The 48,199-nt window shown below is 75.2% G+C and carries 52 protein-coding genes and 1 pseudogene (1 of these 53 running past the window's edge); 27 read left to right on the plus strand and 26 right to left on the minus strand.

Going from position 1 to position 48,199, the window contains the following annotated elements:
- The 3 genes in view from PGB27_RS19745 to PGB27_RS19755 are tightly spaced (at most 17 nt apart) and all read right to left on the minus strand, a layout consistent with a single transcriptional unit that may run on beyond the window.
- A protein-coding gene (locus PGB27_RS19745) for an HAD family hydrolase (RefSeq protein WP_274202095.1) crosses the window boundary here: on the minus strand, nucleotides 1-288 show its 5' portion. Its footprint begins 180 nt before the window's first position; 288 of the gene's 468 nt are visible here — the first part of the coding sequence; the start codon lies at nucleotides 286-288; its stop codon lies beyond the left edge, outside the window.
- 17 nt (nucleotides 289-305) lie between these two features.
- The gene (locus PGB27_RS19750) at nucleotides 306-1,019 is read right to left on the minus strand and encodes a CDP-alcohol phosphatidyltransferase family protein (protein WP_274202096.1); all 714 of its coding nucleotides are present in this window, start codon (nucleotides 1,017-1,019) and stop codon (nucleotides 306-308) included.
- Entirely contained in the window at nucleotides 1,016-1,804 is a 789-nt protein-coding gene (locus PGB27_RS19755; protein ID WP_274202097.1) for an FkbM family methyltransferase, read from the minus strand. Before PGB27_RS19755 ends, PGB27_RS19750 begins: the two co-directional genes overlap by 4 nt.
- A 55-nt stretch (nucleotides 1,805-1,859) precedes the next feature.
- Here PGB27_RS19755 and PGB27_RS19760 point away from each other — a divergent pair, with 55 nt between their 5' ends.
- Nucleotides 1,860-2,072 (plus strand): DUF2795 domain-containing protein, encoded by a 213-nt coding sequence (locus tag PGB27_RS19760; protein WP_274202098.1) that lies wholly within the window; start codon nucleotides 1,860-1,862, stop codon nucleotides 2,070-2,072.
- A gap of 92 nt (nucleotides 2,073-2,164) precedes the next feature.
- Here PGB27_RS19760 and PGB27_RS19765 read toward each other — a convergent pair whose 3' ends face one another.
- Both PGB27_RS19765 and PGB27_RS19770 read right to left on the minus strand, forming a co-directional pair.
- A complete protein-coding gene (locus PGB27_RS19765; protein ID WP_274202099.1) occupies nucleotides 2,165-2,428 on the minus strand; it encodes a hypothetical protein in 264 nt (87 codons plus the stop codon).
- Nucleotides 2,429-2,504: 76 nt separating this feature from the next.
- The gene (locus tag PGB27_RS19770) at nucleotides 2,505-2,747 is read right to left on the minus strand and encodes a hypothetical protein (protein WP_274202100.1); all 243 of its coding nucleotides are present in this window, start codon (nucleotides 2,745-2,747) and stop codon (nucleotides 2,505-2,507) included.
- A 197-nt stretch (nucleotides 2,748-2,944) separates the two neighbouring features.
- Between PGB27_RS19770 and PGB27_RS19775 the strand changes: the two genes are divergently transcribed.
- Entirely contained in the window at nucleotides 2,945-3,691 is a 747-nt protein-coding gene (locus PGB27_RS19775; protein WP_274202101.1) for a class I SAM-dependent methyltransferase, read from the plus strand.
- Nucleotides 3,692-3,702: 11 nt separating this feature from the next.
- Here PGB27_RS19775 and PGB27_RS19780 read toward each other — a convergent pair whose 3' ends face one another.
- The gene (locus PGB27_RS19780) at nucleotides 3,703-3,981 is read right to left on the minus strand and encodes a hypothetical protein (protein ID WP_274202102.1); all 279 of its coding nucleotides are present in this window, start codon (nucleotides 3,979-3,981) and stop codon (nucleotides 3,703-3,705) included.
- Between the two features lie 196 nt (nucleotides 3,982-4,177).
- On the opposite strand from PGB27_RS19780, the gene PGB27_RS19785 reads away from it, so the two are divergent.
- The 3 genes from PGB27_RS19785 (at nucleotide 4,178) to PGB27_RS19795 (ending at nucleotide 8,083) form a co-directional block, all read left to right on the plus strand.
- Nucleotides 4,178-5,536: an FAD-dependent oxidoreductase gene (locus PGB27_RS19785; protein ID WP_274202103.1), complete on the plus strand. Its 1,359-nt coding sequence runs from the start codon at nucleotides 4,178-4,180 to the stop codon at nucleotides 5,534-5,536.
- A gap of 128 nt (nucleotides 5,537-5,664) precedes the next feature.
- Entirely contained in the window at nucleotides 5,665-6,576 is a 912-nt protein-coding gene (locus PGB27_RS19790) for an AurF N-oxygenase family protein (RefSeq protein ID WP_274202104.1), read from the plus strand.
- Nucleotides 6,577-6,586: 10 nt separating this feature from the next.
- Nucleotides 6,587-8,083, plus strand: a complete 1,497-nt coding sequence (locus tag PGB27_RS19795) for an FAD-dependent oxidoreductase (RefSeq protein WP_274202105.1) — start codon at nucleotides 6,587-6,589, stop codon at nucleotides 8,081-8,083.
- Between the two features lie 55 nt (nucleotides 8,084-8,138).
- Here the strand turns inward: PGB27_RS19795 and PGB27_RS19800 are convergent, their stop codons facing one another.
- The 3 genes from PGB27_RS19800 to PGB27_RS19810 are packed head-to-tail and all read right to left on the minus strand — an operon-like array spanning nucleotide 8,139 to nucleotide 9,879.
- Nucleotides 8,139-8,696 (minus strand): hypothetical protein, encoded by a 558-nt coding sequence (locus PGB27_RS19800; protein ID WP_274202106.1) that lies wholly within the window; start codon nucleotides 8,694-8,696, stop codon nucleotides 8,139-8,141.
- Nucleotides 8,696-9,070, minus strand: coding sequence for a DUF4873 domain-containing protein (locus tag PGB27_RS19805; protein WP_274202107.1), 375 nt, complete (start codon nucleotides 9,068-9,070; stop codon nucleotides 8,696-8,698). The genes PGB27_RS19800 and PGB27_RS19805 overlap by 1 nt, the downstream gene beginning before the upstream one ends.
- Nucleotides 9,067-9,879, minus strand: a complete 813-nt coding sequence (locus PGB27_RS19810) for a TetR/AcrR family transcriptional regulator (protein WP_274202108.1) — start codon at nucleotides 9,877-9,879, stop codon at nucleotides 9,067-9,069. The genes PGB27_RS19805 and PGB27_RS19810 overlap by 4 nt, the downstream gene beginning before the upstream one ends.
- A gap of 107 nt (nucleotides 9,880-9,986) precedes the next feature.
- Here PGB27_RS19810 and PGB27_RS19815 point away from each other — a divergent pair, with 107 nt between their 5' ends.
- The 4 genes from PGB27_RS19815 to PGB27_RS19830 all read left to right on the plus strand — a co-directional run bounded on the left by PGB27_RS19815 (nucleotide 9,987) and on the right by PGB27_RS19830 (nucleotide 14,171).
- Entirely contained in the window at nucleotides 9,987-10,886 is a 900-nt protein-coding gene (locus tag PGB27_RS19815) for an AurF N-oxygenase family protein (RefSeq protein ID WP_274202109.1), read from the plus strand.
- A 28-nt stretch (nucleotides 10,887-10,914) separates the two neighbouring features.
- Complete coding sequence (locus tag PGB27_RS19820) at nucleotides 10,915-11,937, plus strand: alpha/beta fold hydrolase (RefSeq protein WP_274202110.1); 1,023 nt, start codon at nucleotides 10,915-10,917, stop codon at nucleotides 11,935-11,937.
- Nucleotides 11,930-13,498 (plus strand): flavin-containing monooxygenase, encoded by a 1,569-nt coding sequence (locus PGB27_RS19825; protein ID WP_274202111.1) that lies wholly within the window; start codon nucleotides 11,930-11,932, stop codon nucleotides 13,496-13,498. The genes PGB27_RS19820 and PGB27_RS19825 overlap by 8 nt, the downstream gene beginning before the upstream one ends.
- A 187-nt stretch (nucleotides 13,499-13,685) precedes the next feature.
- Nucleotides 13,686-14,171: an NUDIX domain-containing protein gene (locus tag PGB27_RS19830; RefSeq protein WP_274202112.1), complete on the plus strand. Its 486-nt coding sequence runs from the start codon at nucleotides 13,686-13,688 to the stop codon at nucleotides 14,169-14,171.
- Here the strand turns inward: PGB27_RS19830 and PGB27_RS19835 are convergent.
- Nucleotides 14,149-15,027, minus strand: coding sequence for an acyl-CoA thioesterase (locus PGB27_RS19835; protein ID WP_274202113.1), 879 nt, complete (start codon nucleotides 15,025-15,027; stop codon nucleotides 14,149-14,151). The genes PGB27_RS19830 and PGB27_RS19835 overlap by 23 nt on opposite strands.
- Before the next feature lie 432 nt (nucleotides 15,028-15,459).
- On the opposite strand from PGB27_RS19835, the gene PGB27_RS19840 reads away from it, so the two are divergent.
- The 7 genes from PGB27_RS19840 to PGB27_RS19870 all read left to right on the plus strand — a co-directional run bounded on the left by PGB27_RS19840 (nucleotide 15,460) and on the right by PGB27_RS19870 (nucleotide 19,081).
- Complete coding sequence (locus PGB27_RS19840) at nucleotides 15,460-15,756, plus strand: hypothetical protein (protein WP_274202114.1); 297 nt, start codon at nucleotides 15,460-15,462, stop codon at nucleotides 15,754-15,756.
- 117 nt (nucleotides 15,757-15,873) lie between these two features.
- A complete protein-coding gene (locus tag PGB27_RS19845; RefSeq protein WP_274202115.1) occupies nucleotides 15,874-16,194 on the plus strand; it encodes a hypothetical protein in 321 nt (106 codons plus the stop codon).
- A 231-nt stretch (nucleotides 16,195-16,425) separates the two neighbouring features.
- Complete coding sequence (locus tag PGB27_RS19850) at nucleotides 16,426-16,761, plus strand: hypothetical protein (protein WP_274202116.1); 336 nt, start codon at nucleotides 16,426-16,428, stop codon at nucleotides 16,759-16,761.
- A 215-nt stretch (nucleotides 16,762-16,976) separates the two neighbouring features.
- On the plus strand, nucleotides 16,977-17,375 hold the full coding sequence (locus PGB27_RS19855) for a hypothetical protein (RefSeq protein ID WP_274202117.1): 399 nt from the start codon (nucleotides 16,977-16,979) through the stop codon (nucleotides 17,373-17,375).
- A gap of 248 nt (nucleotides 17,376-17,623) precedes the next feature.
- Nucleotides 17,624-17,962 (plus strand): hypothetical protein, encoded by a 339-nt coding sequence (locus tag PGB27_RS19860; RefSeq protein ID WP_274202118.1) that lies wholly within the window; start codon nucleotides 17,624-17,626, stop codon nucleotides 17,960-17,962.
- A 231-nt stretch (nucleotides 17,963-18,193) separates the two neighbouring features.
- Nucleotides 18,194-18,574 (plus strand): hypothetical protein, encoded by a 381-nt coding sequence (locus PGB27_RS19865; protein ID WP_274202119.1) that lies wholly within the window; start codon nucleotides 18,194-18,196, stop codon nucleotides 18,572-18,574.
- Between the two features lie 210 nt (nucleotides 18,575-18,784).
- Nucleotides 18,785-19,081 (plus strand): hypothetical protein, encoded by a 297-nt coding sequence (locus tag PGB27_RS19870; protein ID WP_274202120.1) that lies wholly within the window; start codon nucleotides 18,785-18,787, stop codon nucleotides 19,079-19,081.
- A 70-nt stretch (nucleotides 19,082-19,151) separates the two neighbouring features.
- Here PGB27_RS19870 and PGB27_RS19875 read toward each other — a convergent pair whose 3' ends face one another.
- The 3 genes from PGB27_RS19875 to PGB27_RS19885 all read right to left on the minus strand — a co-directional run bounded on the left by PGB27_RS19875 (nucleotide 19,152) and on the right by PGB27_RS19885 (nucleotide 22,095).
- Nucleotides 19,152-20,888, minus strand: a complete 1,737-nt coding sequence (locus tag PGB27_RS19875; RefSeq protein ID WP_274202121.1) for an MFS transporter — start codon at nucleotides 20,886-20,888, stop codon at nucleotides 19,152-19,154.
- Entirely contained in the window at nucleotides 20,885-21,334 is a 450-nt protein-coding gene (locus tag PGB27_RS19880; RefSeq protein WP_274202122.1) for a MarR family transcriptional regulator, read from the minus strand. The genes PGB27_RS19875 and PGB27_RS19880 overlap by 4 nt, the downstream gene beginning before the upstream one ends.
- 68 nt (nucleotides 21,335-21,402) lie before the next feature.
- Entirely contained in the window at nucleotides 21,403-22,095 is a 693-nt protein-coding gene (locus tag PGB27_RS19885) for a hypothetical protein (RefSeq protein WP_274202123.1), read from the minus strand.
- Between the two features lie 248 nt (nucleotides 22,096-22,343).
- Between PGB27_RS19885 and PGB27_RS19890 the strand changes: the two genes are divergently transcribed.
- Together PGB27_RS19890 and PGB27_RS19895 are read left to right on the plus strand one after the other, a co-directional pair.
- The gene (locus tag PGB27_RS19890) at nucleotides 22,344-23,828 is read left to right on the plus strand and encodes a WS/DGAT/MGAT family O-acyltransferase (protein WP_274202124.1); all 1,485 of its coding nucleotides are present in this window, start codon (nucleotides 22,344-22,346) and stop codon (nucleotides 23,826-23,828) included.
- Nucleotides 23,825-24,589: a class I SAM-dependent methyltransferase gene (locus PGB27_RS19895; protein WP_274202125.1), complete on the plus strand. Its 765-nt coding sequence runs from the start codon at nucleotides 23,825-23,827 to the stop codon at nucleotides 24,587-24,589. The genes PGB27_RS19890 and PGB27_RS19895 overlap by 4 nt, the downstream gene beginning before the upstream one ends.
- Here the strand turns inward: PGB27_RS19895 and PGB27_RS19900 are convergent.
- The 3 genes from PGB27_RS19900 to PGB27_RS19910 all read right to left on the minus strand — a co-directional run bounded on the left by PGB27_RS19900 (nucleotide 24,537) and on the right by PGB27_RS19910 (nucleotide 26,683).
- Nucleotides 24,537-25,196, minus strand: a complete 660-nt coding sequence (locus PGB27_RS19900) for a phosphatase PAP2 family protein (RefSeq protein ID WP_274202126.1) — start codon at nucleotides 25,194-25,196, stop codon at nucleotides 24,537-24,539. The two genes, PGB27_RS19895 and PGB27_RS19900, sit on opposite strands and share 53 nt — an antisense overlap.
- Before the next feature lie 123 nt (nucleotides 25,197-25,319).
- The gene (locus PGB27_RS19905; RefSeq protein WP_274202127.1) at nucleotides 25,320-25,967 is read right to left on the minus strand and encodes a sortase domain-containing protein; all 648 of its coding nucleotides are present in this window, start codon (nucleotides 25,965-25,967) and stop codon (nucleotides 25,320-25,322) included.
- A 5-nt stretch (nucleotides 25,968-25,972) separates the two neighbouring features.
- On the minus strand, nucleotides 25,973-26,683 hold the full coding sequence (locus PGB27_RS19910) for a hypothetical protein (protein WP_274202128.1): 711 nt from the start codon (nucleotides 26,681-26,683) through the stop codon (nucleotides 25,973-25,975).
- A gap of 488 nt (nucleotides 26,684-27,171) precedes the next feature.
- Between PGB27_RS19910 and PGB27_RS19915 the strand changes: the two genes are divergently transcribed.
- Both PGB27_RS19915 and PGB27_RS19920 read left to right on the plus strand, forming a co-directional pair.
- Nucleotides 27,172-27,837, plus strand: coding sequence for a hypothetical protein (locus tag PGB27_RS19915; RefSeq protein WP_274202129.1), 666 nt, complete (start codon nucleotides 27,172-27,174; stop codon nucleotides 27,835-27,837).
- Nucleotides 27,838-27,898: 61 nt separating this feature from the next.
- Entirely contained in the window at nucleotides 27,899-28,504 is a 606-nt protein-coding gene (locus tag PGB27_RS19920) for a class F sortase (RefSeq protein ID WP_274202130.1), read from the plus strand.
- 60 nt (nucleotides 28,505-28,564) lie between these two features.
- Here PGB27_RS19920 and PGB27_RS19925 read toward each other — a convergent pair whose 3' ends face one another.
- Nucleotides 28,565-30,580 (minus strand): glycosyltransferase family 39 protein, encoded by a 2,016-nt coding sequence (locus PGB27_RS19925; protein WP_274202131.1) that lies wholly within the window; start codon nucleotides 30,578-30,580, stop codon nucleotides 28,565-28,567.
- 75 nt (nucleotides 30,581-30,655) lie between these two features.
- On the minus strand, nucleotides 30,656-31,909 hold the full coding sequence (locus PGB27_RS19930) for a glycosyltransferase (RefSeq protein WP_274202132.1): 1,254 nt from the start codon (nucleotides 31,907-31,909) through the stop codon (nucleotides 30,656-30,658).
- A gap of 150 nt (nucleotides 31,910-32,059) precedes the next feature.
- Between PGB27_RS19930 and PGB27_RS19935 the strand changes: the two genes are divergently transcribed.
- The 3 genes from PGB27_RS19935 (at nucleotide 32,060) to PGB27_RS19945 (ending at nucleotide 34,968) form a co-directional block, all read left to right on the plus strand.
- The gene (locus PGB27_RS19935; RefSeq protein ID WP_274202133.1) at nucleotides 32,060-32,908 is read left to right on the plus strand and encodes an alpha/beta fold hydrolase; all 849 of its coding nucleotides are present in this window, start codon (nucleotides 32,060-32,062) and stop codon (nucleotides 32,906-32,908) included.
- A gap of 9 nt (nucleotides 32,909-32,917) precedes the next feature.
- Nucleotides 32,918-33,460: a dihydrofolate reductase family protein gene (locus PGB27_RS19940; protein ID WP_274202134.1), complete on the plus strand. Its 543-nt coding sequence runs from the start codon at nucleotides 32,918-32,920 to the stop codon at nucleotides 33,458-33,460.
- A 98-nt stretch (nucleotides 33,461-33,558) separates the two neighbouring features.
- On the plus strand, nucleotides 33,559-34,968 hold the full coding sequence (locus tag PGB27_RS19945) for a S1C family serine protease (protein WP_274202135.1): 1,410 nt from the start codon (nucleotides 33,559-33,561) through the stop codon (nucleotides 34,966-34,968).
- A gap of 87 nt (nucleotides 34,969-35,055) precedes the next feature.
- On the opposite strand, the gene PGB27_RS19950 is transcribed toward PGB27_RS19945, so the two are convergent.
- Both PGB27_RS19950 and PGB27_RS19955 read right to left on the minus strand, forming a co-directional pair.
- A complete protein-coding gene (locus PGB27_RS19950) occupies nucleotides 35,056-36,447 on the minus strand; it encodes an LCP family protein (RefSeq protein WP_274202136.1) in 1,392 nt (463 codons plus the stop codon).
- A gap of 206 nt (nucleotides 36,448-36,653) precedes the next feature.
- The gene (locus PGB27_RS19955) at nucleotides 36,654-37,931 is read right to left on the minus strand and encodes an MFS transporter (RefSeq protein WP_274202137.1); all 1,278 of its coding nucleotides are present in this window, start codon (nucleotides 37,929-37,931) and stop codon (nucleotides 36,654-36,656) included.
- Between the two features lie 122 nt (nucleotides 37,932-38,053).
- Between PGB27_RS19955 and PGB27_RS19960 the strand changes: the two genes are divergently transcribed.
- The gene (locus tag PGB27_RS19960) at nucleotides 38,054-38,308 is read left to right on the plus strand and encodes a hypothetical protein (RefSeq protein ID WP_274202138.1); all 255 of its coding nucleotides are present in this window, start codon (nucleotides 38,054-38,056) and stop codon (nucleotides 38,306-38,308) included.
- A gap of 125 nt (nucleotides 38,309-38,433) precedes the next feature.
- On the opposite strand, the gene PGB27_RS19965 is transcribed toward PGB27_RS19960, so the two are convergent.
- A complete protein-coding gene (locus tag PGB27_RS19965; protein ID WP_274202139.1) occupies nucleotides 38,434-38,802 on the minus strand; it encodes a DUF2795 domain-containing protein in 369 nt (122 codons plus the stop codon).
- 145 nt (nucleotides 38,803-38,947) lie between these two features.
- Between PGB27_RS19965 and PGB27_RS19970 the strand changes: the two genes are divergently transcribed.
- Together PGB27_RS19970 and eccB are read left to right on the plus strand one after the other, a co-directional pair.
- Complete coding sequence (locus PGB27_RS19970) at nucleotides 38,948-39,439, plus strand: hotdog fold domain-containing protein (RefSeq protein WP_274202140.1); 492 nt, start codon at nucleotides 38,948-38,950, stop codon at nucleotides 39,437-39,439.
- A 114-nt stretch (nucleotides 39,440-39,553) separates the two neighbouring features.
- The gene (eccB, locus tag PGB27_RS19975; RefSeq protein ID WP_274202141.1) at nucleotides 39,554-41,008 is read left to right on the plus strand and encodes a type VII secretion protein EccB; all 1,455 of its coding nucleotides are present in this window, start codon (nucleotides 39,554-39,556) and stop codon (nucleotides 41,006-41,008) included.
- 4 nt (nucleotides 41,009-41,012) lie between these two features.
- On the opposite strand, the gene PGB27_RS19980 is transcribed toward eccB, so the two are convergent.
- From PGB27_RS19980 to PGB27_RS20000, 5 genes and pseudogenes are all read right to left on the minus strand, one after another.
- Nucleotides 41,013-41,840, minus strand: coding sequence for a protein kinase domain-containing protein (locus PGB27_RS19980; protein WP_274202142.1), 828 nt, complete (start codon nucleotides 41,838-41,840; stop codon nucleotides 41,013-41,015).
- 64 nt (nucleotides 41,841-41,904) lie between these two features.
- Nucleotides 41,905-42,273, minus strand: a pseudogene (locus PGB27_RS29465) (hypothetical protein); the annotation flags it as partial.
- 263 nt (nucleotides 42,274-42,536) lie between these two features.
- Nucleotides 42,537-44,900, minus strand: coding sequence for a HelD family protein (locus PGB27_RS19990; protein ID WP_408630099.1), 2,364 nt, complete (start codon nucleotides 44,898-44,900; stop codon nucleotides 42,537-42,539).
- A gap of 192 nt (nucleotides 44,901-45,092) precedes the next feature.
- A complete protein-coding gene (locus PGB27_RS19995; protein WP_274202144.1) occupies nucleotides 45,093-46,148 on the minus strand; it encodes an MBL fold metallo-hydrolase in 1,056 nt (351 codons plus the stop codon).
- Nucleotides 46,145-46,879: a pyridoxamine 5'-phosphate oxidase family protein gene (locus tag PGB27_RS20000; RefSeq protein WP_274202145.1), complete on the minus strand. Its 735-nt coding sequence runs from the start codon at nucleotides 46,877-46,879 to the stop codon at nucleotides 46,145-46,147. Before PGB27_RS20000 ends, PGB27_RS19995 begins: the two co-directional genes overlap by 4 nt.
- 572 nt (nucleotides 46,880-47,451) lie before the next feature.
- Between PGB27_RS20000 and PGB27_RS20005 the strand changes: the two genes are divergently transcribed.
- Nucleotides 47,452-48,135: a hypothetical protein gene (locus tag PGB27_RS20005; protein ID WP_274202146.1), complete on the plus strand. Its 684-nt coding sequence runs from the start codon at nucleotides 47,452-47,454 to the stop codon at nucleotides 48,133-48,135.
- Nucleotides 48,136-48,199 lie beyond the last annotated feature (64 nt).

Raw genomic sequence — 48,199 nt, forward strand, 5'->3', positions numbered from 1 at the left:
CGCGGCGATGCCCAGGCCGAGCAGGGCCTCGCCCACCACCGCGGTCTTGCCCGCGTCGACGCCGTCGAGCCCGCGCCCGGCGACGCTGTCGACGCACCCGAGCAGGCCCAGCTCGTCGAGCACCCGGCGCGCCACCGGCGTCGAGGCCGACGTCGCCACCGCCAGCGGCACCCCGCGCGCGTGCAGGGCCTCGACCAGAGCGACCACCCCGGGGGCGGCCCGGGTGGTGCCGGGGACGGTGAGCGTGCCGTCGAGGTCGAGCACGACGGCGGGGAACGGGGGCGCCACGGTCCTGGAGTCTGGCGTCAGTGCACCGGACGTGCGCCGGCCGCCCGCCACAGCCACACCACCGACACCCCGAACGACCACACCAGCGCGACCAGGGCCACCGCGACCAGCGCGAGCTCGACGCCCACCGGCAGCACCCCGGCCGCCGCGACGATGAGCGCCACGCCCTGCAGCGCCGCCACCACCTTCGCCGACCGCCGCACGGGCAGCTGGCCCCGCAGCCACGGCAGGACCCGCGCGGCCGCGACGAACGCGTAGCGCAGCAGGGCCACCGCCAGCACCCACGGCGCCCCGGTGACCAGCGCGACGTGCACGGCCAGCACCAGCAGCAGGAGCGCGTCGGTCTCCACGTCGAGCCGGGCGCCGAGCGCCGACGCGGTCCCGGTGCGCCGGGCGACGGGGCCGTCGACCCCGTCGAGGGCGAGCGCGACGACGGTCAGCGTGACCAGCGCGGCGGACGCGGTGTCGCGACCGACGAGCGCGACCGCGGCGACCACGAGCGCGCCGCGCGCGAGCGTCACGCTCCCGGCCGGGCCCAGCGTCGGGACCCCCGCCCGGGCCGCGGCCCGGACCACCAGCACGACGGCGACGACGGCCACCAGCACCGCGACCCCGAGGCCCACGACGCCGACCCCGACGACGGCCGCGAGCAGCGCGAGCACCCCGGCCAGCAGGCCCCCCGACGCCAGCAGCTGGACGGCCACGGGCGTGGCGAGGGAGCGGCGGGTCACGACGGTCCAGGATGCCGGATCTCCGGGGACGCGGCACCGCCGTGCGGGCGGGCGTAGACGTCGCCCGAGCGCCCCAGCGGGCGACGCCGGTCGAGCAGCGCCACGAGCTCGTCCGCGTCGAGCCAGCGGTCGCCGGCGGTGGTGTCCCAGCGCATCGTCTCGATCGGCGAGTAGCGGTAGCGGTGCGGCCCGAGCGCCTCGACGCGGGCCAGCGCGTCGAGCGCGGCGTCGTGGGCCGCGGGCAGGTACTCGAACGACAGTGCCGGCAGCGGGCGCGACAGGCCGGCGAGCACCTCCGCCTCGAACCCCTCCACGTCGATCTTGCAGAAGGCCGGGACGCCGTGGGTGGCGACGAGCTCGTCGAGGGTCGTGACCGGCACGGTGACCGTGTCCTGCCAGCGCACGGACGTGAACCCCGCATCGCCGGACACCGTGTCCCGCCAGGCCGCCGACACCGTCGAGACCGTCGGCGTCGCCCGGGAGATGCCCAGCTCGGCGGTGCCCGGGCGCGCGCCGAGCGCCGACGGGACCACGGTCACCTCCGGGTCGCGGCCGAAGAACAGGCGCAGGAGGCGCACGAAGTCCGGCTGCGGCTCGACGGCGACGACCCGCGCGCCCAGGGCCCGCCACGCCCGCACCCGGTTGCCGGCGTGCGCGCCGACGTCGACGGCGAGGTCCCCGGGCCCGAGGAACTGCCCGTAAAACGCGCGCATCCGCCGCTGGCGCCCCGGGATGCCGTGGTACATCGCGAGGGAGCGGGCGATCCCGGCGGCTCGGACCAGCACCCGACCGAGGGTAGGTGAGCGGTTGTCCGTCGGGTCGGCTGGTTACCCGCGCCCCATGGGTTACGACGTCACGCAGGTGCAGAAGACGCTCGCCGGGTTCCAGTACCCGGGCGGGCCCGACGACCTGGCCTCGCACGCGAGCTCGAACGGTGCGGACCAGCAGCTCGTCGACACGCTCAAGGGCCTCGACAAGCAGCAGTTCGACGGCCCCAACGCCGTCATGGCGAAGCTCAGCGAGGCCGGGGTCCTCGGCGGCAGCAACAACTGAGCGCCACCACCACGGTACGGACGACGCCCTCGCTGCCCAGCAGGCAGCGAGGGCGTCGTTCGCTGCTCGGAGCCGCGCCGGACCGGCGAGCGTCAGTGCGGCAGCGTCGGCAGGCCCCGCTCGACCATGTCCCGGGCGCCCTCGAGCGTCCCGTCGCCGACCCAGGTGTTCGGGTCGAGCTGCGAGACGTTCCAGCCGCCCGGGCGCACGCGCGTGGAGTACAGGAACGTGTCCTTGTTCTCCACCCACTGGATCTCGTAGTCGATGGTCGACGGGCCCTGGGAGCTCCACCGCCAGGCGGCGCCGGATCCACGCGACGTCTCGTGGATCTCGACGCCGTCCACCTCGATGCCCATGCCCACCCCTTCCGGCCCGGGATGAGCCGATCGGAGCAGAAATGTACCCGCCGTCCGGAGTGACGAACGGGACCGGTCAGGCGGCCGAGTGAGGTGCCCACCCCTCCCGGGTGAGGGCACCGACGATGCGGACGGCCTCGCGGCGGTGGGCGTCGGCCTGGTGCGTGGTCCAGCTCCACTGCTCGCAGTCGGCGTGCAGGAGGTGGCAGACGACGGTGACGGCGTGCTCGCGGTCGTCGGCGGTGACGTCCGCGGCCTGCGGACGCGCGCCCGGACGCATCAGCTGGGCGACGGGCGAGTGAGCGGGAACGGCCTTCATGGACGGACCTCCCCTGCGGCGGCCGGAGGACCGGCCGACCCGGGTCGTGTGCGGCGGCGACGTCGACGCGCTGCCTGACCTCCCGAGGGTGACCGACGGGGATCACGCCGGAAACGGCAGGGGGACCCAGGCCACAGGCCGCCGACCGGGACGTTCACCACAGCCGAGGACCGCGGAGGACCTGCATGATGGCCGCCATGGCCACAGCGAGGGAGCCCGCGACCGGCTGGACCGTGGAGCTCGACGACACCCCGGGGCGTCGTCAGGCGCAGGAGGAGTTCGTGCTCCACCACCCCGACGGCACCGACGAACGGATCACGCTGCACGACTACGCGCGGGTCTACGACGTGCCCGGGCTGTACGAGGAGGTCGTCCAGCACCGCCTGGAGTGCGCGTCGCCCGCCACCGTCGCCGGCGCTCTCGTCGAGGCCGCGGAGGCCGAGGGCCGCCCGGTGGGCGAGCTGCGCGCGTTCGACCTCGGGGCCGGCAACGGCGTCGTCGGCGAGGAGCTGCGCGATCGCGGCGTCACCGTCGTCGCCGGCGCCGACGGCATCCCCGAGGCCCGCGACGCCGCGCACCGCGACCGCCCGGGGCTCTACCGGCACTACCTCGTCGGCGAGCGGCTCGACGTCGACCAGGTGACCCGGCTGGTGCACGAGGAGGGCCTCACCGCGCTCGTCGCCGCCGGCGCGGTCGGTGAGGGCCACGTGCCGGTCGACGCCCTCGCGCAGCTGTGGGAGGCGTTCCCGCCGGGGTCGTTCCTCGCGCTCACCCTGGCCGGCGGGGAGGCCGACCACGACATCACCGACGTCGAGGCGATGATCGAGGCGACCGCCGGGTCGGCGCACCCGTCGCACACCCTCGTGCGGCGACGCTTCCGGCACCGCCTGAGCATGGCCGGGAACGAGCTGTCCTACCTCGTGCTCGTCGCCGTGAAGCGGTAGTCCGGTCCGGATCAGTCCCGGACGACCGTGAGCCGCGGCCGGATCGGCGGCGGCGTCACGGCCGGGCGGCTGGGCTGCGGGCCGGGCCGGGTGCCGTGGTGCGGGCTGCGGCGGTGCCGTCGCGGGCGCGCGGCGCCGACCAGGCCGACGAGGTCGTTGACGAGGTCGTCGGCGAGCTCCTCGGACAGCACGCCACCACCGGCGTAGTCGTCGAGGACGTCGAGCCCCCGGCGCCACGGCCGCGGCGCCGTGCCCGTGTCCTCGAGCGCACCGTTCTCGTCGCTGATCATCGCGGACGACGTTAGCCCTGGTGACGGGCCCTTCTCGCGCTCGGTGATCCCATGGAGTGACCACTCGACCGAGGCGTCGGCGGGCCACGCCCCGACTCGGGATCACTCGTCCGTCGGCGTGTCGACCCCGGCGTGGCGGGATCACGGACCGGAGTGGACGGGTGCGCCCTGCGTCCCTGTGGGCCACGATGATCGCGTGGAGAATCACGCGACGCGACCCCACCACGTCGCCGTCGTCGGTTCCGGGCCGTCGGGCTTCTACGCCGCGGCCGCGCTACTGGACGCGGATCTCGACGTGCGGGTGGACATGTTCGACCGGCTGGCCACGCCCTGGGGCCTGGTCCGTGCGGGGGTGGCCCCCGACCACCCGAAGATCAAGTCGGTGTCCGCGCAGTACGACAAGACCGCCCGGCGCGAGGGCTTCCGGTTCTTCGGGCACGTCCACCTCGGCGAGGACATCACCCGCGACGAGCTGCTCGAGCGCTACGACGCCGTCGTCTACGCCGTCGGCTCGCAGACCGAGCGCCGCCTGGGCATCCCCGGCGAGGACCTGCCCGGCAGCATCGCCTCGGTCGACTTCGTCGGGTGGTACAACGGCCACCCCGACCACGTCGACCTCGCGCCGCCGCTGGACACCGAGCGCGCCGTCGTCATCGGCGCGGGCAACGTCGCGCTCGACGTCGCGCGCATGGTGCTGCTCCCCGAGGCCGACCTGCGCGCCACCGACACCGCCGACCACGCCCTCGACGCGCTCGTCGCCTCGAGCGTGCGCGAGGCCCTCATCTGCGGGCGCCGCGGGCCGCGCGAGGCCGCGTTCACCACCACCGAGCTGCGCGAGCTCGCCGACATCGACGACCTCGCCGTCGACGTCGACCCCGAGCAGGTCCCCGCCGGCATCGCCGACGACGACACCCTGACCAAGGGCACCCGGCGCAACCTGGAGATCCTGCGCGGGTTCGCCGAGAAGGGCCCCGACCCCGCCGCGGGGCACCGCATGGTGTTCCGGTTCCTGCGCTCGCCGGTCGAGATCCGGGGCGACGGGCGCGTCGAGGAGATCGTGCTCGGCGTCAACCGGCTCGAGACCGGCGAGGACGGGCGCACCCGCGCCGTCGACACCGGCGAGCGCGAGACCGTCGCGACCGGCCTGGTCCTGCGGGCCGTCGGCTACCGCGGGATGGCGCTGCCCGGCGTCCCGTTCGACGACGAGACGGGCACGGTGCCCCACGAGGAGGGCCGCATCACCGGCCGCGACCGCGAGTACGTCGTCGGCTGGATCAAGCGCGGGCCCACCGGGATCATCGGCACCAACAAGAAGGACGCCAACGAGACCGTCCGCCACCTCGTCGCCGACCTGGCCGACCGTGCGCCGGCCGAGCGCGACGACGAGCACCGGGCGGCCGTCGAGAGCTGGCTGCGCGAGCGCTGCGCCGACCTCGTCGACCAGACCGGGTGGGAAGCCATCGACGCCCACGAGCGCGGCCGCGGCGAGCCGCACGGCCGTCCGCGGGTCAAGGTCGTCGACCGCGAGGAGCTCACGAAGCTCAGCCGCCCCTGACGGCGTGGCCGCGGTCTCGGTGAGCGCGGCCACACCTCGCTCCGGCCGGACATGGTGTCACTGTTACCTTGGGTATCACCTACTGCAGGTAACGGTGACCGCAAGTCCGGCCAGGAGGAGAGACAGACATGACGACCGCGGAGCAGGACGCCGCCACCCTCGGCGACCACCGGGCGGACGTCGCCGAACGGCTGCTCGACTCAGCCGGTCAGCTCTCGTACGACCCCTTGCGCGAGGTCGACTGGGACAGCCCGGTCGACCCGCTGCACCACGGCGCGAGCCCCGAGTGGAGCACGCTCTACGGCACCGCCTACTGGGACGAGATGACCGAGGAGCAGCGCGCGGCGCTGACCCGCCAGGAGGCGGCGTCGGTCGCGAGCACCGGCATCTGGTTCGAGATGATCCTGCAGCAGATGGTCATCCGGGACTTCTACGCGAAGGACCCGACCGACCCGGCGTTCCAGTGGGCGCTCACCGAGATCGCCGACGAGTGCCGGCACTCGATCATGTTCGCCCGCGGCGCCGAGAAGCTCGGCGCCCCGGCGTACCGCCCGCCGCGCCACGTCATCGAGGGCGGGCGGGTGTTCAAGACCCTCGCCAAGGGTGAGGCCGCCTACGCCGCGATCCTCGTGGCCGAGGAGGTCCTCGACGTCATGCAGCGCGACTGGATGCGCGACGAGCGCGTCGCCCCGTTCGCGCGCACGATCAACAACATCCACGTGGTCGAGGAGGCGCGCCACATGCGCTTCGCCCGCGAGGAGACCCGCGAGCGCCTGCGGGGCGCCGGCCCCCTTCGTCGCCGGTTCAACGCGCTCGTCGTCGCCTTCGCCGGCTACTTCATCGTCACGAGCATGTGGAACGGCAAGGTCTACGAGAACGCGGGCCTGGACCCGAAGCGTGCGCGCCGCGAGGCGAGGCGCAACCAGAACCACCAGGCCCTGCTGCGCTCGAGCTGCGCGGGGCTCATGGAGTTCCTCGACTCGGCCGGGCTGCTCACCGCTCCGGCGAAGGTGCTCTACCGCGCCGCGCACGTCCTGTAGACATCGCGCCGTGCCGTACGCGATCACGCAGTTGTGCTGCACGGACGCCTCGTGCGTCACGGCGTGCCCGGTCAACTGCATCCACCCCACGCCCGACGAGCCCGACTTCGGCACCACCGACATGCTCTACGTCGACCCGCGCACGTGCATCGACTGCGGGGCGTGCGCGGAGGTGTGCCCGGTCGACGCGGTGTTCCCGGCCGAGACGCTGACCGGCGCGCTCGCGGACTACCCCGCGATCAACGCCGAGCACTTCGCCGGCACCGAGCCCGCCGCGCCGCCGGAGGGCTCGCCCCTGTTCCACGCGTGGGGACCGGTGCGGTTCGACCGGGTGCTGCCGGCGGACTTCCCGACGCTCGACGTGGCGGTGGTCGGCAGCGGGCCGGCCGGGATGTACACGGTGCAGGACCTGCTGCTGCACACCACGGCCAAGGTCACGCTCTACGACCGGCTGCCGGTCGCGGGCGGGCTCGTGCGGTTCGGGGTCGCGCCCGACCACGCCGACACCAAGCGCATCGGCGAGTCGTTCGCCCGCTACCACGACCACCACCGACTGCGGCTGCGCCTCGGCGTGGAGGTCGGCAGCGGTGTCACCGTCGACGAGCTGGCGCGGCGCCACGACGCGGTGGTCTACGCCGTGGGCGCGCCGACCGCGCGCACCCTGGGCGTGCCCGGCGAGGACCTGGCCGGGCACCTGGCGTCGACCACCGTCGTCGGGTGGTACAACGGCCACCCCGAGATCGACGCCGACGCGGTGCCGGTGGACACGGTGGACCCGGCGCGGGCGGTCGTCGTCGGCACCGGCAACGTCGCGCTCGACATCGCCCGCATCCTCGCCGCCGACCCCGCGCGCCTCGACGGCGCCTTCGCCCCGGCGGTGCTGCAGCGGCTGCGGGCGAGCCGGGTGCGCGAGGTCGTGCTGCTCGCCCGGCGCGGCCCGGAGCACGCCGCCTACACGCGCGGGGAGCTGCTCGCGCTCCTGCGTCGCGACGACCTCGACGTCGTCGTCGACGACCACGACCCGCGGGTCGGCGAGACCATCGACGCCGCGGCGCCCGGCGAGCACGCGGCGCTGCTGCAGGGCGTGCCGCGCGTCCGGGTGGACGACGTCCCGGCGGCCGGCGAGCGCCGCCGGGTCGTCCTGCGCTTCCACGCGCCGCCCGAGGCGCTGGTCGGCGAAGACCGGGTGACCGCGATCCGCGTCGGCGGGCCGGACGGGCCGGGCGAGCTCGCGACCGGGCTCGTCGTGCGCGCGATCGGCCACCGCGGGCGCCCGCTCGCGGGCCTGCCGTTCGACGAGGAGACCGGCACCGTCCCGAACCACGCCGGGCGCGTCGACGGGCGGCCGGGCACCTACGTCGTCGGTTGGATCAAGCGCGGGCCCGGCGGCGGCATCGGCACCAACCGCCGCGACGCCGCCGAGACCGTCGCCGCCCTCATCGAGGACGGCAAGCAGCACCTCGTCGGCGCGAAGCCCCGCCGCCGCGGCTTCCTGCGCCGCGCCTGACCCCTCGTGAGCGGACTTTCCAGGTATCGCTGGAAAGTCCGCTCACGAGGGTGGGTCAGACCGCGATCCGGCACTCCGCCACGGCCTCGGGCGTCGCGAGCACGGTGGCGACGTGCACGCCGACGTGGTGGCGGATCTCCGCGTCCAGGTCGCCGAGGCGGCGCAGGAACACCCCGCCCACGCCACGGGTGCGGATGTCGGCGTCGATGTCCTCGCTGCGCACCGGGTCGACGTCGATCTCCACCGCGCCCGGCGCCGCGCGGCCGACCAGGCCCACGCGGACCACGAGGTCGACCTCCGCGGGGATCGAGCGCGACCCGACCACGACGGTGACGTCGAGGGCGACCGGGACGCACACGATCACGCGGGTGACGCCGTCGCGCCAGGCGGTGAGCCGCCCGACCGTGCCGGTGGCCGACGCGGTGGCCATGCCGTGCGGGCCGGCCGGGACCGGGCCGAAGTCGACCGTGGGCCCGAGGAGGCCGGTGACGACGGAGACGGCGCGGTGCGGGGTGGCGACGGCCAGGACGTCGTCGAGCGACAGGCCGTGCGCGGCGGCCTCCCGCTCGGCGATCTCCCGGCCCTCGGCGCGTCGTTCGCCGGGGGCCGCCATCAGACCGCCCCGACCGTGGCGGCGGCCGCGGGGACACCCGCCGACCCGACCGCGAACGGCGGCGTCGACGTGCCCGCGAGCCGGTAGCGGCCCCAGGGGTCGACGTCGGAGAGCTCGCCGTCGGCCGTGCCGGCCGGGGTCGTCACGCGTGCGGCGTGCTTCTTCCCGCCCAGCGCCGCGTGCAGCTCGTCGTGCGCCGCCACGCGCCCGTACCAGTGGTAGCGGCCGTCGAGGGGCTCGAAGTGGCCCACGAGCGTCACGTCGACGGCGTAGGAGGTGCCGTCGACGACGAGGGTGGCCGGCCCGCGGTGGCCGTCCTCGTCGTGCTCGCCGTGGTCGTGCCGGTCGTGCTCGGGTGTTGCCGCTGGCGTCATCGCTCCGGGCTCCTCACTGCTCGATCGGTACTGCCCCCGGTGGTGGTGCGACCACCGGCCCGACCGGTGCCCGGCGCCGCCGGGACCCGGTCGCTGCCCGCTCGGAGCTGGACCACCTTGTTGATCTCGAGCGGGACGTTGGGATCGATCGTGACGCCGTGCTGGCGGGCGAAGCCGTCGATGGCCGCCCACACGAGCGTCGTCAGGTACTCGGTGACGCTCTCACGGCTCATGGACTGGCGGTCGAGCCACCACTCCGCCGTGTTCTGCACGAACCCGACCACGCCGTACGCCCACGGCTCGGCGGGTCCGGAGTCGAGGCCGAAGGCGCGCAGGTAGTCGCCCAGCATCGCCGACAGCGCGGTCGCGATGATCTCCTTGTCCTCGCGCACCACGTCGGAGCCGCGGCCGTCGATCGGCGTGTGCCGGGCCAGCACCCAGTAGAGGTTCGGGTAGTCGTCCAGCGTCCCGAAGAAGGCGTCGATCGACTTGCGGATGCGCGGGAGCGGCGCCTCCTCGCTGTTCAGCGCGGGGATCAGCCGGTCCAGGAGGATCTCCGTGGCCCGCTCGCCCATCGCCTCGACGAGGTCGGCCTTGTCGGAGAAGTGCCGGTAGAGCACCGGCTTCGTGACGCCGGCCTCGAGCGCGACCTGCTCGATGCCGAAGTCCGGCCCGACGTCGGCGAGGACGCGCATCGCGGCCTCGACGAACTCCGCCCGCCGCTCGGCGCGGTGCTTCTCCCACCGCGTGCGGCGCCCGTCACGCGAGGGGGCGTTCCCGGGGCGGTTCGGCTTGACATCGTCCGGCACGGTTCCGCAGGCTACCACCAGTTACAGTTACCACGGGTAAGACGTACAGGAAGTGCGGGTTACCCGGTGTACGGGACAGCAGCCGGCGAGCAGGAGGACCCCCAGCCATGAGCGCCCCCACGGCGGACCGCCACGCGACGGCGGCACGGCTGCTGAAGTCGTCGGCGAAGAAGTCGTACGACCCGGCCGTCGACATCGACTGGGACGCCCCACTGCCCGCCGACAAGATCTGGGTCCCGGAGCACCGGGTCTCGCTCTACGGCACGGAGCTCTGGGAGCGCCTCACCCCCGCGCAGCGCGTCGAGCTGGGCAAGCACGAGGCGTGCAGCGTCGCGTCGGTCGGCCTGTGGTTCGAGGTCCTGCTCATGCAGCGCCTGCTCAAGGACTTCTACGCCGAGGACCCGACCACGCCGCGCGCCCAGTTCGCGCTCACCGAGGTCGCCGACGAGTGCCGCCACTCGCAGATGTTCGCGCGCATGGTCGACACCGCCGGGGTCGAGCCCTACGGGCCGCGGGAGTCGATCCGCCGCCTCGGCAAGCTCTTCTCGGTGGTCAGCTGGGGGCCCGCGGCCTACGGCGCGATCCTCGTGGCCGAGGAGGTGCTCGACCGGCTCCAGCGCGAGCAGGCCGAGGACGAGCGCATCCAGCCGCTCATGCGCCAGGTCAACCGCATCCACATCATGGAGGAGGCGCGCCACGTCTCCTTCGCCCGCGACGAGGTCACCCGCGGGATGGCCGGGCTCTCGCGCGCCGAGCTGGCGTACCAGCGCTTCATCATCGCCTACATCTCGATGTTCGTGACGCGCAGCCTCATCAACCCGAAGGTCTACGCCGCCGTCGGCATCGATCCCGCCGAGGGCCGTCGAGCCGCGCTCGGCAACCCGCACCACCACGAGATGATCCGCTGGGGCGGCGAGAAGATCATGCCGTTCCTCGACCAGGCGGGGCTCGTCGGTCGCCCGGGCATGACCTGGTGGCGTCGATCGTTCCTCCTGGGTGAGAGCTGACGGCGAGCGCGACGAGGGGAGCCCCGTGGTGCGGGAGACGGTCGACCGGTTCGCGACCCCGGACGGCACGCGGCTGCGTGTCGGCGACGCCGGGGAGGACGGTCGTGACGGCCGCCCGACGCTCGTGCTGGTGCACGGGTGGTCGCAGGACCTCCGGACGTGGGACCGGGTCGTCGACGACCTGCGCCGCACGGGCATCACCTCCCGCATCGTGCGCTACGACCACCGCGGTCACGGCGGGTCCGACGCCGCGGCCGAGGGCACGGCGACCATCGGCACCGCCGCCGATGACCTCGCCGCGCTCATCCGTGACCGCATCCCCGACGGCCCGCTCGTGCTGGCCGGCCACTCGATGGGGGGCATGACGCTCATGGCCCTGGCCGAGCGCCATCCCGAGCTGGTGGCCGAGCGGGTCGTCGGGGTCGCCTTCGTCGCCACCGCCAGCGACGACATGGACCGGCTCGACCTCGGGCTGTCCGGCCGGCGCGGACGGCTGGTGGCCCGCGGCGAGCAGGTGCTCGTCCCGCTGACCGCCCGCCTCGGCCACCGCGCGCCCGCCGGGGAGATCGGCGACGTCGGCCGGGCCGGCGGCGCCCGCCCGCGCGCCCGCGCCACCGCGCTCGCCGGCGTGGTGCGCGCGCTGGTCTTCGGCCGGCACCCGCGCCGCGCCGACGTCCTGTCGGTCGCCGAGCAGGCGCTCGCGGCGCACCCGCCGAGCGTCGCGGCCTTCCGGATGTCGATCGCCGAGCACCGCCGGCGCTCGTTCCTCACCGCGCTGCGCGGCACGCCGACCGTCGTGCTCGTCGGCGACCACGACCGCCTCTGCCCCCAGCGCCACGCGCGGGCGATCGCCGAGGCGCTGCCCGACGCGCGCATCGTGCTGCTGCCCGGGGCCGGACACATGATCAACCTGGAGCGCGCCGACGAGGTCGCCGCGCACGTCGCCGGGCTCCTCGCGGCGCCCGCCGTCCCCACTCCCGTCCCCACTCCCGCCCCCACCGCCGTCATCACCGAGGAGGACCCCGCCCGTGGCGAGCCCGTCGATGCCTGAGTCGGTCACCGACCAGGACAGCGTCCACGAGGTGGTCGTCGTCGGCTCGGGGTTCGCCGGTCTCGGGCAGCTCCTCGCGCTGCGCCGGGCGGGGATCACCGACGTCGTGCTGCTCGAGAAGGCCGACGCGCTGGGCGGCACGTGGCGCGACAACACCTATCCCGGGTGCGCGTGCGACATCCCGTCGCACATGTACTCGCTCTCGACCGTCCCGAACCCCGACTGGTCGCGCTCCTACTCGCCGCAGCCGGAGATCCGCGCCTACCTGGAGCGGGTGGCCGACGACGAGGACCTGCGCGGGCACGTGCGCTTCGGGCAGGAGATGACCGGCGCGACGTGGGACGAGCAGCGGCGGACCTGGACGGTGCGCACCCGCGGCGGGCGTACCTGGACCGCGCGCTTCCTCGTCTCCGGGCTCGGCGCGCTGCACCTGCCGAAGACGCCCGACCTGCCCGGCGCCGAGACCTTCACCGGGGCCTCGTTCCACTCCGCGCGCTGGGACCACGACGTCGACCTGCGCGGCAGGAAGGTCGCGGTGATCGGCACCGGGGCGTCCGCGATCCAGTTCGTCCCGCAGATCGCCGGGGTCGCCGCCGAGGTGCAGCTCTACCAGCGCACGCCGGCCTGGGTGCTGCCCAAGGGCGACCGGCCGCTGTCGGGCGCACGCCGGCGCTTCCTCGCGCGCCACCCGGGCGTGCACCGCGCCTACCGCGCCGCGATGTACGCCGCGCTGGAGTCGCGGGCCGTCGGGTTCAACGCGAACCCGGCGCTGCTCAAGCCGGTCGAGTGGCTCGCGACCCAGCACATCAAGCGCTCGATCGACGACCCGGAGCTCGTCGCGAAGCTGACGCCGGACTACTCGATCGGCTGCAAGCGCGTGCTCGTGTCCAACGACTACTACCCGGCGCTCGCCCGCCCGGACGTCGACGTCATCACGAGCGGGGTCCGCGAGGTGCGCGGCAGCTCGATCGTCGACGGCGACGGGACCGAGCGCGACGTCGACGTCATCATCTACGGCACGGGCTTCCACGTCACCGACGCCTACGACGGGCTCGAGATCACCGGCCGGGGCGGGCGGACGCTGCGCGAGACCTGGGCCGCCGAGGGCATGGCGACGCACCTGGGGATGACGGTCGCCGACTTCCCCAACCTGTTCCTCCTGCTCGGGCCCAACACCGGCCTCGGCCACAACTCGGTCGTGTTCATGATCGAGTGCCAGACGCGCTACGTCGCGCAGGCGATCACCGCGGTGCACGCGAGCGGCATGGGCGGGCTCGACGTGCGCGCCGAGGTGCAGCAGCGGTCCAACGCCGCGGTGCAGCAGCGCCTGGAGAAGGGCATCTGGACCCGCGGCGGCTGCACGAGCTGGTACCTGGACGCCGCCGGGGTCAACCGCACGATCTGGCCCGGGTTCACGGTGCGGTACTGGTGGGAGACCCGGCACGTCGACACCACCGACTTCGAGTTCTTCGGCCGCGCGGCCGACGCGGTGGACGAGGCGGAGGTCGCGGGGACCGGCGAGCCCGCCCCCGCCCCGCCCGCCCCCGCCGGCGTCGGCTGACCGGGGCGCGACGCACGGTGTGTTGTCAGCGTGGCGTCCACGCTGACATCGAACGTCAGTCTTTCCCCCAGCTCGCGGCTCGGCCCTGTCTCAAGATCGTGGGGCTTCTCCTGACGTCTGACGCCGGCGTGGACCCCAGGCTGAGACACGCCGTGCCTCGCCGACACCGCTCGTAGGGTCGGAGGGCGTGACCCTGCCGCCCGCACCGCCCTGGACGCCGACGGGCGCCGCCCGCCCCCTCGTCGCCGCCGGCGCGATCTACCGGGATCCGGAGGGGCGCGTGCTGCTCGTCCACCCGACCTACAAGCCGGGCTGGGACGTGCCGGGCGGGCTCGTCGAGACCGGGGAGGCGCCGGCGGTGGCGTGCCGCCGGGAGGTCCTCGAGGAGCTGGGGCTCGACCAGGTGCCCGGGCCGCTGCTCACCGTCGACTGGACCGACGTCGGCGGCCACGACAAGCTGCTGTTCCTCTTCGACGGCGGGCTGCTCGGCGACGACGAGCACCGCATCGTGCTGCAGGCCGACGAGCTCGACGCGTGGGCGTGGGTGGCGCCCGACGACCTCGCCGACCACCTGCCCCCGCCGCTCGCCCGGCGCGTGGGCAGCACCGTCGCGGGGGCCACCGGCCCGTACCTCGAGCACGGCCTCCCGGTCAGGAGCGACGCCGCCGGATGAGCCCCTCCTGCACGACGGAGGCGACGAGCACCCCGTCGCGCGTGTAGAAGCGGCCCGCCGCCAGGCCCCGGCCGCCGCCGGCGCTCGGCGACTCCTGCACGTAGAGCAGCCACTCGTCGGCGCGGAACGGGCGGTGGAACCAGACGGCGTGGTCGAGGCTCGCGAGGCTGACCTCACCGGACGCCGCACCCCCGACGACGTGCGGGAACACCGCCGCCTCGAGCAGCGTCAGGTCGCTGGCGTAGGTGAGGACGCAGACGTGGAGCAGGCGTCCGCCCGACGACCCCGGGTCGGGCAGCTCCCCGTCGGCGCGCACCCACACCCGGTTGCGCGGGTCGCGGTCCTCGGTCTCGTCCCACGGCGAGTGGTCGACGTAGCGGACGTCGAGCGGCCAGGTCAGCGCCCGCCCCGTCGTGGTGAACGCGGGCTCGTCGCGCGGCACCGGCGGCATGTCGCGGCGGGGGAACCCGTCGGGGCCGGGCGTCTCCGGCATCGGCGCCTGGTGGTCCACGCCCTCCTCGGGGCGCTGGAACGACGCCGACATCGTGAAGATCGTCTCGCCGTGCTGGACGGCGGTGACGCGGCGGGTGGTGAAGGAGCGCCCGTCGCGGGTGCGGTCCACCTCGTAGACGATCGGGGCGAACGGGTCACCGGGACGCAGGAAGTACCCGTGCAGCGAGTGCACGCCCCGGTCGTCGTCGACGGTGCGTCCGGCGGCCACCATGGCCTGCCCGGCGACCTGGCCCCCGAAGACGCGCAGCAACGACTCGCGGGGACTCCGCCCCCGGAAGATGTCGCGCTCGATGCGCTCGAGGTCGAGCACGTCGTCGACGAGCTCCCGCAGCGCCTGACCCACACCGACCGCCTCTCGTCCCGCCGACCGGCGGTCATCGTCGCGCACGAGCGGCCCAGCGCGCCCGGGACCCGTCACCCAGCGCGTCGGTGGCGCTCGCTACATCGAGACCGCCGTTCGGGCTGCGTGACCGGCGACGCGGTCGCCGCGCGACGCTTCCGCTGGGCCGACAGGGTCTGTACGCCTGCCCGATCGGGTCACGGACCGCGCTGCCGAGCAGCAGAGCGGGAGCACTCACCGTCACCGAAAACCGACGTCCGGATTCCCTGCGTAACCGCGCCGTGACCCCCTCGTTGACCACCCTGACGTCACTCCCGGGACCCATCAAGTCCCGGCGTGGCTCCGCGGGGACACCGTCCGCAGTCCGTGCCCGCAACAGGCGGGCGGACCCATCCGGTCGTCCCGCTCCCCGACACAGCTCTACGAGGAGTTCACGTGATCAAGAAGCTGGGTGTCGTGACGGTCGGCGTGGCCGCCGGCCTCATGGCCGCCGCCCCGTTCGCCTCCGCCACCGAGGGCGGGCACCACCACGACGGCGAGCACAAGAGCTCCGGCTCCTGCAACGTCACCGGCGGCTCGGCCGAGGCCAACGGCGGCATCGACGGCGACTCGTTCGCCGGCAACCTGCTCGCGCAGGCCCCGGTCGGTGGCGCCAACGCCCTGAACATCGTCTGCAACGACATCCTCAACGACAACGTCAGCGGCAACGCCGTCGACGTCGACGTCCTCTGAGGACTGCACGGCGAGCGGACGAGCCGCGCTGACGCGCGGCTCGTCCCGGCGGCTCGGGACCCGATCCGTCACCTGCACGACCACTCGAGCAGTACCGACGATCTCCTTGGGGGAAACATGTTCAAGAAGGCAGGCGTCGTCACCGTCGCCGTCACCGCGGGCCTGCTCGCGGCCGCGCCCTTCGCCTCGGCCGGCGAGGCGCACAGCGACGACCACGACCACGACCACAAGAAGAAGAGCCACCACCACGACGACAGCTCGGACTGCAACGTCACCGGTGGCTCCGCCGAGGCCAACGGCGGCATCAGCGGCGACTCGGTGCTGGGCAACGTCCTCGCCCAGGCGCCGATCGGTGGGGCCAACATCGGCAACATCGTCTGCAACGACATCCTGAACGACAACCTCAGCGGCAACAGCGTCGCCCTCGACCTGCTCTGAGGTCCTGACGACGTCCCGCGAGGACGTCCGCCGTACGACGACGAAGGCCCGGCCATCCGATCGGTGGCCGGGCCTTCGTGCGTTCCGGGATCGTCCGGCGTGATCCGCCCCGATCGGGCGTAAGCCCCGATGAGGTCGTCACCAAACACATCACGTCCTCGTTGCTCCGTTCGAGGCGGGCTCAGCCATTCGGTCCCGCCGCTGCTCCCCCGACACCTTCCAGGAGTTCTCGTGCTGAAGAAGATGGGCGTCGTCACCGTCGGCGTCTCCGCCGGCCTGCTGGTCGCCGCGCCGTTCGCCTCCGCCCACGAGTCGGGCCACGACTCGGACCACGAGCGCCACGGCGCGGGCTCGGACTGCAACGTCACCGGCGGCTCGGCCGAGGCCAACGGCGGCATCGACGGCGACTCGTTCGCCGGGAACGTCCTCGCGCAGGCCCCGGTCGGTGGCGCCAACGCCCTGAACGTCGTCTGCAACGACATCCTCAACGACAACCTCAGCGGCAACACCGTCGACGTCGAGATCGGCGGCGGCCTCCTGCCCGAGCTGCCCGCGCCGCCGGTGTAGGTCCTGACGGACGCCACGACGGCCCGGCCACCGCACGGTGGCCGGGCCGTCGTGCTGTCGAGGGCCGATCCGGCGCGCTGTCCCTCCTTCGGGTGTCGCGACGCGGCCGGTCGTGCCGCCGGCGTCGCGCTCTCGTTGAGCCGTCCGAGGCGTGCCCGGGTGCTCATCATCCGCTCGGCCCACGCCCGCTCCCCGACAGACACTCAGGAGTTCGCATGCTGAAGAAGATGGGCGTCGTCACCGTCGGCGTCACCGCGGGCCTGCTGGCCGCCGCGCCGTTCGCCTCCGCCACCGAGGGCGGGCACCACCACGACGGCGAGCACAAGAGCTCCGGCTCCTGCAACGTCACCGGCGGCTCGGCCGAGGCCAACGGCGGCATCGACGGCGACTCGTTCCTGGGCAACACCCTCGTGCAGGCCCCGATCGGCGGCGCCAACCTGGCCAACATCGTCTGCAACGACATCCTCAACGACAACCTCAGCGGCAACACCGTCGAGGTGAGCGTCCTCAGCGCGGACGAGGAGGAGACCGAGGAGCCCGGCGGCGTCGACATCGATCCCGAGGACCTCAACGGCAACGGGGTGCCGGACGACGAGGAGATCACCGCCACCTGAGCATCCCCTCCCGCAGGACCCCGAAGGCCCGGTCATCCGATCGGTGGCCGGGCCTTCGTCTGTCCGGGGTACGGCCTGAATTCCTTCGCCACCGCAGGTTTGCGCAGGGTGTCGTGTCACTCGTTCGGGGATCACCCGTTACCTGATCGTTGCACGGTCCGCCTGACCTCGTTGTCCCTCCCGAGGCGCGGTGCCGTGCGCATCCGGTGCGCGGGTCGCGTCCGCTCCCCGACGAACAAGGAGTCGACATGCTGAAGAAGCTGGGCGTCGTCACCGTCGGCGTCTCCGCCGGCCTGCTGGTCGCCGCACCGTTCGCGTCCGCGAGCGAGTCGAGCCACGAGTCCGACCACCACGAGAGCCACGAGTCGAGCCACGAGTCGAGCTCGGACTGCAACGTCACCGGCGGCTCCGCCGAGGCCAACGGCGGCATCGACGGCGACTCGTTCCTGGGCAACGCCCTCGTGCAGGCCCCGGTCGGCGGCAGCAACCTGGGCAACGTCGTCTGCAACGACATCCTCAACGGGAACCTCAGCGGCAACAGCGTCGACGTCGACCTCGGCGGCGGCCTGCCTTCCCTCCCCGCCTAGGAGCGCGCAAGCGCACCAGCGACGGCCCGGCCACCCACGGGGTGGCCGGGTCGTCGTGTGTCGGCGTGGTTCATCGGCGCCGTGTTCCCCGGCCTCCATCCCACGATCGGGGGCATCGGGGCGGAAACCGGTAACACCGGCATGACCACCTCGTTGAGCCGTCCGAGCGTGGGGGCGCACTCCCCAGCCATCCAGCCCACGCCGCTCCCCGACACAACCTCTGGAGTTCTCGTGCTGAAGAAGCTCAGCGTCGTCACCGTCGGCGTCTCGGCGGGCCTGCTGGTCGCCGCCCCGTTCGCGTCCGCCCACGAGTCGGGCCACCACGGTCACCACAAGCACCACGACGCCAGCGCCGACTGCAACGTCACCGGCGGCTCGGCCGAGGCCAACGGCGGCATCGACGGCGACTCGTTCCTGGGCAACGCCCTCGTGCAGGCCCCGATCGGCGGCGCCAACCTGGCCAACATCGTCTGCAACGACATCCTCAACGGCAACCTCAGCGGCAACGTCGTCGACGTGAACGTGCTGAGCCCCGAGGTCGCGGCGCCCGTCGAGGAGGAGGAAGGGGAGGCCCCGGTCGCGAACCCGCTCGAGGGCGCTCCGACCGCCTGAGCAACATCTGGTGCTCACGAAGGGCCCGGTCACCACGCGGTGGCCGGGCCTTCGTCTGCTCCGGGCCCGAGGTTGATCCCCCGATCGGGTCGATCTCACCCACGCGGATCACGAAGACATCACGGCCTCGTTGAGCCGTCCGAGACCACGGCGCCGCGCTCCTCCACCGTCCGGCGCCGTTCCCTTCCCCCGAGCCACACAGGAGTCCCCGTGCTGAAGAAGCTGGGCGTCGTCACCGTCGGCGTCACCGCCGGCCTGCTCGCCGCCGCGCCGTTCGCGTCGGCCGAGTCGCACATCGACGAGAACAACAACGTCACGTCCGAGGGCAGCAACATCGGCGTCGACACGGGCAACCGCATCGGCCAGGGCAACGGCCAGGGCAACACGTTCAACGGCGTGGAGGTGCCCGGCCTGCCGGACGCGCCGACCCTGCCCGCGGTGCCGCCGCTCTCCGACTTCCTGCCCGAGCTGCCGAGCCAGTTCGAGCTCCCGGGCATCCCCGCCTGAGGCGCGCTCCGCACGACGACGGGCCCGGTCCACCGCTCGGTGGGCCGGGCCCGTTCGTGTGTCCGGGGTGTCAGCGCCCGACCGTGCCCGCGGTGCCAGCGAAGTGCCGTTGCTGACGATCAGTGTCCGTATCGGTACTTCGATCACCGCGCCCGCCGGTTGCCACGGCGCCGTCGGGCAGGACGACGACCGGGCAGGGACCGTCCTCGAAGAGCGCGCGGTCGGCGCTCGGCGAGGTGAGCGCGGCCAGCGCCCCGCCCCGCGGGCGCCCGACGACGACGGCGCGGGCGTGGTGGCGCCGGGCCACCGCGACGAGTGCGCCGCCGACGCCGTCGTGGGCGACGACGGGCGCGAGGGTCTCGGCGGTCACCGTCGCGTCCCGACCGACGGCCTCCCGCGCGGCGCCCAGGGACCGCTCGAGGCCGGGCCCGGTGTCGGTGTCGGCGGCGGCCGCGGCGTCCACCACGGCCGATTCCGGGACGTGCACGACGACCAGCGGCGCCTCGAGCAGCGTCGCGAGCCGGCCGCCCGCCGCCGCGACCGCCGGCGCGTGCGGCGACCCGTCGACGGCCACGAGGACCGGCCGTGCCGACTCCCCCGTCTCCTCGACGGTCGACTCCCCCACCGTCAGCTCGCCGGTCTCCACGCGCCGCAGCAGGCGGTGGGCGGTGGCGAGCACCAGCGCGCCGACGGCGACGACCACCGCGCCGACCCAGAACGGGGTGTTCGGCAGGAACGCGTCGGCGAGGAGGCCGGCGATCCACGGGGCGAGCCCGCCGCCCAGGAAGCGCACGAAGCTGTAGGACGCCGAGGCCACGGGGCGCTCGACCGGGGCCACGGACATGACGGCCTGGGTGACCAACGTGTTGTTGAGGCCGATCATCGCGCCGGCGACGATCACCGCCCCGATGACGACGCCCGGGGTGTCGTTCCAGGCGGCGATGACGAGCAGGTCCACCGCGAGGAGCCCGAGGACGAAGTAGAGGACGCGCACGGTGCCGAAGCGCCGCTCGAGGGCCGGGGCGACGAACACCGCGAAGATCGCGACGAGCACGCCCCAGGCGGTGAAGACGCCGCCGAGGCCGAGCTCGGAGAGCCCGCCCATCGAGTACGGCGAGTACGCGAGCAGCGTGAAGAAGCCCCAGTTGTAGGCGAAGGCGGTCAGCGCGATCGTCGCGAGGCTGCGGTGGCGCAGCGCCTTGAGCGGGTCGAGCAGCCCGATCGTCCGCGCCGGCTTCGGGGTCTTGTCGAGCAGCACCAGCGTCGCGATCAGCGCGATCGCCATGAGGACGGCGACGCCGAAGAACGGCGCCCGCCAGCTCACCGAGCCGAGCAGTCCGCCGACGAGCGGACCGAGCGCGATGCCGACCCCGAGCGCCGTCTCGTAGAGGATGATTGCGCCGGCGAAACCGCCGCTCGCGGAGGCGACGATGACCGCGAGCGAGGTCGCGATGAACAGGGCGTTGCCGAGGCCCCAACCGGCACGGAAGCCCACGATCTCGCCGATCGAACCGGACGCCCCGGCGAGGGCGGCGAAGACGACGATGATCGTCAGGCCGGTCAGCAGCGTCGCCTTGGCACCGATGCGGCTGGAGACCCAGCCGGTGACGAGCATGGCGACCGCGGTGATGAGCAGGTAGCTCGTGAACAGCAGCGAGACCTGCGCGGGCGTGGCCTCGAGCTGCTCGGCGAGCGCGGGCAGGATCGGGTCGACCAGGCCGATCCCCATGAAGCTGATGACGCAGGCGAAGGCGACGGCCCAGACGGCCTTCGGTTGGCGGAACGGGCTGTCGGTGGACGTGCTCACGACGCTCCTCGCGAGGGGTCGACGGGGGTCTGGGTCAGGCGTGACAGGGCACCGGCCGCGGCGTCGACGGCGGCGCGGTCCTCGGGGCCGAGCTGGTCGAGGAGGTCCGCCAGCCGCGACGCACGGCGGGTGCGCCGGGCGTGGAGGACCTCGCGGCCCGCGTCGGTCAACGTCACGACCACGGCGCGCCGGTCGCTCGGGTCGTCGCCGCGCGTGGCGAGGCCGTCGCGTTCCAGGCGCGTGACCAGCGCGGTCATGCTCGGCTGCGTGACGCCCTCGCGGACGGCGAGGTCGGACAGGCGCTGGGGCCCGTCGCGGTCGAGCGTCGCGAGTGTCGACGCCGTCGTCAGGCTGAGGTCACGGCTCGCGGTGGAGCGCAGGACCCACGCCGCGAAGGCGTCGAGCGCGGCGGCGGTGGCCAGGCGCGCGTCGGTCGGTGCGGTCACCGAACCGTTGTATCACCTAACTATGTTCTTCGCCGTGATGGCGACCGTCCCTCGAGGGCGCGCGGGGATCAGGAGCCGAACGAGAGCAGCGACGGCGAGGACGACGACGCGTCGCCGAACGAGAGCAGCGACGTCGCGCCCGAGACGGTGGTGCCGAGGCCGCCGACGACGCCGCCGAGCAGGCCGCCATCGCGTCCACCACCCGAGCCCTCCGAGCCCTCCGAGCCCTCCGAACCGCCCGACCCACCGGGGTCACCCGAGCCACCGGACCCGCCCGAGCCGCCGGAACCGCCGCCGGCACCCCCGCCCGATGCCCCGGAACCCTGCGAGCCGCCGCCCGAACCGGACCCGCCACCCGAGGCGCGGATCGGGGTGTCGCCGTCGCGGGCGGCGCTCGCCGTACGCGCGGAGCCGTCGGTGCGCGTCGCCCGACGGGCGGGCGCGGCGTCGGCGTCGGCCCGCCCACCGGTGCGGGTGCCGACGGTGCCGGCGGGCCGGCCGAGGCCGACGGGGTCGCCGGTGGACGCGAGGTCGAGCACCTGGACCGGGGCCGGCGGCACACCCGGCGCGAGGGGCAGCGAGGCCGCGGGAGCCGTGCCGCCGCCGCCCGGCGCGGGCGGTGCCAGGGGCGCGTCGGAGCTGACGGGGCTCATCACCACGGAGCCGATCCCGATCGCGCCGACGGTGGCGACCAGCGGGAGCGCGCCGAGCGCGACCCGGGCGCGCGTCGCGGACGACGCCCCCATCTGGTGCCTGCCCATGTCTGGCTCTCCGTCCGTTCGTCCGGCCAGCTCGTCCGGTAGGGAGCGCACCACCGATCGGGTGACTGCTCCTCCGGAACGCTCAACGGCCGTCACGGCCGGAGGTTACGGACGCGGGCCGTCCGGGCTTGAGTCCATCGATGAGGTGAACCCGGGTCCTCACCCCACCCGGCGGCACCGGTTGGCCCCGGAGGCGGTCCGGCCACAGACTGTGCGCCCGGCGGAGCGTCGACGAGGAGGTCACCACCGTGAAGCAGCTGTCGGGCCTGGACTCGGTGTTCCTGGACGCGGAGGACGACCACCAGTTCACCCACGTCAGCCAGCTGCTGATCCTCGAGCGGCCGGACCCCGACTTCGAGCCCTACCCCGCCTGGCGCCGCCAGCTCGCCGACCGCATCCACCAGCTCGAGCCGCTACGCCGCCGGCTGGTGGAGGTGCCCTTCGGGCTCGACCACCCGTACTGGATCGCCGACCCGGACTTCGACCTCGACTTCCACGTCCGCCACAGCGCCGTCCCGCCGCCCGGCGGTGACGGCGAGCTCGACGAGCTGGTCGGCCGCCTCGTCGCCGCGCCGATGGACCGCGACCACCCGCTGTGGGTCTCGCACGTCATCGAGGGCCTCGACGGCGACCGCTTCGCGATCCTCACGATGATCCACCACAGCGCCGTCGACGGGGCCGCGGGCGCGGACCTGCTCGAGCTCATGCTCGAGGACTCCCCCGACGCCGGTCGCCCCGCCGAGGCCGGACGGTGGCGCGCCGAGAGCCCGCCGTCGACGGCCGAGGTGCTCGCCCGCGCCGCGGTCAACGGCGTCCGGCGCCCCGCCCGCGGGCTGCTGCTCGCGGCCCGTGCAGGACAGAAGCTGGCGCGGGCCTCGCGCAGCCCGGCGGCCATCGACCTGGCCGACAAGGTCCGCGGCACGCTGCGCGGGCCGCTGGGGTCGGTGCTCAACGCCGGGCGCGCCCGCGACGACGACGGCCGCCTGCCCCGGCTGCCCCCGCTCGTGTCGCCGCGGACCCCGTTCAACCACCCGATCAGCCGCTACCGCCGCTTCGCGCACCGCTCGCTGCCGCTGGCCGAGGTGAAGTCCGTCGGGAAGCAGGCCGGGGCGACGATCAACGACGTCGTCGTCGCGATCTGCGGCGGCGGGCTGCGGCACTGGCTGACCGAGCGTGGCGAGCTCCCCGACCGACCCTTGACCGCCCTCATCCCCGTCTCGCTGCGCAGCGGTGACGAGGAGGAGCGCTGGACCAACCGCGTCTCGGGCACCATCGCCGCCCTGCCGACCGACCTCGACGGCCCCCTCGAGCGCCTGCGCGGCGCGCACGAGGCACTGGACCTGGCCAAGCAGGTGTTCAAGGCGCTGCCCGGCGAGCTCGCGCCGGACGTCGCCGGGCTCGGGACGCCGCTGGCGACGACGGCGGTCAGCCGAGCGGTCACGCGCTGGTCGACCGCGGCGGCGGCGCCGTTCAACCTCGTCGTCTCCAACGTCCCGGGGCCGACCGACCCGCTCTACGTCGGTCCCGCGCCCATGCGCCACTACGTCCCGGTCTCCGCGATCGCCGACGGTGTCGGGCTCAACATCACCGTGCAGAGCTACGTCGACCAGCTCGACATCGGGCTGCTCGCCTGCGCCGAGCTGGTGCCCGACCTCGCCGACCTCGCCGACGCGGTCGTCGCGGAGTTCGACCTCCTGCGCGACGCCGTCCGGTCCGCGGAGGAACCCGCGTGACGGCGGTCGAGCGCCTGGCGCCGCTGCTCGACGTGCCGCTGCCCGCGGACGCCGGCGCGCCGTACATCGACCTCGTCGACGGCCGACCCGGCTCGCGCGGCCGCATCCAGGACCTGTGGGAGTCGGCGGGCGGCGCCGGGTTCTACGACCTGGTGCTGGCCGGCGGCGACCGCATCCACGACCGCCTCCCGGGCGTCGTCGGCGGGGCGGTCGTGCGCGACTTCTACGACGTCGCACGTCGGCTCGACCTCGTCGGCGGCGAGACCGTGCTCGACCTCGCGTGCGGCCCGGGGACCCTGACCCGCCGCCTCGCCGACGGCGTCAGACCCGACGGGCTGGTGATCGGGGCCGACCTGTCGCCGCCGATGCTGCGGCGCGCGGCGCGGGCCGTGCGGTCGGCGAACACGGTGTTCGTGCGGGCCGACGCGATGGCGCTGCCGCTGCGCGACGGCGCGGTCGAGGCCGTGTGCTGCTCGCTGTGCCTGCAGCTCGTGCCCGACCTCGACACCGCGCTCGCCCAGATCCGGCGCGTCCTCGGTCCCGGCGGCCGGCTCACCGCCACCGTCCCGACGCACGGCCGAGGCCCGTTGCGCCTCTACACCGAGCTCCTCGGACGGGGCGGTCAGGCGCGGCTGTTCCACCCCGGCGAGCTCGCCGACGCCCTCGTGCGCCACGGGTTCGGGCGGGTCGCGACGCGGTGGGGGACGCTCATCGAGATCGTGGACGCCGTCGCCCCGGGAGCAGCGCCCCCGCGAGGGTGACGACGCCCGTGGTCGCGGCGACGACGCCGAGCGCCGCGACGACGTCGCTCGGCCGGTGCCAGCCGGCGACCATCGTGGCCACGCCCGCGACGCCGGTGACCGCGAGAGCGGCGAGGGCGGCCAGCGGACGCAGCGCCCGGGGCACCACCAGCACGAGCGCGACCCCGAGCGACGCCACCAGCGTGACGTGGCCGCTGGGCAGGGAGTTGCCCTCGGCGGACTCGGGGCGGACGAGGCCCGCCTTGAGCAGCTGGGTCACCAGCTGCGCACCGAGCACCAGCGCGACGACGCCGACGGCCCGGTCGCCCCGGCCTCGGGCCAGCGCCACGCCGCCGAGGACGAGCACCGCGAGCGCGACCGTCGGGACCCCGACCAGCTCGAGCACCCGCAGCCCCTCGCCGCGCAGGCCCACGCCGGTCGCGGTCTCGAGGGCGGCGTCGTCGAGGGCGCGTCCGGTGGGGTCGAGCACGCCGAGCACGTACGACCCGACGACCGTCGCGGCGCCGAGGAGCACCGCCAGCACGGCCGCGACCCGCCCGCCCGGGCGGTGGCGCCGCGTTGGTGCGTCGAGCAGGGGCACCGTCGGCGCGGCGGCGAGCGGGATCATGGCCTCCACGCTCCGCCCGGGCCGTGTGGGCGGCCTGACGTGCTGCTGTGACAGGGCTGAGAACACGACGACGGCCGGGTCCCGCTCCCCAGCGGACCCGGCCGTCGTCTCGCGAGCCGTCGCTTACCGGTACGCCTCCACCGCGTGCCCGTACACGACGACGTTGTCCTCGTAGCTGCGCACGTCGGCGTCGAACTCGCCGCCGCACGTGATGAGCCGCAGCTCCGGGCCGGGGGTCGACCCGTAGACCTGCACGGTCGGGAAGGCGTCCTTCGGGACCTCGGCGACGCGGTCGACCGCGTAGACGACCGTGACGCCGTCGGTGCGCTCGACGAGCACCTGGTCACCGGCCTCGACGTCCGCGAGGCGGGCGAAGCCGCCCTCCACGCCCCCGTAGTTCACGTGCGAGGCGTAGACCGCCGGGCCGTCCTGGCCGGGGGCCGCGCCGCCGCGGTAGTGGCCGACGGTCGTGGCGTCCCGCGGGACCTCCAGCCGGCGGTCCTCGGTCTGGCCCAGCTCGGTGAGCTGCCGGGTGTCGACCCCGATCGACGGGATGCGCAGGTTCGCCGTCTCGGCCCAGTCGAGCGGGAGGGCGACCTCGGTGCGCCCGGCCGGCAGGTCGACGACCGCCGGGCCGGTGCGCGCCGCGGTCGCACCCACCGTCAGGTAGGCCGCCACGGCGACCAGCGCGACGACGAGGAGGACACCGATCGTCGCGCGTGCGGTCCCGCGCTGCTGCTGCGTGCTCTGGTGCTTGCCCGTGGTGGCCATGGCGATCAGCCCTGCCGCGCGTAGCGACGGACGACGACCAGGCCGGTGGCGCCGAGGCCGGCCACCGCGCCCGCGGCCTGCGCGAGCTCGACGGCCGAGGCACCGGACCCGGTGCTGCCGTCACCGGTCGAGACCCCGCCCTCGGGGTAGCTGACGTATTCGACGTGACCCTCGTCGTCGTCGCCGTGGGCGTTGGCCTCGCAGGCCTCGCCGTCGTCGTCACGGTCGAGCCGGAACGGGTCGGACGAGTCCCAGTCGAGGATGGCGTTGGCCTCGTCGTAGGTCAGCTCGTCGCAGTCGACGTCGTAGCGGTGGTGCCAGTAGGTGCCCCACCACTCGACCGGGGCCGAGGTGTTGAAGACGTAGGTCGTCGAGAAGTAGTTGCTCTCGTAGACCGTCGTGTTGTTCTCGATGTCGACCGTCGTGTTGTTCTCGACCGTCGTGTTGTTCTCGACCGTCGTGTTGTTCTCGACCGTCGTGTTGTTGGTCGTGTTGTTGTTCGTCGTCGTGTTGTTGGTCGTGTTGTTGTTCGTCGTGGTGTTGTTGCTGTTGGTCGTGTTGTTGCTGTTCGACGAGTTGTTGCTGTTCGACGCCGTCGTGTTGTTGCTGTTCGTCGTCGTCGTGTTGTTGCTGTTGTTCGTCGTCGTGTTGTTGCTGTTGTTCGTCGTCGTGCTGTTGCTGTTGTTCGTCGTCGTGATGCTCTCGGCAACCGTCACGTCGTTCCGGTTGACGCTCGTGCGCGAGTTGGCAACCGTGCTGTCGGTCGAGGAGTCGTCGTTTGCCGGAACGCCGTCGTCACAGACCCCGCCGACCCACCCGTAGCCCGCTTCGACGCAGTCCGCCTCTGTGGTGATGCCGTCGACCGGAGCAGCGAGCGCGAGCCCCGGAGCCATCACCGCCAGTCCCACGCACCCGGCCAGCACGACCGCGGCGCTGCGGCTGCTCCGTCGACCCCTCATCTCCTGCTCCCCTTGTCCGTTCGGCCCGTCCGGTGGGCCGTTCGGCGATGTCTCGCAGGAGGAGGGGCCGTCGTTAGCGGATCTCCGGCGCCGAGCCCCGGGATCACTCGATCGTGGCGGTAGACGCCAGTTTCGGCCGCTCGGGCCGAGGCGCGTACCCCTTTGCTCCCCCCGCCGTTACAGCGAACGGGGGAGTCGCCGGTCGACGACCCCGAAGACCATCGGGCGAGCGGATCGGGTCGGGCATGGGGAACGGACGTCGGCGCGCGGCGAGCGCGCTGGTCGGGCTGGTGGCGGCGGGGATGATCTCGACGGCGGGGGTGGCGTCGGCGTCCGGCCCGGACCTCTCCGACCCGGGCGGCGCCATCGGGGACGTCGTCGGCGGCATCGTCGACTCGCTCAGCGGGCTGATCGGCGGCGGCAGCGGCAACCTCCCCGAGAACCCCGAGCTCCCCGAGATCCCGACCCCGACCACCACGACGAGCCCGACCACCACGACCTCGTCGTCGCCCCACCACCACGACACGGAGACGAACACCGTCTACGTGCCGGTGCCGGTGTACGGGCCCGGCAGCCCGTACTACCGCTACGTGCCGCCGGTGGTCTCGGTCTACGACCTCGACTGCCACGACTTCGCGGACTCCGCCGACGCCCAGGCCGTGCTCATCGCCGACCCGTCGGACCCGAACAACCTCGACGGCGACAACGACGGCCGGGCCTGCGACTGGGGCGTCGGGCGCGACTCCTCGTCGTACACCGGCTACCCGCGGGGCGGCGTCGCGGCCGGCGACGGGTCCGACGAGGGCCCGACGATCGGCCAGGTGATCTTCCTGGCGATCGCCGGCATCGGCGCCGGGGCCGGGGTCGTCCGCGGCGGCCAGCTGGTCGCCGCGCGGCGGGAGAACGCCTGACGTGGCCGCTCCGGAGGCACCGCCCGAGAGCCCGTCGGGGCGTGGGGGCATCCTCGACCGGGTGACGGGACGCTTCACCGCGCTGATCCTCGCCCTGCTCGCCGTCGGGGTGCTCGTGGCGTTCGTCAACTCCGGCGGCGAGGAACCCGCGCCGGCACGGTCGTTGCCGCCCGCCGAGCGGGTGGCGGTGCCCGTGCCGCTCCCGGCCGCGCAGATCACCGGCCTCGACGTCCCGTCCATCGGGCTGTCGACGGAGGACCTGACGAGCCTCGGCCTGCGCGACGACAACTCGCTCGACGTGCCGCGCAGCGCCGGCACCGTCGGCTGGTACCAGCGCAGCGCGAGCCCCGGCGAGGCCGGGCCCGCGGTGCTCGCCGCGCACGTCAACTTCCGCGGCGAGGAGGGCGCGTTCTACCGGCTGGGCCAGATGGCTCCCGGCCAGACCGTCGAGGTCCACCGGGACGACGGCACCACCGCGGTGTTCGCCGTCGACCGGGTCGACCAGGTCGCCAAGGACGCCTTCCCGACCGAGGCCGTCTACGGGCCCACGCCCGACGGCCAGATCCGGCTGATCACCTGCGGCGGCGTGTTCAACGAGCAGACCCGCAGCTACGAGGACAACATCGTCGTCTACGGGCACCTCACCGAGGCCTACCGCCCGGCGTGACCACCGCTGCCCGGGCCCCGGTCGTCGACCGGGACCCGGGCGAGCCGGTCGGCGAGGGCCTCAGGAGGCCGGGGTCGCCAGGTCGTACACGGTGCGTCCCGCGACGTCGATCGGCGTGAAGTGGCTCTGGACCCAGGTCCGGATCTCGCCGGTCGTACCGCGGGCGCCGGGGCCGCCTCCCTGTCCACCACCTCCGGGACCACCGCCGGGACCACCGCCGGGGCCGCCGCCCTCGACGTAGTAGCGGACCTGGCCCGACGCGACGGCCGCCTGGAACTCGGCGAGGGTCGGGGCGGGATCGCTGCCCACGAAGCCGCCCATCGCCATGACGGGCACGCCGCTCGCGAGCTGGAGCGACGCCGCGCTCTGGGCGCCGGTCGTCGCCGCCGCCCAGCGGGTGCCCGCGCCCTGGAGCAGGGCCACGAGCTGCGGCGACGGCGTCCCGCCCTCGAGGCCACCGCGATCGGCACCGCCATCCCGCGCGCCCATCTGCCCGCCGGGACCCGCGCTGACGATCGAGCCCTGGTGCGGGGTGAGCGCGGTCTGCGCGGCGAAGGCCGTCGAGCCCCCGAGCACGGCGACCAGGGCGGCGAGCGCCCCGACGGTCGCGACCCGCGTCCACCGGGCCCGCGGGAGCAGCACCGCGATCGTCCCGAGCACCCCGGCGACGAGCAGCACCCAGCGCGCCCACGGCAGCCAGCCGTGCTGCGTGAGCACCACGGCGCTCCAGGCGGCGGTGCCGGCGACGACGACCGCGAGGACGATGCGCGCCCATGCCTCGCCGCGGCGACGCCAGAGGACCGAGGCGCCGACGGCGGTCGTCAGCGCGATCCCAGGAGCGAGGGCGACCGTGTAGTAGGGGTGGATGATCCCGCTCATCGCGCTGAAGACGACGGCGTGCACGAGCGTCCAGGTACCGCCGAGGACGAGCAGGCCGCGGGTGCGGTCGGTGCGCGGGGCCCGGCGCAGCGCCCACAGCGCGACGACGAGCAGGACCAGCGCGGCCGGGAGCAGCCACGACGCCTGGCCCGAGAACTCCGAGGTGAACAGTCGCTCGACACCCGGCGTGCCGCCGAAGCCGCCGCCTCCGGGTCCGCCCGTGCCGCCGCCCAGGTCGGCGGGCGGACCGCCGGGGGGCATGCCGGTCGGGACGCGACCCGGACCGCCGCGCCCGCCGCCCTCGGTGCCCAGGACGCGGCCGAGCCCGTTGTAGCCGAGGGCGAGCTCGAGCAGGGAGTCCGTCGTCGACCCGCCGATGTAGGGGCGCGACGACGCCGGCCACAGCTCGACGAGCGCCACGTACCAGCCGGCCGACACGACCATGGCCACCCCGCCCGCGAGGAGGTCGCCGACGCGGCGCCACGGCCGGGACGGCGCGACGACGAGGACCGTGAGCGCCAGGGCCGGCACGACGAGCAGGACCTGCAGCTGCTTGGTGAGGAAGCCGAGGCCGACGAGCGCGCCGTCCGCGACCAGCCACCAGGTGCCGGCACGGCGGCCGGCGGCGTCGACGGCGCGGGTCGTCGCGTACGCCGCGGCGACCATCGTCAGGACGAGCAGGGCGTCAGGGTTGTCGAAGCGGAACATCAGCACCGCCACCGGGGTCGCGGCGAGCAACGCCCCGGCTGCGAGCGCCGTGCGCGGGCCCGACCAGCGGCGCACGGTGAGGTAGAGCAGGCCGACCGACGCGACGCCCATCAACGCCTGCGGCGCGAGCAGCGACCAGCTGCTGAAGCCGAAGATCCGCCCCGAGAGCACCATCACCCACAGCGCGGCCGGCGGCTTGTCGACGGTGATGAGGCCCGGCGCGTCGAGGGCCCCGAACAGCCACGCCGTCCACGACTGCGTCCCGGCCTGCACCGCGGCGGCGTAGAAGGAGTTGGCCCAGCCCGACGCGCCGAGGTTCCACAGGTAGGTCAGGGCCGTCGCGGCGAGCAGGCCGAGGAGCGCCGGGCGGACCCAGCGCGGGTCGTCCTCCCGGCCCCGCCAGGCGCGCCGGGGCCATGACGGGCGGGGCCTCGATGCGGCGGCGGGTCGCGCGGTGGCGACGACGTCGGGGTCGGTCGCGGTGGTCATCGGGACTCCGGGTTCATGATCGAAGGAGGAATACGGACACTGGACGTCAGCAACGGCACTTCGCTGACACATCGCTCACGCGTGCTGGCGGCGCGGGTGGAAGACCCAGGCGCGGTAGGCGACGAAGCGCAGGAGCGTGGCGACGAGGTTCGCGAGCACGAGGACCGCGAGCTCGATCCCGTGGCTCGCGGCCGGGGCCAGGGCGCCGAGCAGGGCCAGGGAGCCGGAGGTCAGCGCGAGCCCGAGGCCGAAGACCACGAGGCCCTCGACCTGGCTGCGCCCGGCGTGGCGGCGTCCGCGGATGCCGAAGGTCAGCCGGCGGTTCGCCGCCGTGTTGGCGATCGCCGTGAGCACCAGGGCGATCAGGTTCGACGGCTGGGGGCCCAGCACGCCCCGCAGGAGCGTGTAGAGCAGGAGGAACGCCAGCGTCGAGACGGCGCCGATCGCCGCGAAGCGCACCATCTGGCCGGTCAGGCCCGGGGTCACGCCGGCCACGGCGTCCGGCGACGGCTCCGCCGACAGCGGCGCGCGCCCGCACTCGCGGCGCAGTCGGGCGACGGGCAGCGCGCCGGTGGCCAGCGCGCGGGCGACGCGGGCGACGCCCCGGAGGTCGGCGATCGCGGTGGCGACGACGTCGACGCGCGAGTCGGGGTCGTCGACCCAGTCGACGGGGACCTCGTGGATCCGCAGCCCCGAGCGCTCGGCGAGCACGAGCAGCTCGGTGTCGAAGAACCAGCCGGTGTCCTCGACCAGCGGCAGCAGCCGGCGCGCCACGTCGGCGCGGATGGCCTTGAACCCGCACTGCGCGTCGGAGAACCGCGCCCGCAACGTCCCGCGCAGCAGCACGTTGTAGCAGCGCGAGATCACCTCCCGCTTCACCCCGCGCACCACCCGCGACGACGCCGCGAGCCGCGACCCGATCGCCAGGTCCGAGTGTCCGGAGATCAGCGGCGCCACGAGCGGCAGCAGGGCGTTGAGGTCGGTCGACAGGTCGACGTCCGTGTACGCGAGGACGGGCGCGTCCGACGCCGACCACACCGCCCGCAGCGCCCGCCCGCGGCCCTTCTCGTCGAGGTGCACGACGGCGACCTCGGCGAACTCGTCGGCCAGCGCCTCCGCCACGGCGAGGGTGCCGTCGGTGCTGGCGTTGTCCGCGACCGTGATGCGGAACGGGTAGGGGAAGTCCTCGGTGAGGTGGCGGTGCAGCCGCCGCACGCACGGGCCGAGGTCGCGCTCCTCGTCGAACACGGGGACGACGACGTCGAGCACCGCGCGGCCGGTGTCCTCGACGGCGCGGAGGGGGGCGCGGAGCGGGGTCGCTGCGGTCATGATCGCAGCCTCGGAGCCGTCCGTGGACGCGCCGTGTGCCCGACCTGTGGCCGAGCTGTGAGCGCTCACGGCTGGCCGGTTGCACTTGACAACCACTAGCGGGCTCGGCTTCGCTACTGGTAGCAGAACGCAACCGGAAGGAGCCCGCCCGTGCTGGTCGACGTGGACGAGGGCGTGCAGCTGTGCGTCGAGACGCTCGGCGACCCCGACGCGCCGGTGCTGCTGCTGATCGGTGGCGGGGGCTGGTCGATGGACTGGTGGGACGACGACCTGTGCGCCCGCCTCGTCGACCGCGGGCTGCGCGTCGTGCGCTACGACCCCCGCGACACCGGCGCGTCGACGACCTGGCCCGCGGGCTCGCCCGGCTACACCGGCCAGGACATGACCAGCGACGCGCTCGCCGTCCTCGACGCCCTCGGGGTCGAGCGCGCGCACGTCACCGGCCTGTCGATGGGCGGCGGCATCGCCCAGGAGCTCGCGCTCGCCCACCGCGACCGCGTCGCCGCGCTCACGCTCATCGCCACCACCGCGGTCGACCCGTCGGTCGGCGACCTCCCCGGACCCACCCCGGCGATCCAGGCGGTCTTCGCCGACGAGGGCCCGGGCCCCGACTGGTCCGACCCCGCCGCCGCCGTCACCGCGCTCGTCGAGGCCGAGCGTCCCTTCGCCGGCCCGGACGCGTTCGACGAGACGCGCGTCCGGGCGATCGCGGAGCGGGTCGTCGCCCGCAGCCGGGACGTCGCGGCCGCCGGCAACCACTTCCTCCTCGAGGGCGGGTCGACGGGACCGACCGACCTCGCCGCGCTCGCCGGGCTGCCGACCCTCGTCGTGCACGGCGACGCCGACCCGCTCTTCCCGGTCGAGCACGGCCGCGCGCTCGCCGCCGCGATCCCCGGCGCGCGCCTGCTCGAGATCCCCGGCATGGGCCACCAGGTGCCGCCCGAGCCGGCGTGGGGCCGGTTCGTCGGCGCCCTGCTCGACCTGCACGCCCACCACTGAAGGAGATCGGTGCCCGCCCTCATCTACTCCGCGACCGCGTCGCTCGACGGCTTCATCGCCGGACCGGGCGGCGACATGTCCTGGCTGACCGAGCACCTCGGCGGCGAGAACGAGGCCGCCGAGCGGGTGCTCGCCCGCACCGGCGCGATCCTCGTCGGGCGCGTCACCTTCGGCGGCGACGACCCGCACCGCGGCACCGACAAGGAGGGCGCGTTCGAGGGCCAGTACGACGGCCCCGTCGTCGTCCTCACCCACCGCCCGCCCGACGACCCCCCATCGGCGTGCTCCCCTGACGGCGTCGAGTTCGCCACCGACCTCGTGACGGCCGTCGACCGCGCGAAGGAGCTCGCCGGCGACCGGGACGTCAACGTCCTGGGCGCCGACGTCGCCGCCCAGTGCCTCGCGGCCGGTCTCCTCGACGAGGTGCTGATGTTCTTCGCGCCGGTGCTGCTCGGCGACGGCACGCCGATGTTCCGGCACGCCGGCGGCACCCGAGTGCGCCTCGAGCGCCTGCCGGGCGAGACCGAGCAGTGGTACCGCGTGGTGCGCTGACCGCTACGTCCGTTCCGCCCGCAACTCAGGGCCGACTCTCAGGTTGCGCGCAGGTGAGGCGCAGGAGGGCCACAGTCGGCGGGCCCACCCTGGTCCGCGTGAGCGATACGAGCCCCTCCTCCCCCACCCCCGCCACGGACCCGACGGCACGTGCCGCGGGCGGGCCCGGCACCGGGACGCTGCCGGGGGGTCCCGCCGGGGAGCGACCCGGCGGCTACCCGACCGCGCCGTACGGCTCCGGGCTCCCGGCCCGCGGCCACGCGCCCGGCCCGGGCGCACCCTGGACCCGGCACGACGTCCCGGGCGGCCCACCCGGCACCCCGCCGACGGCACCCGGTCCCGCGGCGCCGCCGCCCGGCCCGTCGGGGCCGCGCCGGCGCCCGTCGGTCGCCCTGGTCGCCGGTGCGCTCGCCGCGGTGCTCGTCGCGGGCGGCGTCGGCGGTGCCGTGGGCTACGAGGCCGCGTCCTCGGCCGGCGGCGGCTCGTCGGTGCTCTCGTCGGCGCCGAGCAGCTCCGGCGCGACGGACCAGGCCCCCGCGGCGGCACCGGGCTCGGTCGAGCAGGTCGCCGACACCGTCCTGCCCAGCGTCGTCCAGCTCGAGGGGCCGTCGGGCGAGGGCTCCGGCGTCGTCATCTCCGCCGACGGCCTGATCCTCACCAACGCCCACGTGCTCGAGGCCGGTCAGGCCGCGCAGCAGCAGTCGCCGCTCGGCGGCGAGGGCCAGGTGCCGGGCCGGGTGCCGGGTCAGGCCCAGGGGCTGACCGCCGTGTTCCAGAACGGGAACCGCGCGCCGGTCCAGGTCGTCGGCACCGACACGAGCGCCGACCTCGCCGTCGTGCGCGCCCAGGGCGTCTCCGGGCTGACGCCGGCGACGATCGGCGACTCGTCGCAGCTGCGGGTCGGCCAGGAGGTCGTGGCCGTCGGGTCGCCGCTGGGCCTGTCCGGCACGGTGACCACCGGCATCGTCAGCGCCCTCCAGCGCCCCGTCGCGACCGGCGGCGCGCAGAGCGGCCAGGCCACGGTCCTCGACGCGATCCAGACCGACGCCGCGATCAACCCCGGCAACTCCGGCGGCGCGCTCGTCGACATGCAGGGCCGCGTCATCGGCATCACCTCCGCGATCGCCTCACTGGGTCAGTCCTCCGGCGGCCAGTCCGGCTCGATCGGCCTCGGCTTCGCCATCCCGATCGACCAGGCCCAGCGCATCGGCACCGAGCTGATCAACCAGGGCTACGCGACCCGCGCCGTGCTCGGCGTCGGCGTCACCGAGGGCGCCGACGGCGCGGTGCTCGGGCAGATCGCGCCCGGCGGGCCGGCCGCGGCCGCGGGGCTGCAGCAGGGCGACGTCGTCACCCGCGTGGACGACCGGGTCATCCCCGACGCCGACAGCCTGGTCGCGGCGATCCGGTCCCAGGAGCCCGGCGCGCAGGTGACGCTGACCGTCACGTCGCCCGGCGGCCAGCCCCGCCCGGTGCCCGTGACCCTGGGGTCCGAGCGCTCGAGCTGATCCCGCACCTCGACGAACGAACGCCGCGTTCGCTGCTTCCGGAGCAGCGAACGCGGCGTTCGTCCGTTGCGGGGTCGGCGAGCGCGGTCAGTTGACGCAGCCGGGCGCGGCGGCGGTGATCGGCGGGGTCGGGGAGACCGGGGGCCCGGAGGGAGCGCCCGTCCCGTCCCCGTCCCCGTTCTCGCCCGTCCCGTCCTCCGACGACGCCGACGACCCGCTCGCGTCGTCCTCCGCGCTCGCGTCGTCCTGGGAGCTCGCGTCGTCCTCGTCCACCGAGACCCGGACACGGTCGAGCCTCGAGCTCGCCGAGGCATCGGTGGCGCTGCCCGGAGGCGGCGGGGAGAGCGCCGCGAGCGCGGCGGGGTTGCCGGCGTCGGCGGCGATGGCGGTGGCGACGAAGGTCCGGACCTCGTCGGGATCGACCTGGACCGCCGTCCCGTCGTACGGGGTGCTGAGCTCGGTGGAGCCGGTGGGGATGGTCCGGAAGGTGACCGCCCCGGCCGAGAGTCCCTGCATCTGGCGGGCGAAGGCGAGCACGTCCCAGCCGGCGTCGAGGGTCACCGACCGCGACACGGCGCCGGTGATGCGGCTGACCGCGAACGGGTCGGCGAGCGTGTTGGCCGAGAGCAGCGTGTCGGTCGCGCCGGCGAGGAACACCTGCTGGCGCGCGATGCGGTCGAGGTCGCCGTTGGGCAGCCCGTGGCGCTGACGCACGAACGCGAGCGCCTGCGCGCCGCTGACCCGCTGGGGCCCGGCGGGCAGCGCGAGGCCGGTGTAGGAGTCCTGCGCGGGCGCGCGCAGGCAGACCGGCACCCCGCCGATCGCCGTGCTGACGTCGGCGAACCCGGCGAGGTTGACCGCGGCGAAGTGCGAGATCGGCAGGCCGGTCAGCTGCTGGACGGCGCCGATCGTGGCCCGCGCGCCGGCGGCGGAGGCGGCGCGCACGACGGCCGGGTCGTCCGGGGGCGGGGGCGCGGTGGCCTCGGCGGCGAAGAGGCTGGTGCTGCCGGTCGGTCCCGAGCCGGTCATCGCGTCGGTCGCCTGCGCGGCGGCCCGCGACCACGCCGAATTGATCTTGTGTCGCCCGAGGCCCTGTCCGAGGTCGACGTAGGCGTCACGCGGGATCGAGATGGCGGTCGCGCGACCGCCGCCGGCGGGGACGTGGACGACGGTCAGCGAGTCGGCCGTACCGCCGCCGGAGTCGTCGTCGCCGGCGTTGAGCGCCGCGAGGACGTCCTCGGGGAGCTGGTTGCCCTGGGCGTCGGTGCGGTTGTCGAGACCGACCAGCAGGATGTTCTGCTCACCCGTCGCGGACGGCTCCGGGGTGTCGATGACGGCAGCACCCGGCGTGGATCGATCCAGCGCCCGCAGCTGGGCCCAGCCCGCCGCGGACAGCCCCATCACGGCCACCGACAGGACCGTCACGACGAGGCGCGCGAACCAGCGCAGGCGCCACCGACGCCGATCCGGACCGATCACCAGCTCAGCGTTCCCCGTACCGCGTCACTCGTCACGTCCCAGTGCAGGGCATCTCAGAACGGAACACTCGTCCGTGACCAGGCCGTGACCCGCGCGAAGCCTGCCGATCACACACCGCACGTGTGAGATCCCGTCGCGCGTCCACAGCGGCCGTCGGCGACGCCCATCGTCGGGACACGCGCCGGGCACCACTGCCCGGCAGCACCTCACGCCGCCCTCGGCGTCGCCTCCGCACCGGGGCGGGCGACGTCGAGGGGATGGGCGGTCTCGTCCGGCCCCAGACGCCCGACGACCAGCGCGACCGCCCCGATCGCGAGGGGCACCAGGCCCGCGGCGAGGAACACCGGTGTCAGGCCGACGACCTCGCTCACCGGCCCGGCGAGGGCCATCGACACGGGCATGAAGGCGAGCGAGACGAAGAAGTCGAGGCTGGTCACGCGCCCGAGCAGCGCGGGCGGGACGCGGCGCTGGAGCAGCGTCCCCCAGATCACCTGCGGGGCGCTGAACAGCCCGCCCACCACGAAGCCGGCGAGCACCATCGGCCACAGCGTCGTCGCGAGACCGAACACGACCATCGGCACGCACGCCGCCGACCACATCGCGATCATGACCGTCAGGTACCGGCGCGGGAGGCGCAGCGAGGCGACGAGGATCGACGCGATCGCCCCGCCCGCGCCGTGCGCGAGCAGCACGAGCGAGTGCCCGCCGGGTCCGCCGTCGGCGCGCTCGATGATCGCGAAGGGCACGAGCACCTCGAGCGGTCCGAGCACCACGAGGATCATCAGCGACGCGAACACCAGCGTCACCAGCAGCCACCGCGTCCCGACCATGTAGCGGAAGCCCTCGACGAGGTCACGGACGACCGCGCCGGCGCCACCGCTGGTCCCGAGGTCCCGGCGCAGCGCGCGGCGGGGCAGCGACAGCGCGGCGACCAGCCCGGCGAGGCACGCGACGGCGGTGGCCCCGAGGGCCGCGGCGGGGGAGTACGCCGCGACGAGCACCCCCGCGAGCGCCGGGCCCGCGCCCTGCAGCAGCACCGGGCGCACCACGCCCTCGAGCCCGTTGACCGCGAGCAGCTCGTCGGCGTCGACCATCGCCGGCACGAGCGCCGAGTAGGCGGGGAAGAACATCCCCATCGACAGGCCGATCACGCCGGCGACGAGGACGAGCAGCGGGACCGTCAGCGCGCCCAGCGCCGACAGGCCCGCGACCAGCCCGATCGACGCGGCGAGCATCGCCATGACGCCGACGAGGATGCGCTTCTGCGGGACGCGGTCGGCGAGGACGCCACCGAGCAGGGCGGTGACGACGACGCCCAGCGCGAGCGCGCCGGACACGATCGAGAGCTCTGCGGGCCCGCCCCCGAGCTCGACCACCTGCCAGACGACCGCGAGCGTCCACAGCCCCTCGGCGAGCACCGAGAGCGCGAGCGCCGTCGCCAGCCGCCGGTAGGCGGGCCGCCGCAGCGGGCGCAGCGCGCGCATCGCGACCGACCCCTTCCTCCCGTGATCACCCGAGGGCGCACCGCACGCTAGGGCCTCGACGGGGGTGCCGGTCCAGCGGTTTCCGTTGCTCCCCGGGGCCGGAACGAGTAGACCGTGTGATCGTGCGGGCACAGCGCTGGATCGCCGAGGTCGGGCCGGAGAACGCGGCGTTCCTCGCCACGCGCAGCCGCACGGCCGTCCTCGCCTCCGAGTACCGGCCGCGCGATCTCGGTGACGGTCGCGTCGCCTACGACGAGCGCTCGCTCGGCGCGGCCCGCGAGCTCTCCGAGGAGGAGGAGGGCGCCATCACCGACGACGGTGACGGGCTGCGGGTGTGGGTCGGCGACGACGCGTTCGACCTCGAGGAACAGGGCTGACCGCGACGGTGACGGCCTCCGCCCGCGGTCGACGGAGCGCCTCGACGGCGACGACCGCACGCAGGACGGGCTGCTCGCGCCTCGCCGCGGGCCTGGTGGCGCCGGCGGGCGGACCCGCCCTCCCGTCAGGCGACCGGCGTCGACGGAACCGGGCGCCGCGCGCCCGGACGGGCGACGCGGCCGGCGGGAGCCGGGACGCGCCGGGGCGAGACGCGCGGGGTCGGCGGCGGCCCGGCCTGGCCGACCGCGGCCACCGGGCGGCCCGCGAGGACGGCCGCGAGCACGGCGACGACCTCGCCCAGCGAGTGGTAGCGGCGCTCGGGCAGGCGCTGGATCAGGCCGCGCGAGACCGTGTCGACGCCGTAGATGTCCCCGGCGGTCACGACCTGCCAGCGCAGGGCCGGGAAGGTGAGGTCGCCGAGCACCGCGGCGAGCCGCTCGGCGAGGCCCGCGACCTCGGGTGTCGCGGGCGGGGCGGCGGGGCGAGTGTTCATCGGGACCTCCGAGAGGGGCGCCTGGTCGCGCGCAGCGGAATTCCCCGAACGACCGTTCGTCAATCCGGGGCGTCACCCCTGCGTCGATGATCGTGGGGGCCCGCACCGTCGCCAGGCGCCCCTACTGCCCGGTAACCTCCCACGCGTGAGCACTCCGAGCGTGCTGGGTACGTGGCGTCGCCTCTCCGGCTCGTGGCCGGGCCGCCTGCTGGTCAGCGCGGCCGTGTGGCTGCGGGCGCCGTACTTCCTCACCGCCGCGCCGGTGATCCGCCGGCTCGAGCCGGGGCGTGCCGAGGTGTCGCTGCGCAACTGGTGGCTCGTGCACAACCACCTCGGCACCGTGCACGCCATCGCGTCGTGCAACCTCGCCGAGTACGCGATGGGCGTGATGGCCGAGGCGACGACGCCCTCGACGCACCGGTGGATCCCGCGCGGGATGAGCGTGCAGTACCTCGCGAAGGCCGACACCGACCTCCTCGCCGTCGCCACCTTCGCCCAGGCGCCGGCGTTCTCCGACGAGGCCGAGGACGTCGACGCCGAGGTCGTGATCACCGACGGGCGCGGGCAGGAGGTCGTGCACGCGACCATCACGCTGCGGATCTCCCCGCGCCCCGCGCGCGTGCCCGCGACGGCCTGACGCCCGCGGGGGGAGCAGCGAACGCCCTATCGGCGTGCTCGTCTGTTCTTCGTTGCCGTAGAAGCAGCGAACAGCGCGTTCGCTGCGACCGGACGTGCCACGATCCGCGGCGAGATGGCTCCGCCGACCACGACCTCCGACCAGGTCCACGCGTACCGCTTCGGCCTGCGCCGGCTGCAGTCCGCGCTGGTGCGGCGCCAGGCCGTGCCGGGCACCGACCCGCTGCGCGCCCAGCACCGCGCGACGGTCGCGGGCGCGCTGCTCGCCGCGCTGGCGCTCGCGGTGGCCGCCGTGTGGGGGCTGCTCGACCGCCCGGCCGACTGGCGCACCGCCGGCGTCGTCGTGGCCGAGGGCTCCGGCGCGCTCTACGTCGTCGTGCACGAGCCCGACCGGCTGGTCCCCGTGCCCAACCTCGCCTCCGCGCGCCTCGTGCTCGCCGGGCTGGCTGCGGCCGGAGGGCCGGCGGGCGACCCGACACCGGTCGAGGTGTCCGAGGCCGACCTCGCGACCGCGCCCCGCGAGCGCGGGGTGGGCATCGTCGACGCGCCGCCGCTGCCGCCCGCGGGCGCGCCGGTGCCGCCGGTGTGGTCGGTGTGTGACACCGGCAGCCCGCAGCCCGGCGCCGCCCGCCCGTGGGAGCAGCCGCGGGTGTGGACGACGGTGCTCGCCGGCCCCGCGGCCCCGGCCCGCCCCCTGGAGCCCGGGCGCGGGCTGCTGCTGCGCGACCGCTTCGACGGCACCTGGCTCGTCCACGACGGCGTGCGCTCGCGCCTGGACCTGCGCGACCCCGCGGTGGTCGTCGCCTTCGACCTCGCGGGCCAGCTCCCCCGGCCGGTGAGCACGAGCCTGCTCAACACGCTCACCGAGGGCCCGCCGATCGTCGCGCCGGTGATCGCCGGGCGCGGGGAGGTGCCGCCGGCGGGGCTGCTGGTCGGCGAGCCGGTCGGCGGGGTCGTGCGGCTCGTGGGCCCGGGCACGCCGGACCGCTGGTACGTGGTGCAGCGCGAGGGCGTGCAGGAGGTCCCCGAGGTCGTGGCGCGCCTCGTGCGCCTGTCCGACCCCGACCCGGCGCGCGCCGCCGCCCCCGTCCCGATCGTCTCGCCGGGCCAGCTGCGCCCGCTCGCCACCGCCCGCGGGATCGCCGTCGCCGCCTACCCCGACCCCGTCCCCCGCGCCGTGCCGATGGCCGAGGCGCCGACCACCTGCGCGAGCGCGCAGGGCGGCGGGCCGGTGGGGCTCACGGTCGGCGCGGCGCCGCCCGCGACGGCGACACCGCCCGCCGTGCTCGCGCAGGCCGACGGCTCCGGCGACCGGGTGGACGCCGTCGCGGTGCCCGGCGGCGGGGTCGTCGTCCGCGCCGTGCCGGTCGGGCGCGACGACGCCCCGGGCAGCCCCACCGTGATCTCCGGGTCCGGCACGGCGTCGGTGGTCCCCGATCCGGAGACGGCGACGGCGCTGGGCCTGGGCGAGGCGTTCCCGGCCGCTCCCGGTGCGGTGGTGGGCCTGCTCCCGGCCGGACCGGTGCTCTCGGTGCCCGACGCGCTGACCCCGCTGCCCGCCGGCGGTTGACCCCTCAGGGAGCCGCCGGGGTCGTCGTCGTGGTGGTCGTGGTGTCGTCGTCCTCGTCCGGCGGGTCCACGGGCGGCGGGACGACCACCGGCGGGCGGACCGTCGTCGTGGTCGTGGTGGTGGTGGTCGTCGTGGTGGTGCGCCGGGTGGTCGTGGTGCTCCGGGTGCGCGGCGCGGTGGCCGCCTCGGTCTCGTCCTCGGTGGTCGTCACCTGCGGCGCGACCGGCAACGGGGGCGGGGGCGGCGCGAGCGTCGCCGACGGGGCCGGCGGCGGCAGCGGCTTCTCCTCCGAGAGCACCGCATACGCCACGGCGGACCCGGCGATGAGCAGCGTCGCCGCGGCCGCGGCGATCACGGCGGCCACCCGGCGACGACGGCCCGCGGGACGCGCCAGCGGTGACGCTCCGGTGGGCTCCGGCTCGGCGGCGCGCGCCTCGACCGCGGGACCGACCGCCATCGGGCCGGAGCCGCCCACGAGGCTCGTCGGCGCGGTCATGAGCACCGGCGAGAGCACGGTCTCCGCCTCCATGCCGACCTCGCGGGACACCCCGCGCAGCGCGGCCACCACCTCCTCGGCGGTGGGGCGGTCGCCGGGCTCGTCGGCGGTCATCGCCGTGAGCAGCGCCTCGAGGCCCGGCGAGAGGCCGGACGGGACGACGGGACGGCGGTGCAGGCGCGCGACGGCCGCCTCGAGGGCGTTGCCCGGGTACTCGCGGCGGCCGGTGAGGCACTCGATGAGCACGAGGCCCAGCGCGTAGATGTCCACCGCGCCGTCGATCGGCTCGCCGCGCACCTGCTCCGGGCTGAGGTACGACGCCGTGCCGATGACCATCCCGGCCGCGGCGGTGCACGTAGGCCAGGGCGTCGGCCAGCGCCGCCCCGAGCGCGACGACGTCGACGACCGGCAGCGGACCGGAGCGGACGCGCTGCGCGAGCGTGTCGCCCTCGATGAGCTGCATGACGAAGTAGGCGCGGCCGTCCTCGTCGCCGACGTCGTAGACGGTGACGAGCCCCGGGTGCGACAGGCCGGCGAGCGTGAGCACCTCGCGGCGGTGGCGGGCCTCCTGGCCCTCCTCGATGTCGCCGATCTTCTCGGCGGGGTCGGCGGGATCGCCCGGCTCGGCGTCCGCGGCCGCGACGGAGCCCGCCGCGTTGAACATCTTGATGGCCACGTCGCGGCCGAGGAGCTCGTCGCGGGCCCGGAAAACGTCGGCGGCACCGCCACGCCCGATGAGGTCGCCGAGCGTGTAGCGCCCGCCGACCATCGCGGGCGGACCGGTGTCGGTGCTCACTGCCCGCCCCCCTCCCGGTGCGCGCTCGCCCCGATCATCCCGTACGACCGGGTCCCTCGTCTGCGTGACGTCGCGGGCGGCGCGTCGCCCGAACGGCGGGTTGCCCCCGGCGGGCGCGGCGATCGTGCCACCGCAGCTCGACGGTGCCGCGACCACGGGGCACCGTCCGGAGGCGCACGGCCTCCGGTCGGTGGTTCGGTGCGGAGCGTGTCCGCGTTACCCGATCGAGGGGCGGGTCACCCCGGACCGAGGCGGTCCAGGACCGACGGCAGGTCACCGGGGTGCACGACGACAAGCGAGCGCGTCGCCCGGGTGAGGGCGACGTAGAGGTCGTTGAGGCCGCGCGGGGAGGCGTCGACCACGCCCTCGGGGTCGACGAGGACGACCGCGTCGAACTCGAGGCCCTTGGCGTCGGCGACCTCCGAGACCACGATCTGCGCGCCGAGGTCCACGGTCGGATCGCCGTCGGGGGCGCCCGTCGGACCCGCCGCGACGCCCAGCGCCGCGGCCAGCGCGTCGACCCGCGTGTCCGGGGCGAGCACCGCGACCCGCCCGGCGCCCTCGGCGTCGACGACGGCCTCGCGCGCGGCCCGCGCCTGGGCCACGGCGGCGTCGACCAGCCCGGCCTCGTCGGTGGCGACGGCCTGCGGCGCCAGCCCCGACTCGCGGACCGACTGCGGCGGGCGCGCCCCCGGGTCGATCGCGGCGAGCACGTCGGCCGCGACCGCCATGATCTCCGCCGGCGTCCGGTAGTTGACCGTGAGCACCTCGCGGCGCCAGCGGGCGGCGACGTAGGGCGAGAGCACCTCGGCCCACGACGACGCCCCGCCCCGCGCGCCGGTCTGCGCGACGTCGCCGACGAGCGTCATCGAGCGGCTGGGGCACCGGCGCATGAGCACCCGCCACGCCATGGGTGAGAGCTCCTGGGCCTCGTCGACGATGACGTGCCCGAAGGTCCAGGTGCGGTCGTCGGCGGCGCGCTCGGCGGCCGAGGCGTAGGTGGCCTCGCGGGTGCGGTCGGCCAGCACGCTGGCGTCGACGACGTCGGTGGGACGCAGGAGCTCGGGGTCCCAGTCCTCCTCCATCGCGAGGATCTCGAGCACGCCCGCCGCGTAGGCCTCGTCGGCCTCGCGCTTGCGCTCCTCGGCCTCGCGGGCGGCCGTGTCGTCCTCGCCGAGCAGCTCGGCGACCTCGTCGAGCAGCACCGCGTCCGCCGGGCTCCACCAGGCGCCGTCGAGGGGGTGCTCGGGCGGCGCGTCGCGGGCGAGCAGCTCGCGGTCGGCGTCGGACCAGCCGCGCGTCACCGCGCGCAGGCGGCGCGGGGAGGTCCACAGGTCGGCGAGCAGCTGCGGGGGCGTCAGCGTCGGCCACAGCTCGTCGAGCACCGCGCGCAGGTCGGGGTCGGCGCGCAGGCCGGCCCGGACGTCGGCGAGGTCGCCGCGGTCGAGCAGGTTGGTGCGCCCGTCGAGATCGCGGCCCACGCGCTCGACCTCGCGGCGGGCGAGCTGGTCGACCACCTCGCGCACGAACGTCCGCTTGGCGTCGTTGTGCGGGCGGCGGGTGCGCCGGGCGCGGGTGCGGGCCTGGGCGACGACGTCGCGGTCGACGACGACCGGCTCCCCGTCCACGACCAGCCGGATCGGCTGGCGCGGCAGTTCCTGACGGTCGCGCACGGCCGAGGCGAGCAGCTTGCTCATGTCCGTGCGGCCCTTGAGCGCCGCGGCGGCCGGGGCCTCGTGGCGGTGCGCGGCGAGGCCCGGGTAGAGCTCGCCGACCGTCGAGAGCAGCACGCTGGTCTCGCCGAGCGAGGGCAGGACCTGCTCGATGTAGCGCAGGAACGTCGGGTTCGGCCCGACGACGAGCACGCCGCGCCGGGCCAGCTGCCGGCGGTGGGTGTAGAGCAGGTACGCCGCGCGGTGCAGCGCGACCGCCGTCTTGCCGGTCCCCGGTCCGCCCTCGACGACGACGACGCCGTTGGCGCTGGACCGGATGACGCGGTCCTGCTCGCCCTGGATCGTCGCGACGATGTCGCCCATGCGGCCGGTGCGCCCCGCCGACAGGGCCGCGAGCAGCACCGCCTCGCCGGTCAGGCCGGTGCGCTGGGTGGCCCGTGACGCGGCGGCCGCTGCTGCTTCGTCGAGGTCGAGGATCTCGTCGTCGACGGCCGTGACGCGCCGGCTGCGCGAGCGGATGTGGCGCCGGCGGGTCACGCCGTCCGGGGACGCGGCGGTCGCGGTGTAGTACGGCCGGGCCGCGGGGGCGCGCCAGTCGACGAGCAGCGGCTCGTAGTCGTGCGCGTCGTCGAGCAGCCCGAGGCGCCCGACGTAGAGGACGTCCTGGTCTGCGCCGTCGCCGCCCTCGATCGGGCCGGGGTCGCCGTCGACGGGCGGGGGCGGCGGCCGGTCGGGATCGAGGTCGAGGCGCCCGAAGCACAGGCCCTGCTCGACGGCGGACAGGGTCGCGAGCTGCTCGGAGTACATCTGCGCGGCGGCGTCGCGCTCCGACACCGCCTGCGGGGTGCCGGTGGTCTCCTCGCGCAGCACCCGGGCGAGCAGGGCGGCCGTCTCGGCGCGCCGCTCGTCGAGCTTGCCGTAGAGCATCGTGACGTAGGGCTGTTCGGCGGCCACCGGGTCGGAGTCGGTGTCCGGCGGGTCGCCGCGCGCGGTGTCGGCGGCGGACGGGGACGTACGGGTCACGCGGGCCTTCTCCAGCGGACGGTCCGGCGCCGGTGTGCCGGGACGACCATCCACGGTAGCGCCGCGGCCCGACCTCGCGCCGCCGTGTGGCGCACCTCAGACGGGCTGGTTCCGCGCCACCCCGTCGGCGTCGGCGGCGCGCGTGATCCGCTCCTGGGCGACGAGCACCTCGAGGTGGGCGTCGGTCTCGAGCACCGCGAGCATGCGGTTGAACGTCTCCAGCTCGTCGAGACGCAGCTCGCGGCGGGTCCACCGCAGCGCCTCCGCGATCTCGGCGGCCGTCGTCATGCCCTTGTCCACCGCCGCGGTGATCTCGTCGAGGCGTCGGTCGTGGTGGACGAGCAGCTCGTCGACGCGGGCGTGCACGCTCGGCGCGACGGGCCCGTGCGCGGGCAGCAGCACGCGGTCGGGCTCGGCGCGCAGGGCCGCCAGCGAGGACAGGTAGCGGATGAGTGCGCCCGGTCTCGCCGCGGGCTCGAAGCCGATCGAGGGTGTGATGTGGGGCAGGACGTGGTCGCCGGCGAAGAGCATCGGCCCGTCGGCGACGGTCCCGTCGACGAACACCAGGTGCCCGCGCGTGTGGCCCGGTGTCTCGCGGGCGACGAGCGAGCGCCCGCCCGCCCGCAGCTCCTGGCCGTCGACGAGCCACTCGTCGGGGTCGGCGAAGTCCTCCACCGGCGGCGCCTCGGCGTCGGCGAGCCAGGCGAGGATCACCTCGGCGAGGTCGGCGGCGCCGGCGCGCTGCAGGCCCGCGACCTGCGCCTGCATCCCCGTGTCGCGGCCCCGGACCTCCTGCAGCGACTCGGCCTCGCCCGCCCCGAGCGCCACCCGCGCGCCGTGGGCCCGGCGCAGGGCGATCGCCTGGCTGTAGTGGTCGCGGTGCACGTGGGTCACGAGGAAGCGCCGCACGTCGCCCGGCTCGGCGCCGAGGTCGCCGAGCAGGCGGCGCAGCACGTCGCGGGAGGCGTCGATGGCCCAGCCGCCGTCGACGAGGGTGAGGTCGTCGCGATCAGCGCTGCCCCCGTCCGGGGTCAGCGCGTAGACGTTGACCGCGCGCAGGGCGTCGCTGGGCAGCGGCAGCGGCAGGCGATGGACCCCGGGCGCGACGGTCTCGAGCTCGGGCCTGGTCCACGCGTGCCGGTCGGAGATCACTCCCCGGAGGATGCCCCTGCCCCGGCACCCGCCGCCGCGTGGGGGTCGCCCGCACCCTGCTCGGCCCCCGGCCGGGCCGCCCGGGCCTCGGCGCGACGGGCGCCCGCGACGCCGAAGTGGTCGCCGCCCTTGCGCCGCACGTCGTCGGTGCCCCAGGGGCGGTTGCGGTCGACCGGGACCATCCGCGGGATGTGCTTGCGGCAGTGGATGTAGGCCTCCTCGACGGTGACCTCCACCCATACGTCCGCCCGCCGCCCCGGCACCGACTCCTCGGGCAGGTCGGGGTGCGCGCTGCGCATGAGCACGTCGTCGACAAGGCGCGCCGAGCCGTTGACGTGCAGGCCGATGAGCTCGTCGGTGAAGTCGACCATGAGCAGCCCGACGTGCGGGTTCTCGGTGATGTTGCCGAGGCTCGCCATGACGCCGTTGCCGCGGTACTCCGGCCAGGCGAGGTGCCGGTCGTCGAGCACCCGCAGGAACCCGGGCGGTCCGGCGCGCAGCGTGGAGTCGCACTCGCCGTGCGCGTCCGAGGTCGCCACGAACGCCATCGACATGCGCGCCACGAACTCCTGCATGGCCGGCACCAGCCGGTCGCACATCTGGTCGGCGAGGAACCGCTCGGCACGGTCCGACGTGCCCAGCGCGTCCTGCAGGACGTGCTCGCCGGCGGATCCGGGACGCTCGGGGTGGGGGTCGGGCTGATCGGGCTGGGGGGTGACCCGGTCGCTCATCGACGCCTCTCCGCGGTCCGTGGACCGCCGTGGTCGCGGCGGCGACCGGGCGGGCGCGTGCCATCCTGCGAGGCACGACCCCGCCCCCGGAGCCGCTCCGTTCGGGGGACGGCCCCGATGGAACCTGGTCGTCCGGTCGCTGTCGAGTCGCTCCGTGACGCGACGCTCGCTCGGCGCAGTCGTCGATCGGGCCGCTGCGGCCCGTTCTGCGCCGAACAGCCGTACTTGACTGTGATCTGTGTCACGCCGTGACTCCGTCGAGACCTGGCCGCCGTGGGATCGTGACCCTGCCCCGAGGGCCTGAGCAGGCGCGACGCGGCGGGTACCGAGGGTTCCGGTGTCGCTGCGCCGGGTGACCGGCTCTTCCCCCGCCTCCTACCGTGATGACCGTCCGGAGACCCGTGGCAGCTGGCTCCGGACCCGCGCTCGTCCCGCCCGGGCCTGTCCGGCGGGCGCGGCCCCCGAACCAGCGGTGACAGGCCGACAGCCGGCACCGGACTCCCCACCGGTGACGGCACCTGGCTCGCTCCCCCTCGTGCCAGGTCGCCTCGGCGGCGCGACGGAGACCCCGCATGTCCCGACACCGTGCGGCGCCCGCCCGAGCGGCGACGCCTCCCCCGACCGACCCGACGCCCCACGCGGCCCCGCTCCCCCAAGGCACGGCCGAGCCGCACCCCTCCGGCCCGCTCCCCCGCTCCCGGCGCCAGACCGCGGCCGAGCCGCACCCCTCCGGCCCGCTCCCCCGCGCCCGGCGCCGGGGCCCCGACGAGCCGGACACCGCCGCGCTCGACCTCGCGGCGATCGCGCTCGCGGCCGCCGGTGCCCGCCAGGCCGGGCTGCCGGCCACCGGGACCTCGCCCGCGACCGGCGCGACGGCCGTGCCCCGCACCACCGCGGACGACCCGCCCGGGCGCAGCGCCGGTCCCGTCACCGGAGGCACGCCGCGTCCGGCCTACCCGGCCGCGGTCCCCAGCGCGCTCGCGCCCGTCACCCCGTCGCACCCCGTCCCGGCCGTGGGGCGCGATCTCGGGCGCCGGGCACCCCGGCCGACCCGCACCGCCGGGGCCCTCGCCCTCGTCGGCGCGCTCGCGGGCGGCGGGGTCGCGGTGATCGGCGGTAGCGCCGTCCTGGCGGCCGACCCCACGCCCACCTCGGTCGACCTCGGCCCCGGCGTGGCCAGCGCCGCCGCGAACGCGGCCGTGCCGGCCCCGGCCGACCAGCCGACCGACGCGGCGCTGGACCTCGGCGGCTACTGAGCGCGGCACGAGCCGTACGCACGACGGGGCGGGGGGGGGGGGGGGGGGGGGCCCCCCCCGCCCC

Origin of the sequence: Actinomycetospora lemnae, from assembly GCF_028737315.1 — a bacterium.
Taxonomy (GTDB): Bacteria; Actinomycetota; Actinomycetes; order Mycobacteriales; family Pseudonocardiaceae; genus Actinomycetospora; species Actinomycetospora lemnae.

What these genes read in the sequence shown, in the direction of transcription:
- PGB27_RS19955 (WP_274202137.1), bottom strand. Translation starts at nt 37,931, where the DNA reads ATGCGCGCGCTGCGCCCGCTGCGGCGGCCCGCCTACCGGCGGCTGGCG.
- PGB27_RS19900 (WP_274202126.1), bottom strand. Translation starts at nt 25,196, where the DNA reads ATGATCCCGCTCGCCGCCGCGCCGACGGTGCCCCTGCTCGACGCACCA.
- PGB27_RS19845 (WP_274202115.1), top strand. Translation starts at nt 15,874, where the DNA reads ATGTTCAAGAAGGCAGGCGTCGTCACCGTCGCCGTCACCGCGGGCCTG.
- eccB (WP_274202141.1), top strand. Translation starts at nt 39,554, where the DNA reads ATGGCTCCGCCGACCACGACCTCCGACCAGGTCCACGCGTACCGCTTC.
- PGB27_RS19760 (WP_274202098.1), top strand. Translation starts at nt 1,860, where the DNA reads ATGGGTTACGACGTCACGCAGGTGCAGAAGACGCTCGCCGGGTTCCAG.
- PGB27_RS19930 (WP_274202132.1), bottom strand. Translation starts at nt 31,909, where the DNA reads ATGACCGCAGCGACCCCGCTCCGCGCCCCCCTCCGCGCCGTCGAGGAC.
- PGB27_RS19825 (WP_274202111.1), top strand. Translation starts at nt 11,930, where the DNA reads ATGCCTGAGTCGGTCACCGACCAGGACAGCGTCCACGAGGTGGTCGTC.
- PGB27_RS19915 (WP_274202129.1), top strand. Translation starts at nt 27,172, where the DNA reads ATGGGGAACGGACGTCGGCGCGCGGCGAGCGCGCTGGTCGGGCTGGTG.
- PGB27_RS19980 (WP_274202142.1), bottom strand. Translation starts at nt 41,840, where the DNA reads ATGGTCATCGGCACGGCGTCGTACCTCAGCCCGGAGCAGGTGCGCGGC.
- PGB27_RS19855 (WP_274202117.1), top strand. Translation starts at nt 16,977, where the DNA reads ATGCTGAAGAAGATGGGCGTCGTCACCGTCGGCGTCACCGCGGGCCTG.
- PGB27_RS19990 (WP_408630099.1), bottom strand. Translation starts at nt 44,900, where the DNA reads ATGCTCTACGGCAAGCTCGACGAGCGGCGCGCCGAGACGGCCGCCCTG.
- PGB27_RS19925 (WP_274202131.1), bottom strand. Translation starts at nt 30,580, where the DNA reads ATGACCACCGCGACCGACCCCGACGTCGTCGCCACCGCGCGACCCGCC.
- PGB27_RS19780 (WP_274202102.1), bottom strand. Translation starts at nt 3,981, where the DNA reads ATGATCAGCGACGAGAACGGTGCGCTCGAGGACACGGGCACGGCGCCG.
- PGB27_RS19905 (WP_274202127.1), bottom strand. Translation starts at nt 25,967, where the DNA reads ATGGCCACCACGGGCAAGCACCAGAGCACGCAGCAGCAGCGCGGGACC.
- PGB27_RS19765 (WP_274202099.1), bottom strand. Translation starts at nt 2,428, where the DNA reads ATGGGCATCGAGGTGGACGGCGTCGAGATCCACGAGACGTCGCGTGGA.
- PGB27_RS19770 (WP_274202100.1), bottom strand. Translation starts at nt 2,747, where the DNA reads ATGAAGGCCGTTCCCGCTCACTCGCCCGTCGCCCAGCTGATGCGTCCG.
- PGB27_RS19965 (WP_274202139.1), bottom strand. Translation starts at nt 38,802, where the DNA reads ATGAACACTCGCCCCGCCGCCCCGCCCGCGACACCCGAGGTCGCGGGC.
- PGB27_RS19860 (WP_274202118.1), top strand. Translation starts at nt 17,624, where the DNA reads ATGCTGAAGAAGCTGGGCGTCGTCACCGTCGGCGTCTCCGCCGGCCTG.
- PGB27_RS19800 (WP_274202106.1), bottom strand. Translation starts at nt 8,696, where the DNA reads ATGGCGGCCCCCGGCGAACGACGCGCCGAGGGCCGGGAGATCGCCGAG.
- PGB27_RS19790 (WP_274202104.1), top strand. Translation starts at nt 5,665, where the DNA reads ATGACGACCGCGGAGCAGGACGCCGCCACCCTCGGCGACCACCGGGCG.
- PGB27_RS19805 (WP_274202107.1), bottom strand. Translation starts at nt 9,070, where the DNA reads ATGACGCCAGCGGCAACACCCGAGCACGACCGGCACGACCACGGCGAG.
- PGB27_RS19815 (WP_274202109.1), top strand. Translation starts at nt 9,987, where the DNA reads ATGAGCGCCCCCACGGCGGACCGCCACGCGACGGCGGCACGGCTGCTG.
- PGB27_RS20005 (WP_274202146.1), top strand. Translation starts at nt 47,452, where the DNA reads ATGTCCCGACACCGTGCGGCGCCCGCCCGAGCGGCGACGCCTCCCCCG.
- PGB27_RS20000 (WP_274202145.1), bottom strand. Translation starts at nt 46,879, where the DNA reads ATGAGCGACCGGGTCACCCCCCAGCCCGATCAGCCCGACCCCCACCCC.
- PGB27_RS19775 (WP_274202101.1), top strand. Translation starts at nt 2,945, where the DNA reads ATGGCCACAGCGAGGGAGCCCGCGACCGGCTGGACCGTGGAGCTCGAC.
- PGB27_RS19885 (WP_274202123.1), bottom strand. Translation starts at nt 22,095, where the DNA reads ATGGGCAGGCACCAGATGGGGGCGTCGTCCGCGACGCGCGCCCGGGTC.